Origin of the sequence: Oxobacter pfennigii (assembly GCF_001317355.1) — a bacterium.
Taxonomy (GTDB): Bacteria; Bacillota; Clostridia; order Clostridiales; family Oxobacteraceae; genus Oxobacter; species Oxobacter pfennigii.
Genome location: NZ_LKET01000026.1, coordinates 57672 through 115342 on the forward strand (window position 1 = coordinate 57672; position 57671 = coordinate 115342).

Here is a 57671-nt window from a genome sequence, read left to right on the forward strand (position 1 = left end):
TGACTTCAGTAGCTTCATAAATTCCGTTCTTTACTCAAAGCTTTGTAAAGCGCGGTGCCCCACTAATCGACGCCCAATCCCCGGCCGTGGGATTCCAGGGTTGAACGAGCTGCCTAAATTAGGCTGCTAATGCTAAATTATCGTTAGCGTTTATTGTTTGTCCCCAGCTTTTTAACGTGGCACCGAAGACCAAACCACGGCTCGCTTATCGAATCACCCATACCCCCGTCGAAACCAAATACGCCCCCGTATTATATGAATCTCCGCTAACAGGTATTATTGATTCCTTGATTTAAATTCCTTTTCCACTTCTCTTTGGGCATCCTTTTTAGCCATGTCTTCCCTTTTGTCGTAGAGCTTCTTGCCCTTGGCGACAGCCAGGCTTACTTTGACAAGCCCGCGTTTGAGATAAAGTGACAGTGGTATTAATGAATATCCTTTTTGTGCAATATACCCGGCAAGCTTTCCTATCTCATTCCTGTGAAGTAGAAGCTTTCTGTCCCTTAATGGGTCACGATTATAGATGTTGCCCTTTTCATAAGGACTTACATGCATATTATAGAGTATAACCTCACCGTTTTCAACCATGGCATAGCTGTCTTTTAAATTGGCCTTACCCTGCCTTATGGACTTTACTTCGGTACCTGATAAGGATATGCCCGCTTCATAGGTTTCTTCTATAAAATAGTCATGTCTTGCTTTTCTGTTTTCTGCCAGGTTCTTTCTTGTTTCACTCATAATACCACCTGAATTTAATTTGATTTTAAAATATTGAGATTCAGAGTTTAATTATAACACATCTTTGTATTATGTCAACATTCTAATAGCCCTAGAAAATTACTCTTCCAGGACGAAATCGATGGTTCTTTCATCGACATTGACCTTGGATACCTTTATCTTTACTAAATCACCAAGCCTGTAAATTTTTCTTTTGACCTCGCCTATGAATGAGTGATGTTTTTCATCATGAAAATAGTAATCATCTACCAGGCTGCTTACATGGACCAAGCCTTCGATTGTGTTCTCAAGCTCAACAAACATGCCAAAAGGAGTTACACTGGTTATAATACCGTCGTATACCTCACCGATTCTATCCTGCATGTATTCGGCTTTCTTTAAATCATCAACTTCTCTTTCGGCTTCCGTAGCTGTAATTTCTGTCTCACTTGACTGCTTTGCAGCGTATTTTACAAAGCCCTCAAGCTTCTTTATCCTCTTATCCGTTAAGCTGTCATTCAAAAACTCTCTTATAATCCTATGGATTGTAAGATCAGGATACCTTCTTATAGGAGAGGTAAAATGGGTATAATACTTTGCGGCAAGCCCGAAGTGCCCTAAACACTCAGGGGAATATTTAGCTTTTCTCAGTGAGCGAAGCATAAGTGTGTTTATTATAACCTCTTCTTTTTTGCCGGCAACTTTTTGTATTATATCCTGAAGCGCTTTAGGATGAATGTCGCTTATTCCTTTGACATAGTATCCGAAATTGTGTATGAACTCATTAAATGCTTCCATCTTGTCAGGGTCCGGATCTTCATGAATTCTGTATATGAAGGGAAGCTCAGTCCAATACATATGCTCGGCTACGGTTTCATTTGCAACAAGCATGAATTCTTCAATAACCATGTTGGCAATTTCTCTTGTATATGGGCGGACATCTATGGGCTTACCCCTGTCATCAAGAGTAATCTTACTTTCGGGAAAATCAAAGTCTATACTTCCTCTTGCCATCCTTTTCTTCCTTAGTATACCGCAAAGCTCTTCCATGAGCTTGAAATCATCAATGAGATAATCATATCTCTTTGTTACTTCCGGGTCATTATCCTTTAATATTTTGGTGACATCGGTATATGTCATTCTCTCATTAGTTTTTATTATACTTTCAAATATTCTGTGGTCCACGACCTTGCCCGCTCCATCTATCTCCATCATGCAGGTCATGGTCAGCCTGTCGACCTTGGGATTCAGACTGCATATACCGTTCGACAGCTTTTTAGGCAGCATGGGCACTACCCTGTCTATAAGGTATACACTGGTTCCCCTTATCTGGGCTTCTTTATCGATTGGGTCATTTTCTCTTACATAATAGCTTACATCGGCGATATGAACTCCTAATTTGTAATTGCCGTTAGAAAGCTTTTCTATGGATACGGCGTCATCTAAGTCCTTTGCATCTTCACCGTCTATTGTAACTATTTTAAGATTTCTTAAATCTTCTCTTCTTTCATATTCCCGCTGCGGTATGGTTTCTGATATGGCCTCTGCCGCACTTTGCACATCTTCAGGAAATTCTTCGGGAAGGCCGTATTTCCTGATAACAGATAGTATATCTATTCCCGGCTGTCCTTTATGGCCTAATATTTCTATTATTTTGCCCTCGGGATTACGCCTGGGTTCAGGCCATTTAGTTATCTCCACAACAACTTTGTGACCTGTTTCTGCGCCGTTAATTTCGGTTTTAGGCACAAAAATGTCCTGTGATATCCTCTTGTCATCGGGTATGACAAATCCAAAGTGATTGTTACTCTCAAAGGTACCGATAACCTGATTGGTGGCTCTTTTAATTATCCTTATTATTTCACCTTCGGCCCTTTTGCCGCCTTCCTTGCTTTTAGTAATCTTTCCTATTACTCTGTCATTGTTCATGGCTCCGTTCATACTGTCTGCAGATATATAAATATCCACCATGTTTTCATCGTCTGGTATTATAAAACCAAAGCCCTTCTGATGGCCTTGAAGCTTTCCTACCACCAGGTTCATCCTCTCAGGTACTCCGTATCTGTTTTTTCTTGTTTTGATTATCAGGCCTTCGGCTTCCATTTCATTAAGCATTTCATAAAAGCTGCTTCTCTCGCTTTTCTTTACTTCAAATAATTCCGCCATCTGGTCGGCTAACATGGGATTATAAGCAGATTCTTTCATGAAATTAAGTATATCTTCCTTATTTTTCAAAATAATTCCTCCATTATCTAAATTGTACTATTTTTTATTATACTGATTTTTATAAATATCTATACTTAAACTAAATTATTCTATAAATTACATACGCAAAAGCAACTATGTTCAAAATGACTATGGCCGGAATCCCATATTTGAATTTATTGTGCAGGGTTTTATGATGAAAAAGCCTCATTCCGCTGTAAATTCCCAATGCTCCACCTATTATTGCAGTTATAAAAATACTCTTTTCAGGTACTCTCCACTTCTTTCTAGCTGACTTCCATTTGTCGATTCCCATAATAAAAAATGCGTATGCATTAATTACAAGAATATAGGCCAAAACATATATATATGCATTCTTAAGGAACTTATCCATTATATTCCTACCTCCTCGGATATTTATATATTACTTCACCTCTAATTTATATTCAACTAGACATTTTGAGACTTAATTGTTAACTTATTTTGTACATCTAAATTTTGTAAAGGTAATCACAAACAAATGTCGAATATATTTTTACGGAGGGATTACCATGAGAAAGGCACTGCAAGTTCTGTTTTTCAGTATAATTTTCTTATTTTTTATAGACACATTGGCTTATGCCAACATAGCACCCTTAAGAGTTAAGGATGAAGGCGTTGAGCCTATGGAAAATTCCCCTGTTAAAATTGAGTCGGCCGAAATCACTGTTCAGCCTGATAATACGGGGTTTAAATTCAACTGCAATTATGTTCTTAAAGGTTTTACTGACAGCGAAGATCTCTTAATCGGTATTCCGGGAGACTTAGGATACACACTGGAAGCCGGATATATCGAGAATATAAATGCTGCGGTTAACGGACGGCCGGTTAATTTTAAAACCTATGATACGGCAAGAGTACTATCAGATGTCTGGAAAAACTACAATTCCCCTCTGCATTTTAAATGGTATACTTTTTCACTGCCAGTTAAGCAAGATACCATAAGCAACATAAGCATAACGTATAATATCAATTGGAAAATCTTTGAACAAAATCAAAGGACCCCATATTACATAGTTCCATTTCTCATGTCCACCGACAAACTTTTCGGAGACAGCATAGGCTCTTACAAAATAAGCTACTTATCCGGTTTAAATGATACTATAAGTCCGCCGGATACAAAGGTAATGATAAATTCCATGCTGGAACCTAACATAATTTCCCGGGCAATATTAATGCCCTCTTCGACAGAAGGAGAAATATCCTGGAAGTTTGAATCGCCCGATGAGTTTCAGGATTACAGGCTGGTGGTACTATCTTACAGTAAATTGTCGTCGGAATTTACCGAAAGCCTTAAATTAGATGCTGCAGTAATTCAGGAATTAAAATGGGCAATCCTTAATAATAATTTGGAAAGGCTGGCATCTATTTTTGAAGATATTGCAAAACAAAATATCACCGGCAGTTTAAAAAGCTCGGAATTAGGTACTGCAGCCTATCTTTCCTCCGAATATTATTACAGAATGGGAAGACTCAGCAAAGCTTTGGAAATGCTCTCCCTCCCGGATAAAACAAACATCTGGCCCTGGGACATAAAATATCAGTATATACATTCTTTGAGCTTAAGCGAAAGAGGGGAATATACAGAGCTTTTAGAAGAGTTAACAAAGCTTTATCAGAATAAAGATTTTATTTTACTCACAGGATATGCGGAAAGCGAAATAGAAGCTTTGACAGAAATACTAAATAAACAGGAAATGGAAAGTAAAGCAGCTGAGGAATTAAAAATTCCTGAAGTCACGCCTGTGCCAACAGACGAAAAAACAGACAATGCAATTCATATCAGATACTGGTTTATCATAATTCCGCTTTGCATTATAATAATAGTTTTGTTATGGATAATATATATTAAACTGAAAAAAAGGTAAAACAAAAGGAGCGGATAACCGCTCCTATTATTTTACTTCAATATATTAAGTAGTAAACCGCCGTATTTTAAGAATACAGGTGCAAATACCAATGAAACAATTGTCATAAGCTTTATCAATATATTCATTGAAGGACCTGATGTATCCTTGAAGGGGTCACCTACTGTATCACCTATAACTGCTGCCTGGTGAGTAGGGCTTCCTTTACCGCCATGAGCTCCTGTTTCGATGTATTTCTTGGCATTATCCCAGGCACCGCCTGAATTGGACATCTGTATAGCCATGAGAACGCCCGTTACAACTGCTCCAGCTATAAGTCCGCCCAAAGCTGCCGGTCCTAAGAGTATCCCAACTACCAAAGGTATAACAACTGCAAGAACTCCGGGAAGCACCATTTCTTTAAGCGCGGCTCCTGTTGAAATGTCTACGCATTTTCTGTAGTCAGGCTTGCCTGTTCCTTCCATAATTCCGGGGATTTCTTTAAACTGACGCCTTACTTCTTCTATCATCTGGTTTGCGGCTTTACCAACAGCTTCCATTGTCATTGCTCCGAATAGGAATGGAAGCATACCGCCAAGAAGAACGCCCACAAGTACCATGGGAGTCAATAAATCTATTGTTGTAAGCTGTACAGCCTGTGAATATGATGCAAACAATGCAAGGGCTGTCAATGCTGCTGAACCTATTGCAAAACCTTTTCCTATAGCTGCTGTTGTATTACCTACTGAGTCAAGCTTATCTGTAACTTCTCTTACCGAATGAGGAAGTCCTGACATTTCAGCTATACCGCCGGCGTTATCTGCAATGGGACCGTATGCGTCAACTGCAACTGTAAGACCGGTTGTGGAGAGCATACCAACTGCAGCAAGCGCAATACCATATAATCCTTTTGCTATTTCCTGAGCATTTTCTGTCCCGCCTGTTATGTAGAAAGATAAAAGAATTGCAATTGCAATAAACAATATAGGCATCATTGTTGAATACATTCCTACTGCAAGACCGCTTATAATAGTTGTGGCAGGCCCTGTTTCAGATTGCTTGGCAATTTTTTTAACGTGTTTAAAATCAGCAGAAGTATATACTTCTGTTATCTGACCTATAAGTGTACCAACTATAAGGCCTGAAGCTACTGCAAAGAAGGGTTTTAAATCCCCTGCAAATAAAACATAGCTTAATATTCCTGCTCCGGCCAGTACTATTATGCTTCCGACATATGTACCGTTTTTTAATGCTTTGTGCGGATTTGCTTTCTCATCGCCTCTTACGAAGAGTGAACCTATGATTGATGCCACAATACCGACAGCTGAAAGAAGCAATGTATAAAGCACGCCTTCTCCTGAAGCATAAACTACAGCCCCCAATGTGACTGCAGATATAATAGCACCGCAGTATGATTCAAACAAGTCAGCGCCCATTCCGGCAACGTCACCGACGTTATCACCAACGTTATCGGCAATAACTGCAGGGTTTCTTGGATCATCTTCAGGAATTCCGGCTTCTACCTTACCGACAAGGTCAGCTCCAACATCGGCAGCTTTAGTAAATATACCGCCGCCAACACGGGCAAAAAGTGCTATGGAGCTTGCCCCTAGCCCAAAGCCTGTAACTATGCTGGCATCTTTAAATATCAAATAAAATAAACCTACTCCTAAAAGTCCGAGCCCTGCAACTGACATTCCCATAACGGCACCGCCGGAAAAAGCAATTTCCAATGCCTTATTCTGCCCGTGCTGTGCTGCATTTGCAGTTCTTACATTTGCTTTAGTAGCAACCTGCATCCCGAAGTATCCGGCGCCTATTGAAAAAACAGCCCCGGCTAAAAAAGCTAATGCAGTATATACATTTATAAGAAGACCTACAACTATAATTACTACAACTATAAATACAGCCAGCGTCTTATACTCTCTGGTTAAAAAAGCCATTGCCCCTTCATGAATATAACCTGCTATTTCTTTCATACGGTCATTACCGGCTTCTGCTTTGCTTATCTTTGATGCAAGAAATGCAGCAAATAATAAACCTAATATTCCCGCAACGGGAGCAAGGATCAGTAAATTGTTATCCATTTATACCATGGCCTCCTTAATTTATTGAATTATTTGCCTCCTAGTACAACCAGTGCAATAGAAGTTATGATGAAAAGAACCATAAAAGCTGCGGTAGCTTTAGCAAGTTTTCCTTCATAGCTCCTGCCTTTATTCTTTCCGAAAAATGTCTCGGCTCCACCCTGCACAATACCTGCAATTCCTTGAACTTTACTGGACTGTAAAAGTATAACAGCCATTAATACAAGGCAGGTAATGATGTGGAGTATGGTAAACAATGTCAGCATGTGTCACCCTCCTTTAAGTTTAGAAAATTATAATCGATAAATTCCATAACTAAAATTTTACCATAGGCTTTAATAAAACACAATATAAACGCAGTAGGTTGTAGTTGTCCTTTTATGCTATTTTTTTGTATTTTTCCTCTATTATATCCATAAATATGCTATACTATTTCAGGTTATAAAACGCATTTTCACCTAAATATTCTGCAGCATCACCTAACTCTTCCTCAATTCTTAAAAGCTGGTTGTATTTTGCCACACGTTCGCTTCTTGAAGGCGCTCCAGTTTTAATCTGCCCGGCATTTACTGCCACTACAAGATCTGCTATGGTAGTGTCTTCAGTTTCACCTGAACGGTGGGACACAACCGCCGTATATCCTGCCCTTTCAGCCATTTCTATAGTATTTAAGGTTTCTGTAAGAGTACCTATCTGATTTAATTTTATAAGCACGGAATTTGCCACTTTAAGCTCTATTCCTTTTTTAACCCTTTGGGTATTGGTTACGAATAAATCATCTCCTACCAGCTGGATTTTTCCTCCTAAGCGTTGAGTTAATGCTTTCCAGCCATCCCAATCTTCTTCAGACAAACCGTCTTCCAAAGACACTATAGGATATTTATTAACAAGGGACTCATAATAATCCACCATTTCATAGGATGTATACACCTTACCTTCTCCTTCAAGGTGGTATTTATTATCTTCCTTGAAGAATTCGGTAGCTGCCGCGTCTATTGCTATTGATATATCGCTGCCTGCCTTATATCCTGCTTTTTCAACAGCTTCCAATATTATCTTTATAGCTTCTTCATTGGAGCTTAAATTGGGTGCAAAGCCGCCTTCATCTCCAACCCCTGTTGCCAATCCCTTTTTGTTAAGTATACCCTTTAATGTATGAAAGGTTTCGGAGCACATTCTTAAAGCCTCAGAAAAGGATTTTGCCCCTACAGGCATAATCATAAACTCCTGTATATCAACATTATTATCCGCATGCTTTCCGCCATTTAATATATTCATCATGGGAATAGGCAATACTTTGGACTTTACTCCTCCGATGTATTGGTAAAGACTTAAGCCCAGTGACTGGGCGGCAGCTTTCGCACAGGCCAAGGATACCGCAAGTATTGCATTGGCTCCCAGCCTTGCCTTATTGGGAGTTCCGTCAAGCTCAATCATCATTTTGTCAATGAGAGTCTGGTCATACACATTCATTCCTACAAGGCGTGGACTTATTTCATTATTTACGTTATCAACTGCATTCTGCACACCTTTTCCTTTATACCTATCGGCATCTCCGTCTCTTAATTCAACTGCTTCGAAAGCTCCTGTTGAGGCACCTGAGGGCGCGGCGGCACGGCCTATGCTGTCATCTTCTAAAATAACTTCCACTTCTATTGTCGGGTTAGCCCTGGAATCTAATACTTCTCTTGCATACACATCGATTATTTCAAGATAAGTTTTCATAAAAATCTCCTTTCAAAATACCTTATATCTCTTTCATGCAATTTTATTTTAAACAAATATGCCATAAAAAGCAAAATATAGTGCTTATAAGCACTATATTTTAGTATATACATTATTGCAATTATTAATTAAAATTATATTATAAGATTTTGTCCTGTCATCTCTTCAGGCACAGGAATATCCATCATAGCTAAAAGAGTAGGGGCAATATCTGAGAGCTTTCCGCCTTCAAGAAGCTTTACATTTCCCTCGCCTATAATTATAAATGGAACAGGGTTTGTAGAGTGGGCTGTCTGCTTTTCTCCCGTAACATGATCTATCATATCTTCTACATTACCGTGGTCCGCCGTAATAATGATTGAACCTCCGACTTTCAGAACCTCATCAACAACTCTTCCAACACAGCTGTCCACTGCTTCCACTGCCTTAATTCCCGCATCAAGCATCCCCGTATGTCCTACCATATCAGGATTTGCATAATTAACTATAATGACATCGTATTTCTTAGATTTTATATTTTCAATCAGTACATCTGTTACTTCATATACGCTCATTTCAGGCTTCATATCATAAGTAGGCACTTTAGGGGAAGGAATTAAAATCCTGTCCTCGCCTTCATAGGGCGGTTCAATTCCCCCGTTGAAGAAAAATGTTACATGGGCATATTTTTCGGTCTCGGCAATTCTTAATTGCTTCAAGCCCAATTTGCTTAAATATTCTCCTAAAGTATTTGCATAGCTCTCGGGCTTATAAGCAACTTCAACATTTTCCAATGTTTCGTCATATTGAGTCATGGTTACAAAATAAGTTTTGAAGTATTCCCTTTCAAAACCGGAAAAGTTAACATCAGCAATTGCTCTGGTCAGTTCTCTGGCCCTGTCCGGCCTGAAATTAAAGAATATCACCGAATCATTTTCTCCGATAACTGCCCTGGGCTCCCCATTTTCGGAAATAACATATGGTAATACAAACTCATCTGTCTTATTGTCTTTATAAGAAATATCTATGGCTTCCACTGCCGATTCTGCGGCTTCGCCCTGTCCCTTTACCAGAGCATTATAGGCTAAATTTACCCTTTCCCATCTTTTATCCCTGTCCATTGCATAGTAGCGTCCCGATATGGTGGCAATCTTGCCTACTCCTGTTTCCTCCATATATTTCTCAAGATCTATTATAAAATCTCTTGCACTTTTAGGGGCTACATCCCTGCCGTCTAAAAAGCAGTGCACGTAAACATCCTTAAGCCCGTTATCTTTTGAAAGCTTAATAAGTGCTTTTATATGGTCTATATGGCTGTGGACTCCGCCGTCAGATAAAAGCCCTATTAAATGAAGCTTTGTCCCTTTATACAATGCATTTTTAACGGCATTTAAAAATGCTTGATTTTTTAAAAACCCGCCGGTCTTTATTTCCATATTGATTCTGCTTAATTCCTGATATATGACTCTTCCTGCACCGATATTCAAGTGCCCTACTTCAGAATTTCCCATTTGTTCTTCCGGAAGTCCTACATTTAATCCACTGGCACTTATTACAGTATGGGGATAATTTTTCAGTATATTATCCATATTAGGTATCTTTGCATTTAATATGGCATTTCCTTCTTTTATATTGCTAAGACCCCATCCATCCAAAATCATCAATAAGCATAGTTTCTTCTTCATTAAATATCCCCCTTAGAAGTTAACGATTGCTGCAAATTCATCAACCTTTAAACTTGCTCCTCCTACAAGGGCACCGTCAATATCGCTCTGTGCCATCTGTTCTTTTATAGTTGAGGGCTTTACGCTGCCGCCGTATTGAATCCTCATCTTTTCAGCTGATTCCTTCCCATACATTTGGGCAACTTTATCCCTGATATATTTTATGACGCTATTTGCATCCTGTGCTGTGGCGGTTTTCCCCGTGCCAATGGCCCAAATGGGCTCATAGGCTACTATAAGCTCTTCTATCTGCTCGGATGTAAGATTAGCAAGTCCTTTTTTAATCTGGTTTCCGATAATTTCAAAGGTGCTGTTACTTTCCCTCTCGTTTAAGGTTTCTCCGACACAGACAATAGGTATAAGGCCATGTTTATATGCCGCCAGCACTTTTTTGTTTACCATGTCGTCGGTTTCGGCAAAATACTGCCTTCGCTCAGAGTGTCCTATGATTACATATTTTACTCCTAAATGTTTTAACATCACAGGAGATATTTCACCGGTATAGGCACCCTGATCTTCAAAATGCATATTTTGTGCTCCAACATCTATATTGGTACCCTTAAGCTCCTGTACAACTGCTGCAAGGCTTAAAAAGGTCGGACAGACCACTACCTGGCATTTTGCCTTTGAAACTTCGTCTTTAAGCCCCTTTACAAGTTCCAATGATTCCTCAAGAGTTTTATGCATTTTCCAGTTACCTGCAATTATCGGCGTTCTCATATCTATACCTCCTCTAAAACGGCAATGCCGGGAAGTTCCAATCCCTCTAAAAATTCCAGGGAAGCTCCTCCGCCTGTTGAAATGTGAGTCATTTTATCTGCATATCCCAATTGTTCAACAGCGGCAGCAGAATCTCCTCCGCCTATTATCGTTGTGCCTGAAACCCTGCTCAATGCTTCGGCAATGGCTTTTGTGCCAACAGCAAAGGCGGGCATTTCAAAGACTCCCATGGGTCCGTTCCATACAACGGTTTTTGCATCCTTTATTTCCTGCTTAAACAATTCCACCGTCCTTGGACCGATATCAAGTCCCATATAATCTTCCGGTATTTTATCTATATCAACTACTCTATGCTCCGCATCGGCTTTGAATTCTGAAGCTGCAACAGTGTCAACTGGAAGGAGAAGTTTTACACCCTTTGCTTTTGCCTTTTCAAGCATTTCTTTTGCATAATCCATCTTTTCAGCCTCTAAAAGAGACTTCCCTATTTCTCCGCCGGAGGCTTTCACAAAGGTATATGCCATTCCTCCGCCTATAACTATTTTATCGACCTTTTCTAAAAGGTTGTTGATAACTCCTATTTTATCCGAAACCTTTGCTCCACCTAATATGGCAACAAAAGGCCTGTCGGGATTATCCAAAGCCTTTCCCATTACGGCTATTTCCTTCTCAATTAAAAATCCTGCAACTGCCGGCAAAAAATCAGCGATACCTGCTGTGGATGCATGAGCTCTGTGGGCAGTTCCAAAGGCATCGTTTACGAATATATCTCCCAAACCAGCTAATTTTCTTGCAAATTCCTTATCGTTCTTGGTTTCGCCTTTTACAAATCTGACATTTTCAAGGAGCAGTACTTGCCCTTCTTTAAGCTCTTGTGATAGCTTTTTGGCATTTTCGCCTGCAACGTCACCGTCTTCGGCAAAACTGACCTTAAGGTTTAAAAGCTCAGATAACCTTTGGGCAACGGGCTTTAATGAATATTTTTTTTCATATCCCTCTCCCTTAGGCCTTCCTAGATGGGACATAAGTATAATCATGGCGCCGCTATTAATCAAATATTTAATTGTGGGAAGAGCTGCCCTTATGCGTATGTCGTCGGTTATTGCCCCTTCACTGTCCTGGGGTACATTAAAATCGCATCTTACAAGTACTCTCTTACCTTTTGTGGTTACATCCTTCAGGGTCTTTTTATTCATTCATTTCACTCCTCAACATATTCTTTAAAAGAGTGCAACGACTGCATAAAAAATGCAGCCGTTTCATTTTTTTCTCTATTATAATCTTACAGCTATATAGTTAACCAGGTCAACTATTCTGTTTGAATAACCCCATTCATTGTCATACCAAGATACTACCTTCAGCATATTTTTATCCATTACCATGGTTGATAAGCCGTCAATTATGGAAGAATGGGAATCTCCCCTGTAATCAATGGATACCAACGGTTCCTCCGAGTATGCCATAATGCCTTTTAACTGCCCTTCGGCAGCGCTTTTTAATACTGCATTTACTTCCTCCACAGTTGTATTTTCCCTGACTGTGCATACTAAATCAGTAACGGATACGGTGGGGGTAGGAACTCTCATGGCAAATCCGTTGAGCTTTCCTTTAAGCTGAGGCAAAACCAGCGCAACGGCCTTTGCCGCACCTGTTGTGGTAGGAATTATGGATTGTGCCGCTGCTCTGGCTCTTCTTAAGTCGCTGTGAGGCAAATCCAGAATCCTCTGGTCATTTGTATATGAATGAACCGTAGTCATAAGGCCTTTTTCAATGCCGAAGTTCTCATCCAGAACCTTTGCAAAAGGAGCCAAACAGTTTGTGGTGCAGGATGCATTGGATATTACAAAATGCTTATCCGGGTCGTAATCCTTTTCATTGACTCCCATAACTATTGTTATATCTTCTTCCTTTGCAGGCGCACTTATTATTACTTTTTTAGCCCCTGCCTCAATATGGGCTGCGGCCTTGTCCCTTTTTGTAAACAAACCAGTTGATTCCACAACTATATCAACGCCAAGCTTTTCCCAGGGAAGGTTTCTCGGATCCTTTTCAGCTGTTATTTTAACCTCCCTGCCGTTTACTATAAGGCTGTTTTCACCTATTTCCACAGTGCCGTTGAATTTTCCGAAAAGGGAATCGTATTTTAATAAATGTGCCAGTGTAGGGGCATCTGTCAAATCATTTATAGCAACTATTTCAACATCCTTGTTCAATTTTTCCTGTGCGATTTTAAATGCATTTCTACCTATTCTTCCAAAACCATTTATACCTACTTTGATTGTCATAATTTATCCCTCCTGATAATTACCACTATTTATTATTTGTAAAAGCTTATAAAGTTTGCATATTTATTTTCTATGTATCAATTTAACTATTTCCTTGGCAGCACCTTCATCTGTTACAAGGATGCAATTCTTGTTAAAACTCTTTGCTGCTGATATAGCTATGGCTTTACCGGAACCTCCGGCTATTGCCACTATATTATCTATATTTTTTACATTTTCAAAGTTTAAACCTATGGTAGAAGCCTTGCCGACTATATTTCCATCCTTATCGAAGTAATACCCGAAGGCTTCACCCACAGCACCCTTTTCTGTGAGCTCTTCAAACTCTTTGTCACTTAAACCCCGCCTTTTCGCCATCTCATCTGTTCTTCCTATTCCGTGTATCAGCAAGTTCGCATTTTGAATGCTTTCTATTATGTCTTTTATGGAAGGCTCATTTATGATGGTTTCAAAGGTCGCTTTGCTCATTACATCAGGCACATGAAGAAGCTTATATCCTGCACCCAATTTTTCTGCCAGTCTTTGAGCCAATGTGCTTGCCTGGATTTCAACCAGCCTTCCCATACCTCCTCTGGCAGGAACCACCAATAAATTTGATTTATTCATACCTTGAGGCATGCCTTTTACAAGCTCATTTACTGAGGTGCCGCCAGTTACGGCTATAATATCATTATCCTTTATTATTCCTTTAACATATAATGCTCCGGCACGCCCCATTTCCTTTATTACATCTTTATCTTCATCAGCATTTCCCGGCACCACTATTACCTTTTTAAAGCCTAAACCTGATTTTATTGTATCCTCAATAAAGCTTAAACCTTTTATTTCACGGATGAAATCCTTAAGAGAATCAATTATTTCTTCTCCCTCATTTGTCACTGTCATACCGGATTGGTCTATAATCACCAGGCCCTGACCTTTTAAAAAATTAACTTCTGCCCTGACAATCCTCTCTCCCGTTCCGGTTAAATCTGCCAGAGTTCTTCTCCCTAAAGGCTGATTAAAGTATATTGTCCTTAGGATAGTATATCTTTTTTCAAGCAATTCTATTATTTCCGGGACGATTTTTTGCTGTATTGAAATCAGGTTCTTCAAAATTTTTCACCTTCTTCAAAATTTTTCACCACCGCGGACCTTTTTTGTCCCATAACTTTAATTTTGTCCCACTTAATTTATAAAAAATACCCTTAAAAGCAGGGCAAAAAATTTTATCATCGTAAATAATATTAGCACTGCATAAATATATTTTCAATACATTTATGCAGGTGTCTTAAAATCTCTTTCTTTTGCCTGCAGGAGGTATATTCATTTCTTCTCTGTATTTAGCTACAGTACGCCTTTTTATATTTATCCTTTGGTTATTCAAAATATCCGTTATTTTCTGATCTGACAGAGGTCTTCTCTCATTTTCTTTTTCAATTATTTGCTTTATTACTTTTTTTATGGTTTCTGAAGATATGTTATCCTCACCAACGTCTATACCTCTTGTAAAGAAAAATTTAAGGCCGTAGAGCCCCCTTGGTGTCTGCACATACTTTCCGCTTATAGCCCTGCTTACGGTAGATTCGTGCATTTTTATGTCTTCGGCAACATCTTTTAGTGTAAGGGGCTTCAAATAATTTAATCCATTGTCTAAAAAGTCCTTCTGAAAGGAAACTATGGAGCTTACCACATTATAAATAGTATTTTTTCTCTGTTCCAGGCTTTTTATAAGCCATGCTGCTGCATCCATTTTTTTCTTTATGAAATCCTGTGCCTTACTCTCATTATCTTCCATTAAAAGAATACTTTTATAATAGCTGTTTATGGTAAGAGCAGGTATCATCCTGTCATTTACCGAGATCATGTATTTGCCATCCATCTTTTCCACAACTACATCGGGTATTATATATCTTATATGTCCAAAGCTTTCAAAACCTCTTCCGGGTTTTGGCTCCAGACTTTTTATAATGTCTCCGATTTTTTGGGCTTCCTTTAAAGTAATTGACAGTTCTTTAGCTATAAAGTTATATCTGTTATTGCCTATATCCTCCAAATAATTATTTATGACCTTTTCAAGCAAGTAATCCAGCATGTTCATTTCCCTAAGCTGTAAAATCAAGCACTCCGTTATGCTTCTAGCCCCTACTCCGACAGGATCAAAGCCTTGTATTATTTTTATTAGGCCTTCAATTTTTTCATTTTTAATATTAAAATGTTTTGCAATATCCGAAGCATCCGCTCTTAAATATCCGCTGCCGTCTATATTATCTATAATGTATTCCCCAATTTGTACATCCTCGTTATTTCTTACAGCAAGGTGAAGCTGAAACATTAAATGCTCCCTCAATGTGGTCACACTAGGGATGAAATTAATGGGTGATAAGCTTTCATCATTTTCATGATAATTTTCATAGTAATCATAATTTTCAATGGTTTTTATATATTCTTTCCAGTCAATTTTAGGCTCGTCTATAGGCTTTTCATCAGGTAATGATTCCAGCACCGGATTGTCTTCCAACTGTTCCTGAATATATTCGTTAAGTTCAAGAGAAGGCATTTGAAGAAGTTTTATTGCCATCTGAAGCTGCTGGGTCATAACAAGCTTTTGAGTTTGCCGCATGGATAAATCAAAATTCATCTTCATAGCTATCCCTCCTCTAAGGTTAAGGGACACATCTCATTTTTGAGTCCATGCATATATACGTTCTTTGTCCCATAACTTCTATTTCATTATAACACAAAAGGGAAGGATTAAAGGCGTGGTTAATTGTGAGCATGAATATTCTTTTTATTCCACAATGGTATTACCTATAAATTTATACCTTTCAATATCATCCCCGGAGCTTTGTCCTTTGACTGTGTCTACCTCAATGGTATCCTCATCCAGTACCTTGTTCACTTTGCGGGGTTCCCAGCCTCTGGTGTTGTTTCTTATCCAATCGCCAACAGAGAGTCCGTGATGATTGGATTTTATAATAGTCTCTGTGGTACCCTCCTGAGTTATTGAGCTTCCAAGCCTGGATAATCTCTCTATCATATCTCCGGCAGTTTGATCCTTAATGGCATATTCATGAATAACAGTATTCTCATCAATAACAACTATAACCCTGAAAATATTATCTCTCCCTGAATTTACTATGGCATCGTTGTTTATTAGCATATGATTTGTAGCTTTTACAATATTTTCTGTAGTTTTAGGTATGTCAATAATTCTAAAAGGAAGGACCGGAAGATTGACATTATTATAAAGGCTAATGCTTGGATAGTTAACCCAGGCATACCTCACACCTATTGGCTCTAAGATCTCATCACTCCAGATACTCAAAGTGTTGCTTTTTTCATCTATGGCCGCATTTGCCATATGCCATTTACCCTGCTTATCAAGAACCTGAAAATCAAGAGGGGCATTTTTTTTAAAATATATCCTTCCATAATCATAATTAAAGCCTGCAGTTACTTTATTGCCCTCAAACCGATAATATTTAAGTTCAGCACTCCTTTGCTCAATCTGTTTTCCGTATATAAGTCCCATTGCTAAATTTGCAAGGCGTCTGCCAATCTCTTTTTTTTCTTTGGGATGTATTTCTATAGGGTCAGCATCAGATAAGTCTACCGCCGTAACCAGTCCAGTGTTATTAACAGTATTCGCCACCTTCATCTGAACTGCCCGTATTTTTGGCCATTCATTTATATCGTATTCATAATCATTGTGCCCGTAACCTGCCAGCTGGACCAGCATTATGGGCAGATTGGGGTCTTGAAACTCGGCTCTTAAGCCTCGCAAATAATCTCTTAACAAAGGCTCATATTTGTATCCAAGATGGGCGCTGTTTTCCCCCTGATAATAGATAACTCCCTTAATTGCGAAAGGTGTAATAGGTTCCATAAACCCATTCCAGAACCCTGACATAATCGGTTCATTATCCTTCGGGACATAGTTGTTTTCTTGTGCAATTAAATCAGGCATGAATGCTTCGATACTGGTACCTCCATATGTCATCCTTATTATGCCTATAGTAACCTTAGCCAATTCTTCATTATATTCAAGCAATTTTTCTGCAAAAAAGGTCCCTATGGCTGGAGACTCTTTTAACGCCCATTCAGAAGAATGTTCCCATTTGCCAATGCTTGTAAAATTAGGTGTGACAGCCGTAATCTGTTCTCCTGAATAAAATCGCAGATTTGGCTTATTCTTAAATTTTTTGACTGTATCCCCTGCGCCATTGCACTCGCCAAGAAACATTTCCGCATTGGATTGGCCGGCCACAATAAATACCTCACCGACCATTATATCGCTTAGTACAATTTTTTTCTTGTCATTTTCTACAGTTAAAGTATAGGGGCCTCCATAAGATACAGGATCAAGTTCCAAATACCAATGTCCGTTTTTTACAAGGGCGGTCTTAACCTGATTCCTAAACCTGACGGTAATAGTTTCTCCCGAAACACCCCTGCCCCAGATGGGAGCTTTTTTATTCCCCTGCAAGACAGCTCCTGACGATAATATGTGGGGAAGTTCTAAATCATAATTCACTTTTCTAAGACCGGCGTCCAGCATTTTTAATAAAACAGTTGAGGCCTCTGCCCTGCTGATTTTGTTGTTACCCGAAAACCTGAAATCATCATCCAGTATAAAATAACCTTCATAATAGCTATGAATTACAGCGTTCTTGTATTTATCAGGTATATCCATATAATCCTTAATAAAAGATCCATATTTTGTAGTCACTGCTCTTTTACCGTTAAATCTTGCAATCATTAAAGCCGCATCGTATTTTGTAATGGGATTATTATACTCTGAAAATTCATTTTCTTTGATTATTTCCAGCTCTATTCCGCGTTTAATACAATAATCAGTGCTATAAGGCTCTTCTTTTGGATACTTTTCGCCTTTTAGAGCTATCAGCATCTTTAGAAACTGTGATGCCGAAACATTCTCATAAGGCCTAAAATCATTGTCTGAATAAACATTTAATATGCCTTTATTAATCAGATATTTTATTTGTCCGTATGCCTTATTTGATTTTATGTCTTTAGGATTAATAAGTACATATTCCTTCATCTGCCTCTCATATTCTTCAAACCGGTCAATATCATATAGTTTAATGTTATCATACCGCACGACAGGTGAAGTCCCCCATCCGTCATCGGAGTAGCCTGCCATTCCTAAAGCAGGGCCCGTAGCCCCGGACAATATTTTATAACTGGTGTTGTCGGTATATTCAAGCAGCGGTTTGTATTCTTTCATTGGACTTGTAGGGCCGTCAATATAAAATTTTATATTGACATTGTTTTCATTTGTATTTTCAATAACAAGGCGGCCAGTATAATCAATATTTTCCTTTAGCAAATGATACCCTTCAACAAGAGGTTTCATCTTTGTGGGGGCAGAAGTATTTATGATTGCCCATTTAAATTTAAATTGATTTGCAATGGTGTTTTCCATATAGTAAGTAACAGCATAATACTCTTTATCTCTGGAGCGGGGAATGATAACTGCTATTGGCCTGCCGGAATGCCCTTCATTCCCTGCCTTCTGAATATTTATGTTAAACTCCATTGCATAATCCTGTTTATTACCCCATAGTTCATCAGTTAAAACAGCTCTTTGCATATACCGGGCATCACCTAATTCTAAAGCTCCCGTATCTGTTATAGTATTTTTTTGTTCCTTTACATTATTAATCCGCCATATTTCTTTCCCGTTTTTATCTTTGACTATGTTATTATTTAATTTTTTATCGGAGAATGATTCATAGTAATACCATTGAGCGTCCCCTGCACTCAATGATGATTCAGAAGCTTTAGCCCTGAAAGAAAAAATCATAAAAAAAGCTCCAATCAACGAAAAATAAGTTAAATATTTTTTCATAAGCAGGTATCCTCTTTCATAAAATTAAATCACCAGTCAAGTTTCATTACCGGAAGGAAGGAAGCTCATCTCTTGTGATAACTGTTTCATGCAGGTAAGCTTTCTTCAACATCCAGGCTTCCGTATATTCTTCCGAATAGCTTTTTTTATCATCTGCAAGTACCAATTCTTCAGACCATGTTAGATACCATAGCCATTTCGCTCCTGTTTTCAGCATAAGCTCCGGGTCCGGAATCACTCCGGTTTCCGTCAAAGCCACCATTTTATGTGCTCCGGAATATGCTTCTGCCACCTTGAATTCTTCTTGCCTGGGCGAATAATCATGTTTGAGCCCATAGAAGTCTATCCCAACGATATCCACCACATCATCTCCCGGATACCAGTCCTGATGCTCGCCGTTCCATACCCATATCAAATTGTCCAGGCCGTGATAATTCGTGAATCTTTCATACATTATTCTCCACAACTTTTTGTATGGCTCAGGCCCGCGGCTTCCCCACCAGAACCAGCCGCCGGATGCTTCATGTAAAGGCCTCCAGAGTATGGGGACTCCTGCCTTCTGCAATTTTTTTAATTCTTCGGCGATAGCGTCCATGTCCCGTATCATCAGCCGGTACTCTTCAGATTCCACGTTGCGGATTCCTTTTGCAAAATTAAATGTAGTTGCTTCGGTATAAAACCCCCGATACCACTGCTTATCGGGTCTTTTATTAATAAGGCCCGCAGGTGCATTCCAGTGCCAGCAAAAGGTCACAAGCCCTCCTTCATTCCACCACCGGACAGCTCTTTTAATATCAGTTCCATTGGCTCCATATTTCACTCTGGAGGGTGAAGAATCCATAAAATCAAACCCGATGAGGGCAGGCTTCTTTCCCGTCACTTTATAAATTGCATCAACTTCCAATAAATCCTGGGATATATGCTGTCCGGAAAGAACCTTACTTCCATAAATACTTTTCAGGTATTTCATCACTTTTATCATATTGACGTGAGCATCCATCGAAATGTCTTCTTTTTTCTCCATGCCTTGAAATTGTTTTTGGGTAAAGCAGGGGCTGATAATATTTATATCCCAGCCCAAAATGTTAACAATATACATTAACGTCATCAATGAAAAGTAAAATATGATACTTTTTAAAAAAATATTATACTTCAAATTAGCCAGAGTCATCATAAGCGCCTCCCTTAATATACCCAATTATACATAAAGAGCTTAAGGCGAAGATTTTACCCTCTCCTCCTTCTGCCTCCGGGCCTTCTGTGCTTTCTGACCTTAGTTTCCTTTGCTTTTCTATTTTTATATAAATATAAACCCAGGCCAACGGACATTAATAACAGCACTGCTCCTGCAAAAATGATATAATTCCATATAAATTTGTTTGTAATATTAAAAGCACTTATATCCGGCCTCTTTCCTTCATCTTTTTGGAACCTTAGGGTTACCAATTCTCCATCCTTGCTTATTATAGCCGCATCCCCCGTCAGTAATCCCCGTTTATCATCCATAAAATAAGCCATGGAATCTCTTATGGATTGATTATCTAACGATGTTATAGTCAGCATACCTTTTTTATTATTGTATGGAGATGCCTTCAATTCAATAAAGGTTGCTGTTTTTGAGGTTTCGGGCAGTAGCTCATATTTTTCGTTGGAAAGCACTGTAGTAAATAGGTCGTTATATCTAAACCATAAGCTTTTGTTGACATCTTTTATGACACTGTTTTTATCCGGAGTTCCGAATATGATCAGGTTATCCGCTTTATGTTCTTCATCAATAGCCGCTCCCTTTACAGCATATATTATCCCTTCATTGTTTTCTATGCTGATTCCTAATAATTCAGCAATATTGCCTGCTATTGCAAGATCTTGTTTTTGAGGATTGTCCGGCAATACAATTGTTGTATTATCCAGATCATTATCTCTGGAAAACGGATATGGCAAATTTTCAAATTGCATGATGCTTCTTTCCTGCTTTGGCATATAAAAGAAACTGTCTTCCTGTATGTATGCCCACGGCATACTTATTAGATACTTCTCTCAAGTAATTTCACCGCTTGGTATGAGGTCAAATTCAACCCGCAGGTCATAATAGCTGAAACTTCTAGCTTCCTTGGGGATAAACATTTTAACTGTATGAAAATCCTTTTTTTCCTTATCCAGTTTTTCACTTGCAATGGGAATCCCATTTATATAAAGTGAAACCATAGATTTTTCATAGTCAAGATTATCAGAATATCTTATATTCAAATCAATGCTGGACTCATTAGCCAATACTTCATTAAATGGAATCCTTACCCCAATGGTCACAACCTGTTTTTTAATGCCTTCTACCTTTATTCCATTTAAACCTAGGTTCTTTAAGTAAATATAATCTCCTATCTTCGTTTCTTTTATCTTTGTATCAATATCCGGTGACAGTAAATATTTATTAAATATCATTTGTTCTTTAAGCTGGTCGTTGCTTAAAGCCTTTACAGCATTTATAAGGCTTCTACTATTATCTGATGCAATGATTAATAAAGGTTTTCCGCTATTCATTGTCACTGCCCTGTAAATATTGGCATTATTCATATCATCGTTGGAATTATTTTCTAATAGTATTTTAAAACTTTCAGGCATGCCTGCAAAGCTACCTATATATACCAAACTGTCGAATGCATCTATTTGCTGGTCACCGGCAGTAACCAGTGTAGTTTTTACCTGATACCCTAATTGATACGCTTTCATATGAGCAATCATTGTTAAAGCGGCTGACAATTCCTCATTGCTATAAGAATCAGGAATTACAACGCCAATACCAGGGGAGTTGTCTGGGTATACCCCTGCAAAAGGTCTCGCAAAATCTGTTATCCCATTATATATAGATTTCTTATCATATGTAACAACATAGTTGGTATTACCATCAATAATAATCCAGTTTACAATATGTTCATCATCTTCACATGGATCATAGGAAGTTTTGGTATGGGTCTTAACAGTTAACTCATTATAGCCTGTATTTACCTTATCTGCAGGTATATTAACCACCCAGTTCATTGCCAAATTATTTTCTTCATCCTTCAGGCTGATGGATTGTACAGGCAAATTATTTATGTAGATAGTTATGTATGATGTATCCTTGATAATCATAGGACTTAATGTGCAATACAAATTGAGTTTGAAATCCCTTACCTGCAATTCCTTGTCTACATTAAAAAACCATTTGCTTTCACCGTTAATACCCCTAAGTTCCACATCCTTAAGAACTTTATAAGTATACTTAAGCCCGCCGCTTTCATCATGGACTATGGTAATCTGCTTATCGTCTATTATGCCTTTGGCATTATCCTCAACTGCATAACTATAAATTGCTGAAGAAACAGTATTCAGCAACAAAATAACAGTGAAAATAACCATCCATCTTTTCAAAATTATATTTTTCATCTATTTCACCTATTTCCATTGAAATTCCTTGTATTTTGCTTTTCATACAATCAAATGCTATAACGAGAGCATTATTTAATAAAAATCACCTTAATATTGAAGTGCTTCAAACACTTAAATTTAATTAATCATTTAAAAGTACACAGCCTTTAATCAAATCTCTCTGTCTTATACCACTTTGTTTCACGTTTTAAAATCATATCCCTTATAAAACCTATAAATCCAATTACGGCAATAAATGTCCAAAGCTTACAGTAAGTAAAATACATAATAATAATGATGCCGAAGTTTGAGGCGTTAAGTTCCCCCCTCTCTGTTGAAGTCGAAATTAAAACAGATAATATAAAAATCACATAGGCCATAAACCATATAAGCAAGCTATACCCCATTATATGGGTTTCAATAAATCCGCCAACACTTAATATGAAAATCAAGTCCGACACTACAGCCCCTGTTAAGAAAAAAACATATACCGATAGGAAATAGAACAGGTCAAACCTCACAGGACCTGCTTTGCTGTTAAAAAGATACCTAAAATTTTTAACCAAAACATAATAATTCCCCTTTACCCAGCGGTTCCTTTGTTTAAGCCATACTGCAATATTCTCGGGTTCCTGTTCCCAGGAGGCGGAATATGGACAAAATCTTATGTGGTAACCCATCATATATATTCTGAAACTAATCTCAGTGTCTTCAGTTATTGCCTTTGTATCCCAACCGCCGATACTTTCTAATATAGATCTTCTTATAATAAAATTTGTACCCGGTATTGTACAAAGTTTCAGTAATTGCCATCTCCCAGCCTGGGCCATCCATTGAAAATAGATACCCTCAAGATTTATAAACCTTGTCAAAAGGTTTTTATTTTTATTTCTGCATCTGAACTTGCCAATAACAGCCCCCGCTTTATTGTCTTTTTGTATGGCATAGACCAATTCATACAAAGCTTGTCTTTCAGGAGTATTATCTGCATCATAAATTGCAATCAGGCTTCCTTTACTCTGCTCAAACCCTATATTCAATGCATTGGATTTGCCTTTTCCGCCTGTTACATTATCGGTATTAATGATTATTAAGTTCCTGTCCGGGTTTCTTTCTTTAATTTTCTGAAGAACTTCCGCAGAATTATCACTTGAATTGTCGTTTACCACTATAATCTCATATCTGTCGTTTTCATAATTTAAGCTCAGCAGAGACTGCACTGTTTTACCTATAACCTTTGCCTCATTATGGGCAGGTACCAATATAGAAACAAAAGGCGGATTATTAATAACTCTGGCCTTTTTCTCGTCTTTATTGTGTTTAATATATGAAATAAAACCGCTGTTGACCAACACCATATTAATCAGAACAACAATCCATATTGAAAATAGTGACCCCATTAATAGATAGTCATATATGCCTTGTAACATAAATACCAACCTTATTATTTAAATAATTTTTTAATATCGTACCGCCTTCCGATATATATATAAATGGATAATATACAAATTATCGCTACGGACGCTTTAATACCTATATCTATAATTTGGGATATATCATAACCCACCTCCCCCGGCTTTTCTTCTTCCAGGTTGCTGCCTTTAATTTTTTCTATTTCCAGCTCCTTAAATTGGTCAAGTTGTGTCTTTGGTTTTTCTTCTTCTTTGGGAATATTTACATTATTATCATCAGGGCTATAATCAAAATTTTTAGTTTTAAAATCCGCGACCTCAATTTTTTCGCTGCGGAGCATGTCAAGAAGTGCATCCAAATCTTCTGAATCCTTATTAATATCAAGACTTATTAAGTCTTCATATATATAATTTCCTTTGGACATATAAGAAAAAATATTATACTTATCAGCCTTGCGGCCGGTGATCATAACATGCCCGCTGATCATATCCGATATTTTGTACAAGTCAAGACTGGAGCTTATTTTACCCTCTTGTTCCGTCACCAGTATAAAAGGCAGGTATAAATCTTTAAAGATTTCATTACTTGAAAACAGCCTATCCATAGATATCTTAATCCCAACTATATCAATGCCTCTTTTTCTGTATTCTTCAACAGCTCTTTTTAAAAGCGGCTTAGAATCCATATTATATGTACCATCTTCATTTATGATGGGTTCATGTACAAAGAATTGTCCACCATTTTTCCCTATATACTTTAAAACTTCAATATATTTATCATAAGCCTCCAATGTATAATTATCGTAAACAGGCATAACAGTGAAAACGGGTGTTATGCCATTCTCATTTAAACTATCAGCCATATCCATAACCTTATTCAAGTCGGAAAAAGGATAAATTTTATCAATCTCTATAAAAAGCTTTTTATTTTCAAGTAGCTTTTCTGACCAAATATTTTGTTCCCCATAAACCAGCACTTCATTATTGGCATAAGCATCCGTTATAAGCTTATATTCACTTTGATAATTAAAACTATAAGGAACGATAATTATTTTGTCTCCCTGCTCTATTTTATGGTTGTCAATATTGTCTGCCTGAAGCAGCAGCACATTTTTTCCATCGGATTTCAAGCGGCAATATATATTGAGTATACTGCTCTCATCTTTCCCATATTCATACAAGTTCTTATATACAAGAATATACTTAGGGGACTTTTCATAAGCATAACTGCTGATTGAGTATAAAAAGCACAGCCCAGCAGAACATAATACTATCCGGCTTAACACTATCAATACTCTTCTATAGGCAAAATTACACATCATATTCCATATCCTTTTCTGCCATTCTGAAAAAATCATATGGATTATTTATAATATTTTTATCATAAATTACTATTCCCGTAATGATTTCAAGTTTTATTCTGTTTATAAGATAATCCTCTTTAAATTCAGTTGAGCAAATCGCTTCTTTAAGCCTTTTCTCCACGTATTTACCCCCATCCTTGTTGGACAGAAATATTATGCCGAACATATCCATATTTCTCAATATATATTTTCTATCCTCTTCTCTGAGTACACTATCAATTATTTGGGAAATCCGGTTAATAATCTTTTTGTACTTTGCTTCCCCTAGTACCCTGATGATCTCATTATGATATTTAATTTTAATTAGCATTAAATATACCTCAATACCATACCTGTTGCTGATGTTCATATAGGATTGAAGTTCGTCAAAAAATGTTTGGGAACCTCTAAGCTGTGTTTCCTTATCTATCATGACAAGTTCTTCATTTTCTTTTTTAAGGGCGCAGTTTTCACTTTGTATTTCCTTGAGGATTTTTCCTTTATAAGCAAATATAATTGAAAATAAAGGTACAGCTACCATCCAGAAGTATATCTCAAAACCAATATTATATATATTTGCTAAATTTAAATATATATTTATGCTTGCATACAGAAAATTGAATATTATGGAATAGAATATAGCTGCGGTTATGTTGGTATAGTACCCAACTACTGCTCCTATCATAACAAACAAAATTATGAAAACATTGGTCATACTTTTATTAAATTCACCGTATGAAAATGTAATTATTAAAACAAAAAACATTGTTATTACTAAAGTAACTGCCAAATCTATCCTTCTTGAAATCAGTTTATTATGTCTTTCTTCCATAGACGGCCTCCTTCCTACTAGACTTTTTGTGGAAAATCGAAATTGCATATATCAAATTAAAATAAAACAATATATCCAGAGATACAGTAGTCATAAAAAGATGCTTTTTTAAGTCAGCATCCCCCGCCCCGATAAAAGAAACTAGAATCTGTGAAAAACCTGTAAGGAATATATATACCATTACAGCCTCAAAGCAATGGTCTATAACTCGCCTGCCTTTCTGTCTATATTTTAGTATTCTGTTTATTGACAATGCAACATAAATAGTAAAAATAATATATATTAGCCCTGAAGTATGGGGAATATAATTATCTTTAAAATAACTCCATACAGTAAAAAAAGATGTTCTCTCGCCAAAGTCTCTTCCGGAACTTCTTGTATAATTTCCCAATACCTCCGGCCGGACAGTAAAACTATTTTTCCAGCCCAGCTCCATCATTTTAGAAAAGGCTTTAGGATGCGTGAAGTAGTACATGGTTACGGTAGCTATGTTGTACTGAGAATAGAAGTCTTTTATAAGTATTTCATCCTTAGGGTCTATAGCGGGTGTCCTGTCAAAATAGATAGTCTCTGCCATAAGTGAATATTGACCGTTAAGTCCTGATTCCTCTGTGACCTGTTGTACGTCCGGTTCGAAAAGCATAATTCCTCTTGTCATCATATGATATTTATTAACTAAATAAATACTGTCATCTATAACAATATAGAAAACCAATGTTGACACTAAAAGTATAAACCCAAAAGCAACCGCCAATATCTTTTTATTAATTTCAATTCGAAAAAAAAGCAATGTAATCAGCAATATGCAAGCTATTATACCATTAGGTGCAAGCTGATTTTTAGAACCTATAAAAATAAAGGTTGCCATAAAAAACGTAAGTATATATCTTATCTTCATCCCATCTTTTAATATGAACTTTAACAGTGCTGAAATTGAAAGAAGAAAGAAAGGATAAGCAATAGCTTCCCCATAAAAACTATTAAAATACGAAGTATACCCAATATCTCCAAATATGACAACTGCCATAAGTGCAAAAAAATACTGAAGCTTTTTGTTTTGTGTCATGGCTTCAGCAATTTCCACCATCCAATATATGCTAAAAGCAAGTACAATAAGGCATATAGCTGCTTGAAATCTTATATCAAATTTCTCATCATTGGTAAAAATGTCGTCTATAGCAATAGATAACCTTAGAATTATATTATGAGTAGACTTTATTTTACCCTCTAATTCATTATAATACTGAAGCTTATCATATTTATAATTGAAATAGCCAAAAAAATCGTTTACGTCCCTGTTTTGCTCATGCTTTAAACCATTCGATGCTATGATTCTGAAGAAATCCCCATTATCTGCCAGGCCGATAAGCGGCTGGCAAAACAATGCATATCCTGATATGAGGATTAACAGTATAACTGCGAATATGGACGGTTTCATATATTTACTCATAATAGGCCTTATCTCCATTTTTATCTTTTTTAAAAACGATAAATTCGCTTAAGATATAATTTATAATTACAACCATTATATTGGCTGCAACCTTAACACCATATTCGTTTAGTGACATTTTCTTTATAAATATATAAAGAATGATACTTTCCAGCACCAGTGTGAAAATCCTGGCCCCTATAAACTTGATGGATTCAGGAAAATATAGCTTTTCTGTATTAGAATCACTAAAAATCCATTTTTTATTAGTAAAATAAGCAAATAATACAGATATTACAAAGGCCGTAAAATTGCTGACCATATAGTGCATACCTATAATGAGGCATAAGCTGAACACACAAAAATTAATTATCGTAGTAATAACTCCCAAAATAAGGTATTTAAAGATCTTCCAAATATGCCTGGCATTCACAAGTAAATCAAACTTTTTAATCATTATGCTCCTCTTAAAATAGTATTCTTTTCTATTTACGCCCTTTTCAAACTATTCTCCTTTAGTACGGTCTTATTTGTTTGAGAATATTATTGAGGAAGATAAAATATACTCAAGATTATCAAAAGAATAAACTTCCAAATTCATATCATTTCCGAAGGCCCCATAGATTTCGGATTCTTCATTGCCCACTTGAAACTTCTCGCATTCCTTAATAAATATTTGTGCTTTTTGTATATCCCCTGATTCATAAAACAATCTTGCAACTAATGCATATAGAGCAGTAGATTCAATATCTGTAGCAGGTTCAAATGTACTTGAAGAGTAAACAGCAAATAATTTTCCATGCTTTAAATACTGCTCCCATATCCAGTCAGTCCCCTGTTTATTTTGCTGTCCTGTCTCTTGTTGGTGCAGCATGACACATACCGATTGAATAAGGCTGATATCTTCATCTATACTGTACGCCATTTTATCAAAATCATATTGAAACATATACAGGCCTGTTCCTTCAAATGCCGCATTTTTAATTAATTCATATGAATTTGTATATACTTTTTCCCATCTTGAATCAAACAAAGCAAGCTTTTTCATTGTATATAAGTCAGCATATGAAATTGTAATGCAATTGGCCTTATTCCTTGAAGCAAAATCATAGAAATCCAGTGGCATAAGATCCTGTATGTTGTATTTTAACATTGCCGAGGATAGTTTACGGACTAACTTCAAATATCTGTCATCCTGCCATTTTTCATATGCTAATATCAACGCTCTTGCAATTCTTAAATCATCAATAAGTGCTGTAGTCATTTCACTTTCTGATGTCTTCCTTTTGATCCAGGAGAACGACCCTTTATTAATATATAGATTGTTAACTGTCCAATGAAGGCAAAGATCAAAATGCTCTTTTATATTCCGATTTAACATATATAATAAAAGCAATCCCTGGGATTCCGACAGAATATCCTGTCCTGAAGCAGTATTGCTTTTATCACCGCTGGTATTTAAATAATTAGTATATATTGATAGCTGAGGTCCTGACATGCTCTCAACCAGAAATGATAATGCTTTTTTCTCTGCTTCCGGTATATTCATATCAGTTTTTAAAATATCTTGTTTTTGTACATTTCTTGGCAAAAAGGACATTTCTCTTTCAAATACCAAATAAGGCATCAATAAAAATAATAGTACGATAATCGGAATGATGAATTTTATACTTTTCATTACACAATCTACATCCTTTTTGAGGCAGAATAATTTGACACCTAATTTTATTTATTACTACTTTCTACTTATATGGATTTTGTTTGATTATTATTCTACAAATTATCCATTAATCCTCTATATATTACAAAATTAAAAAAACTTTTTAAAGCGGATTTTATAATGAAAAGCATTCTGTTTTTAAGTCGCAATAATAACGTCCTTCTAGTGCAGTAAACTTTAAAATACAATAATCAGGATCCTTTACACCTTCAGGATAAAATATTTTATCGCCAATATGCCATAGTTCCTTCTTAATTGACTCATCTTCAAGAACTTCCATAATTCCTATAAGCATAACTCCTTCATACTTTATAACTCCCTTATGATAAAAATAAATGCTGGCTTTTGGGTTACTGCGGTATTGGGCAGCACGCATAGAAGAGGTATTTGTTGAGAAATAAAAAGTTTTCAGCCCGTCTGTCTTTCGTGGTTTCAGTACGGCCTCTGATTAGGGAAGCCATTATTATCAACAGAAGCAATAAAGGCTATTTTTTGTCTTTTGATAAAGGCCGCAATTCTTTCAATCGACACCATAATTCTTCACCTCGTCAAAATATGAATACCCTGAGCATAGTATATCAGAAAAACTATAGAAACAAAAATATCAAACCTATGGAATATAACAGATTATAATGAAAATAACTGCACAAAAAATGAACATCACTCAATTGGATGATGTTCATAAAATATGGCTTAGCTTAATAGCTTCCTGCCATGAGGCATCTATCTAAACCTCGTTTGTTCTCCTTTTACTTCTCATCTTTATCATAGGGTACTCCGTCTGCTGCAGGGGCTGTAGATTTGCCTATAAATCCTGCAAGGGCCAATATGGTTACTATATAAGGCGTCATAACCAAAAGGCTTGTATCTATTTTTACTCCCCAAGTCTGTAAAAACACCTGGACCGCATCGGTAAAACCAAAGAGGAAACATGCCATCATGGCGCCTACCGGCTTCCACTTTCCGAATATCATGGCTGCCAGGGCAATAAACCCTCTTCCTGCAGTCATGCCGTCCCTGTAACCGTTAACCATGCCAACAGAAAGTGAGGCGCCGCCAATACCTGCCAAAAGTCCGGACAGTATTACACAGATATATCTGATTTTATAAACATTAATACCTACCGTGTCTGCTGCCCTTGGATGCTCTCCTACTGCTCTCACTCTTAATCCGAAGGGGGTTTTAAAAAGGACAAAATGGGAAATATATACAAAAATCAGAGCTATATATACAAAGGGCGTTATTCCTTTTGTTATGTTTCCGATAAAGGGAATGTTATCAAGGAAAGTCGGGAAAGAAGCTATGCCATTTACAGGGTTTGACTGGCCGGGTTGTCCCCATATTACATTAATGAGAAAGGCCGTAAGGCTTCCCGAGAGCAGGTTAATGGCAACACCGCTTATAACCTGATCTGCCTTATACCTTATGCTTAAAAATGCATGCAAGCCTGCAATCAGCATTCCCGATGCCGCCGCACCTAAAACTCCCAGCCAGGGTGAGCCTGTATAATGGGAAACGGCAACGGATGTAAAGGCACCGGTTATCATAATACCTTCAAGGCCTATATTGGTAACTCCCGAGCTTTCGGAGAAGGTTCCGCCTAAAGCTGCATAAATCAAAGGAGTGGCTGACCTTAAGGTAGAGCTTATCAAAAATGCTATATTGGTTAAAAAGTCCATTAGCTAACTGCCCCCTTTCTTTTGTTAAAAAAGAGAAAAATCTGCTCGGCAGCTATAAAAACTATTATTATCCCCTGTATCAAACCTACAACTTCCTTAGGCACGCCGGCCGAAAACTGCATCTGAAAAGATCCTTTAGCCAGCGCACCGAAAAGTATGGCACCGAATACCACACCAAAGGGATGCTGCTTTCCCACCAGAGCAACGGCAACGCCATCCAGTCCATAGTTTGTAAAGGATAGAAGCTGATTTACTCTGAAGTTTACCGACTGCACCTGTACAGCTCCGCCCATACCTGCCAATGCTCCCGATAAGATCATGGCAAGAACTAAATTTCTGGACACACTTATACCGCCGTATTCGGCAGCTGCAGGATTATTGCCTACCGCCCTAATCTCATATCCCAAAACAGTCTTCCATAATATGATGTATAAAATCACGGCGCACAAAATGGCAATGAAAATCCCTGCAGTAAGCCTGGAATTTTGAAACAATGGATAAAGCTTTGCCGTATCAGCAATATCCTTGGTAAAAGCCTTTGAAGGCATATTGAAATAAGGAATTTTAAGGGAAAGGAAATTACTTAAATACCAAGCCACATAATTTAACATTATAGAGTTTATTACCTCATGACATCCAAGCTTTGCCTTCAGTATCCCTATAACTGCCGCCCATATGGCACCGCCTGCCGCCCCTGCAATCAAGCATGCAGGCACATGAAGAAACCATGGAAGTCCCTCCAGGGCAAAGCCTGCCCACACAGCAGTAAAGGATCCGATTATAAATTGACCTTCCGCACCTATGTTGAATAAACCGCAGCGAAATGCCGCCGATAGGGCAAGGCCGGTAAATATAAGGGGGGTAGAATATACTAAAGTTTCACCTATTATCTTTAAGGATCCAAAGCTTCCCTTGACAAGGGCCATGTATGCTTTAGCAGCCTGGGATACGGGATATCCTATCAAAAGCATGAACAAAAACCCTGCACCAAAGGATACAAGTATTGAGATTACAGGGAGATAAATGCTTTTCAAAAAGGGCTTAATATATTTATCAGCCATTACTTTCCCCCCTTTGCTCTCCTCCTGCCATCATAACACCCAGCATCGTTTCATCGGCATCCCCTGCATCAACTATTCCTGATATCCGCCCGCCATACATGACGGCAATCCTGTCGGACAATTCCATTATTTCGTCCAGTTCAAGTGAAACCAGCAGCACGGCTTTGCCTTTATCCCGTTCTTCAATAAGTCTTTTGTGTATATATTCGATAGCGCCCACATCCAGGCCTCTTGTGGGCTGTGACGCAATCAAAAGCTCCGGCTCTCTGTCCACTTCCCTTGCCACCACAACTTTTTGCTGATTGCCTCCCGATAATGAAGATGCTTGTACTTTTTCGTCGGGAGTTCTTACGTCGAATTCTTCAATGAGCTTTTTAGCATGGCTGTTTATATTTGTATAATCCATCATCATTCCCTTTTTATATGCCTTTAAATAATGGCTTCCCAGTATCATATTCTCTGCCAGCGAAAACTTAAGCACAAGACCTCTTTTATGCCGGTCCTCGGGTATGTGTGCAACTCCAGCCTCAATTACCTTTCTTGGTGAATTTCCTGTTATATCCCTGCCGTTAATTGTAATCCTGCCTTCCGTCGGTTTTATAAGGCCGGTTATTGCTTCAACAAGCTCTGTCTGTCCGTTTCCGTCAACACCTGCAATACCCAGTATTTCACCCTTTTTAACCTCGAGGTCAATACCTTTTAAGGCCTCCATCTTCCGATTGTTTACAGCTTTTAACCCCTTGATTTCCAAGACGGTTTGTCCAATCTTTCCCCTGGTTTTCTCAGGCTTTAAGCTCACTTTTCTTCCTACCATCATTTCAGCTAAAGTTTCCATATCTGCATCCTTTGTCTTCACCGTTCCTACTACTTTTCCCCGCCTTAATATGGTGACTCTGCTGCTCATGCTCATAACTTCCTTAAGCTTATGGGTTATGAGTATTATTGATTTTCCCTGATTTACAAGCTGTTTAAAAATCTCCCCCAATTCCTCTATTTCCTGGGGAGTCAAAACAGCCGTAGGCTCATCTAAAATTAAAATATCCGCACCTCTGTAAAGTGACTTTAAAATTTCCACTCTTTGCTGCATTCCTACGGATATATCCTGGATTTTCGCATCCGGGTCCACATCCAGTCCAAATTGACGTGAAATTTCCAAGACATTTTCACGGGCCTTTTTATTATCAAATCTCAGCCCCGATTTGGGCTCGCTTCCTAAGACTATATTCTCCGTAACGGTAAAAGGCTCAACCAGCATAAAATGCTGATGCACCATTCCTATTCCCTTTGATATGGCAATATTGGGGTTAGTTATCTTAACACTGCTTCCTTTAATATAAATTTCACCTTTATCAGCCTTGGTAAGACCGTACAATATATTCATCAAGGTAGTCTTTCCAGCACCGTTTTCTCCTAAAAGCACGTGTATTTCTCCTTCTTCAAGGGTAAAATCCACACTGTCGTTAGCCACAGTGCCGGGAAATATTTTAGTTATTCCCTTCATTTCAACTACGGCTCCCAATATTTATCCCCCTTTCTCCATCCATCAAACAAGCTAGATAACTATGTATCTAGCTTGCTTTAAGAAATGGTTTAAACTTTTATTCCAGCTTGGCGCTGAAGCCTTCTAAATCAGCCTCTTTTTCGGGCACAACAACCTTGCCGTCCACTATTGCCTTTGCCCATTTGTCTGCCAGCTCTTTAGCCTCAGCTGATGTATTTCCCGCATTGTCACTGTATCCAACGCCGTCTTCTTTAAGTCCGAGAACTGTAACTGAATTTCCCGGGAACTTCCCTTCAAGAGTAGCCTTTGCTATTGAATATGTAGCCGTATCCACCCTTTTTATCATACTGCAAAGTACGTTTTCGGGAGCAAGGTCCGACTGGTCCTGGTCAACTCCTATTGCCCATAGGTTCTTATCCTGAGCTGCCTGTATGACCCCTAGTCCGCATCCGCCGGAGGCGTGATATATAACATCTGCACCGCTGTTAAATTGTGAAAGAGCCGCTTCCTTTCCTTTAGCTGCATCACTGAAGGATTCGGTGTAATTTACAAGCACCTGAATTTCCGGGTTAACAGCTTTTACACCTGCCCTGAATCCAGTTTCAAATTTCTTTATAAGATCTCCCGTCATTCCGCCTACAAATCCTACTTTATTTGTCTTTGTGGTCTTAGCTGCAATAACCCCTACCAGGAATGAGCCTTCATGTTCTTTGAATGTTACTGAAGCAACATTGGGCTTTTGCACCACTGTATCTATAATAGCAAACTTGCTGTCTTTATTTGCGTCAGCAACTTCTCCCAGTGCCTTTTCAAACAAATATCCTACAGCAAATGTAATGTCAACTCCTGCTTCAGCCATTGAAGTAAGATTGGGCTGGTAGTCTTCCGGCTGCTTTGACTGGGCAACTTTTGATTCAGCCTCGTCTCCATTTTCTTCAACGAATTTTGTTATGCCTTTCCATGCCAGGTCGTTGAAGGACTTATCTCCGAGACCGCCGGTATCCGTAACCATGGCAACTATCATTTTCTTTTCAGGTGTAGGTGTTCCCGTTACCTGGGGTGTACCTGTAGGCTGCTGGGGTTCACTTGGCTTCTGGCCGCATGATACAATCAATGAGCCAATCATCAGCACGGTAATGAGTAATGATATAATCCTTTTCATCTTTATTTCCCCCTCTTTTTTAAATGGACATGATCATTAACTTAAGTATATTTCTATGTCGCATTGAAAAATCCTGCATATACATAAAAATATTTACACAAAAGGCAATATTTGAGTTATAAAACGACAAAAATAAGCAGCCTAAAAGGCTGCTTATACAATGGGGGACATTTATACATATGCTACTCCGAAGGCGCCGGGGCCTACGTGAGTTGCTATTACGCTTCCTACATTGGTGTCTATAAATTTTGTTTCACCAAGCTCTTGTGATATTGACGTCTTAAGTTCATCTGCAGTATCAGGGCATTTGGCATTTGCAATACCTATCAAACGCCCTTTGCCGGCGGTTCCTTTTTCTTTTATCATTTCTACGATATTCTTTATGGCTTTTTTCATACCTCTGGCTTTTTCAACAACCGCTACTTTACCATCGGTAATAGTGAGTATGGGCTTAATATTTAATATGTTGCCTATAACGGCCTGGGCACCTGATAACCTTCCTCCCCTTTTTAAGTATTCCAGGGTATCTACGGCTATTAAAAGCTTAACTTTGTTTTTATAATCCTCTATGAATTCCACAATATCATTATGGTCCATACCGCTTTCTGAAAGCTCGGCTGCTTTTAAGGCTATCATACCTAAGGCAATTGTCGCAGTTCTTGAATCCACCACCGTTATTTTATCATCCTGCAGTGCACTCTTCGCGATAACAGCCGATTGATAAGTACCGCTTAAATCGCTTGAAATGTGTATTGAAATTACACTGTTTCCTTTTTCAAGCTCGGCCTTATAAACATCTTCAAAGGCTTTAGGATTTACCTGGGATGTGCTGGGCAGCTTATTGCTGCTTACCAATTTTTCATAAAACTGTTCTGAGGTTATATCAATCCTGTCTCTGTATTCTTCATCTCCAAAATGTACAGTCAAAGGAAGTTCTATAATTCCATATTTATCAATTAAATGCTGAGGGATGTCCGCAGTGCTATCAGTAACAATTTTTACGCTCATTTAAATATTACCTCCGAAATTAGTACTTGCTACTAATATTATATACTAAAACCTGCATACATTGCAAAACATTTATTGAAACCCCTTATTTCATATCCGGAAAGTCCAGCTGCCGTAGCGCTTCAAACATAATTATGTTTACGCTGTTGGAAAGATTTAATGACCTTAGACTCTCTTTTATCATGGGTATGCGCATGCAATTCTCAATGTTTTTTTCGATCAATTCCTTCGGCAATCCGGCGCTCTCTTTACCGAAAACAAGGAAATCTCCTTTTTGGAATTCAATGTCCGTATACAGCTTTTTAGCCTTTGTGGTGGCATAAAAAAACCTTTCGTATCTGTACTCTTCATATAATTCCTCCAAACTGTCATAGTACCTTATATCAAGATACTGCCAGTAATCCAGCCCTGCTCTTTTCAAGCTTTTGTCATCTGTTGAAAAACCAAGGGGCTTGACAAGATGAAGTGTTGATTTGGTCAGCACGCAGGAGCGGGCTATATTTCCTGTGTTCTGAGGAATTTCAGGCTCTAGCATTACTATGTTCAAATTCATGATTTACCCCCTATTTTACTAATTTCCTTAATATCCACGGCCTTTTTATTTCAATGGCTTTATGAGGACAAAGCTCCTGACAGCAAAAGCAACGGATGCACTTATAAAGGTCCACCCTTGGCCGCCCATTTTCCATGGTAATGGCACCGGGAGGACAGCTTTGCTTGCAATTGCTGCAGCCAATGCAAACCTCCTGTGAAAAAACCGGACGAGGAAGCACATGCCTGCTCATTAGCCTCTCTAAAGGTTTTGGTATTTTACCGGAGAAATTTACAGTCCTTATATCCGGAACCTTGTATCTTTTCCTCATATCATCAAGGTTTACACCTATAACTTCAATATCTTTTATATTGCCGGAAACGATATTTCTCTCCCTGCATCTTTGAATTGTAGGAACGTCCAATGGGTTGACGCCTATTAAATATGCCCCGGAAACATCGGCTTCATAGGGATTTTCAGATGCAATCAATATCCCGGAATGAATAGGAGCACCTGCCGTAGGCCCTTCTCCTTCCATTCCGTATATTCCATCTATGATTGATAGAACAGGCTTTGTAAGGGTACATATATCCACAAGCATGTTGGAGAAATTCTTAATGTCCGGCATTTTATAATGATATTCTGCTTTTAATACCCCGGGGATGGCGCCAAACATAACTTTAACAGCTCCGGTATATAATACCATTCCATGAGTTTTCAGTTTTGAGAGCGTAATTATTTTATCGCAGTCCATCATAGGCTTTATCAAAGTAAGCCTTTTAACAGCCACAGCCTCAGAATGGTTATACTCCTCTGATGAACAGTCATAATTTAATTCTGCACCTGATTGCTTTGCTGCAGCTTCTATACCACAAGCCCTGTATAAGCTCTGAAGAATTACTTTATTATATGGCCCCCCCGGGCTGTCGCCTATTATTACCTTCGCCCCTGCCCCAATTAGTTTTTTAGCAACAGCCTCAACTATTGCCGGGTGAGTGGTAGCGGCATCCTCAGGATTTTTTTTCATAACCAGATTAAGCTTTAAAAACACTTTGTCTCCCGGATTTATAAATTTATTTATCCCGCCGAGATTATTAAAAGTCTCATCTATACCTTTAGATACATAATCCATATCATAGTTTTTACATTCTACCAAAGATACCTTTGACATTTTATCCCCCCTAAGCTGTTTTCAGCTTCAATTATTGCTCACTTAATATAAATTTTTCTATTATATAGGCCACGCCGTCTTCTTCATTAGTAAGCGTCACAAAATCCGCGGCAGACTTAGTCTCGGCCGTTGCATTCCCCATGGCTATGCCAAGACCTGCATACCTTATCATGGATATATCGTTTTCATTGTCGCCAATGCAGATTATTTCATCCCTTTTAAGGTTGAAATAATCCGCCAGGACCTGCACAGCCTTGCCCTTTGAAACGCCTTTATTCATTATCTCTATATTATTTTTAGCAGAACTTACTACTTCCACATCCAAAACTTCAATATCCGCTCGTAATGCTGCTATTTTATCAGGATTTTCATCGGCAATGACAGCCTTTAGAATATGGGGGCTGTTTTTTCTTATTACTTCGTCCCATTCATTCTCATTGACAATTTGAATATGTACCTGTCTGTCCCCGGGCATGGCATTGTTCCACTTAGAATAATTCAAAGATGCATAAATGAGCTTTTCTGTATATATGGTGTTGCTGGACATGAAATGGCATACAAGATTATGTTTTTTACATGCAGCCAGCACATCTCTTATAGCTTTTTCCCCAAGAAGCATTGCATAAACAACTTCATCCCTGTCCTTTTCTCTTATATAGGCTCCGTTTGAAGCGATGATGGGGGAACTCACCCCTATCATTTCCCCAAAAACTCTGGCAGATGTAAAAATTCTTCCCGTGGATACAACTAATATAACGCCCGTCTTTGCTGCCTTATCCAAAGCTTCCTTATTTCTTTCAGATATTCTTTTGTCATTAGTTAAAAGTGTCCCATCCATATCCATTACAAGCATTTTATATTTCATTATTTGTCTCACTTCCAATCAATACTAATATCCTAATACTTTAGTTTAATTAATATACATAAACTTAGCAAGAAAAAAAGCCTAAATATAACAATATAAAAAAGCCGGATTAACCGGCTTTTTTATATTGTTATATTTATTTAAATTATACTAATTCCTTAGCTTTAACAGCAGCTCCGCCTGCATCACGGGCATAAGCGTCAGCTCCGATTGAAGATGCGAATTCAGGAGTGATAGGTGCTCCGCCTACCAATACCTTGAATCCTGTTAAACCGCTGGCTTTAATTGTTTCTACTGTTTCTTTCATAGCCGGCATAGTTGTTGTTAAAAGTGCTGAGCAAGCTACTACTTTTACATCAGGATTTGCTTTTATTGTTTCAATGAATTTGTCTGCCGGAACGTCAACACCGAGGTCGATAACATCGAAACCTGCGCTGCCAATCATAAGAGCAACAAGGTTCTTGCCGATGTCATGAAGGTCTCCTGCAACAGTTCCTATTATGCACTTTCCAAGGGAAACTGCACCTGAGCCTGCAAGAACAGGTTTAAGTACTTCTACGCCTTTTTGCATTGCTTTACCTGCAACAAGCATTTCGGGAACAAATATTTCTCCTGATGAGAATTTGTCACCTACTACTCCCATAGCTTCAACCATTGCTTCAAGGATAGCAGTTGCTGCTTGTCCTTCGTTCAATGCTTCCTGTACTAAACCAGGAACAACTTTGGTTTTACCGGCTGCGACGCCAGCTTTTACTTCATCAATTTTTGACATTTTAATTTCCTCCTTTTGTTGGGCAATTACAGGGGCAAGATTATGCAATCCACCCGAATGCTTTTTATTTTGTTATAATTATGTATTTCAGCGTTAACAAGGGAAAGGTGCTCCTTTTAGTCCAAAGGCCCGCTATCCTGCAATATCAGGCCAAAGGCCAGCAGCACCGTTTTTATCCTCTCACATTAAAGCCTTATACATTTATACAGCTAAGAATATTTATAACTATTTATTTACCGGTCCGAATATACCATCCCTGTATGCACTGATGTATTCCATACAGTAATCATCCATACCAAGTAATGCTTCTGTCGCAAAAATCATACCCATCATATCTCTGTTCAATGGGTCCATAATTACGCTGTTCATTCCTGCGTTCATTGCAAGAACAACGAATGCCTGGTTAACAAGTTTACGTACAGGAAGGTTGAATGAAATATTACTTGCAGCACCTGTAACATTGATTGTCGGGTACTGTGATTTTATATTTTTAATTAAGTCTACAATCATATTTATGCCATCTTCGGATGTACAAAGCATTTCTACGAGTGGATCGATGTGAATACGGGAAGGATCGATGTTGAATTCTTTAGCTTTTGCCATAATGTTAGTGAAAACTTCCAAACGCTTTTCTGCACTCTTTGGAATCCCTGTGTCATCGCAAAGAAGAGCTACGCATTCCCATGAAGTTCCGGCAATGATTGGGAATATTACATCAATTTTGTTGCCTTCGCCTGAAACTGAGTTAACAAGGCCTGGCTTTTTGCAGTATTTCATTGCTGCTGCAACTACATCTGCACTTGGGCTGTCTACAGCTATAGGAGTATCTGTAACCTCCTGTACTAAATCGATGAGCCATTTTAAAGTTTCTACTTCTATGTTTTCTTCAACTGAGGCACATACGTCGATAAAATGAGCTCCTGCTTCGCTCTGAGCTTTTGCAAGATTTTTGATATGTTCTGCGTCCCTTGCTGCTATAGCCTTTGCTACAGATGGAATTGAACCGTTGATTTTTTCACCAATAATGATCATTACAATTTACCTCCATACTTAAGTATTGTTAAAATTTGATTCATCTCATCTAAACTAACCCGAAGCGCCACACTTAAACTCCGGATTATTTGAGCTTCCCATATATATAAATGCCCTAAACACAAAAAAATATTGTATAATTTTTAGCTTTATACCCAATGAAAAGCGCAATTAGACAGTCTGAATTTATATAGAAGTTTATTAATACTTTCTTTATAGTATAATTCCTACTAGTAATTGTTGTCAATGAATATAGGTGATACCCATGGTATTAATTTGCCCTTTTGGCACTATTTTTAAAAAAAATGTAGAATTATTACAAATTTACTTTTTAAAAAAGAAGAAATCTTTAAAGCTATTTTTCTATCACTTCAATTAACTCTTTAATTCTAAGTTAACCAGCAATAAATCAACTTATTTTTCGGCTTAATAAACAATTAATTATTTTGATAAGTAACTCACGTTTTCTTCATAAGTTCTTCAAATAAAAAGGTTATTATATAAAAAAAGGGCTCTCCCCCTTTTATTCATATAGAAATAGCCCTATTGTTTCAGGGGTTATTTCTATTTTTTGAAACTATAAGATAGGAATTGATCCGACTCCCATTATACTCATTTACACATGGTCTGATAATGTTAATTTGCCGTGTCCAATTCTCCAACTGTTTTTTGGCTGAACAGAATTGTAATCGCATACACATGTTCATAACTATGCTTCTGATATTCATCAGGTGTGAAGAAATAATCAACATTATATGAATTAATTGAATTTTGAGCAGTTGAAATTTGTACTACCAGTGGAATTTCTTTTTCATAAGTGATTTCTGTCAAATCATTTAACATAGACGTTGCGCGTCCAATTCCTGTAATTTCTTCAGCAGGTTCAGCAGAATACTTTGTTGAGCCGCTGCTATGTTCGCTTTGTAATGCTATCCTTAACCCTTCGGCAAGATTTTCAAAATCGAGAGCAAGTCTGCCCATGCCATCAGGAAATTGCTGTCCGCCACCTGAAATCATTTTCCATTTACCATCTATCAGCTTATATGTATTAATTTGAACACTTTTTACGGTATCATCCAGCTTAAAATCATAGATAAGTTGATCATTATTGTCTCCAAGCAACTTAGCTATATTTTCTTCTTGCTGCGATAGTTCTGCTTTCTCAATATACATGCTTGGTTTTTTAACTGAGCTGCTGCAAGCTGAAAGAGAAAATATAAAGATAACTGCTATAATACCCGTTATTATTTTCTTCAATTATATTCCTCCAGTACTTCTGACAGTAATATACATATAACCCGCAGTTCAAATTTTAATTCCTTTGTCTTGCAGCCATTGATGAAAGTCTTTGGCGATGATACGTTCTCCCGTCATTCCCTCAGCGAGAGGGGATGCCAAAAAAAGAATGGCTTCATTCATAACATCAGGGCCTAACAGGTTAACTCTTTTTCTGAATTCTTCCCGTAATCCTTCCGGAATGAGCCCTGTATCTGCAGCACCACCGGGAAGAAGCACGTTAACAGTAATTCCATATTCACTCAACTCGGCAGTCATAATATTGGACAGTGCTTCAGCACCCGCACGGGAAGGCCCATAGGGAGTCTGGCCCTTATTCACCATGGTGGAGTGACTTGTTGAAACATTTACAATGCGCCCTTTCCTCCGGGCAACCATCATAGGCGCAAACCCTCTCGCAACTAAGAAATAACCTGTAAAATTGGTCTCAACAACGTCCCGAAAGCCATCAGGGTCTATCTCAAAAAAAAGCTTGGGATTGGTTGTAGGATTCACTCTTCCTATACCAAGTCCGGCATTATTTACAAGCAAATCAATATGCCCCCAGTTTTTCTTAACCCATGATACTGCTTCATCAACGGACTGCTCACTCCGTACATCCATTGGCAAAGCAAAGGCTTGCAATCCCTCACTTTGCAGGCGTCCTGCAGCTACATTCAGTTTTTCACCTGGCCGTGATGCCATCGCGACAGTTGCTCCGTTAAGCAGCAAAGTACGGGACATCTCAAAGCCAAAACCATCCGATGCACCTGTGATTACAGCATAAAATCCAGTTAGTTTGTGATTCATCCGGTTTGCCTCCTAAAATTTCCAAATTATAAATTATTTATAATTTTAATACATCTGCCTTTTAAACACAAGATGCACACATTGATGGGTAATAATACTGTGTTATCATCTTTCTAATAATTCAGAGCCTATGATATCCTAAACCAGATGATCTGTAAGTAAATTCCCTGACGGATACCACTCCTATTAAGTAAAATACGTCTAAGAAGTGGTAAAGGAATTAAAAAAACCACCTACGAAACACTAAATAATCGTAGGTGGTTTTTTAATACTTCCGTTGGCTTTAAACCTGTAAAACCTTCATAATACTGTATTTGGTGCGCGGGAGGGGAGTCGAACCCCTAAAACTACGAACCTGAATCGTATACGTATGCCAATTCCGTCACTCGCGCAGATTTAATTGCAAAAATAATTATATCACCAAATTATTGCTGTGTCTAGAGACATAAACAATTATATTCAAAGGCCTTCAACTACGAAGGCAAAGGGGGATACGCAAATGACTACCCCCGGCGGGGTCCAGCAAGTGGCGGTTGTGAATGAACCGGCTTAAGGCTTTCCTGCCATGCCCCGTACAACCACTCCGTTAACGGCAAGATATTTGTCTTCACCTAATATTTCGTCTCTTACAAGCTTTCCGTCGATGTATGTTTTCCTATATGATTTTACCTTGTAGCCGTTTTTGGAGCCTTCCTTTGTGACGGTAGTTCCCCAGGGTAGGCTGTAGTCGTTAATAATTCTTGGCTTGGGTTTTATTATCTCCACTATTTCTGTTTTTATATCCACCCTCAAATTTTTTGTTGTATCATCTCCGTAAATTTCAAATGCTACAGTGCTCCCTGATATTACACCTCGTATGTAAATTGGGCAGCTTCGGTTATTTTTAATCTTTAAATCTATATAGCCGGCAGATATTGTTGCATCCCTTCCCATAGCTATGTAGGTTGAAGGAAGTCCGTGATTTTTCCTCTCAACAATATCAAGATCTGCCAAAAGGGCGGCATTGTATAAAGTGGTTGCCACCTGACACACTCCCCCTCCCATCCCCTGCACTACCTCGCCGTTTACAATGACCTTTGCCTCTTTATATCCGTATCTGGCTACCCTTGGACCTAATACCTTATTAAGAGAGAATACTTCTCCCGGCATGACGACTGCGCCATCTGCGGATTTTGTACCTACAATAATGTTGGTAGCCCTGTTTCCGCTGCTGGAATAAAAACTTGTCTGAAATCTGGACAGCTTAACCTTGATGGCTTTCAGCATTTCTTCTGTTTTTTGCGCCTGGGTTTTAACAACAGGCACATTACATGTTCCTGATACTCCTTTGACCAATATTTCTTTAACCATTTTTAAGAATACTTCTTTATCAGCTTCTGTACCCTGTATATCGGAAGTTACATTAAAGGTTCCTGCTTTGTATGTAATAGTTGCATCTATCGGTTTTTCTGCTATATTATCGGCTATTTCTTGAAGCTTTTTTCTAAGAAGTTCTTCATCATAAACTGCATTGATTTCAATGTTTACATCTCTTTTTATAAACTCAAGATTAATTAACGCCAGTTCAACAAGATTGCTCTTCCGGCTTATTTTCCAGGCATCCTCCACAGCCGCTTCCACATCATAATGCCCTTTAACATCTTCATATTTAAGCTTCCATTCCTTATCGGCATACTTGATATCTATGGAATTGTCTTTAAGCCTTTGCTCCAGTTCCACCTTTAATTTATCTGCAGCCTCAGACCTTTTCATAAAACCTATATAGACATTGTTCACGCTGATGCCTTTTAAAATTTTATTATTTTGAAGCCATGCAGATATAATTATAATAGATAATACAAGCACTACTAAAACAATGGCTGAGACAGGAATTGTCATATCGGACTTGTCTTTAAAATTTATGGATTTTTTCTTGGACATTGTAATCCTCCACACTATGTAGTAAGCTTCAATATATATTATTAAATTAATTTTATTAAATCTCTTATCTATAGATATGAAGGATGATGGTAAAACTTAACCTTATGCTTATCCTTTTAATGCATAAAATAAAGAATGGATGCAATGATTTTAAAATTCATCGCATCCATAAAATTATCTTTTGCTTATGTTTACACTGCCGGTATTATTAACTATAATAACCTTTGCACCGCCGCCCTTTACCTTACCCTTAACTTCCATGTTTTCCTCGGTTCCGGATATATCAAAATCGCAATCTATATTTCCCACATTGGTTTTGGCATCTATTTCAAAGGCTGTGTCAGAAGGAAGGGATACATCCACCATACCCACATTTGTCGTGAATTTATATGTTCCTTCAGTGCCAATGGTTCCGTCAAACAAAACTCTTCCTACGTTGCTCGTAAGGGCTGAATCGGCTTTCAGGCTGCTTTTTCTTACAGTAACATCGCCGGTTACGGCTTTAAGATTTATAACTCCCCAGCAGTCATTTAAATCTATTTTACCCACATTATTAACAACATCAATATCTCCTTCAGCACCGCTTAACTTTATGTCGCCAACCTCTGCATCCACTTTATATGCTTTTATTGTCTGAGGAACATAAATTTCAAACTCCACCGACATGCCATTATTTTTAAACTTGGGAAGGAAAGCTTTTATAGTGTATTTATCATCTTTCTTTTCATAAAATATCTCGGCATTCTTAAGCTCATCCAAAAGCTCGGCCTTTTCTTTTAACCCATTGTTTATTTTTGTGGCAACGATTTGTATCTCATTCTTTTCCCATGTTTCTATATCAACACTTCCAACCGGTGAGATAACCTCAATTGTTTTAATCCCGCCTGCCTCTATAGTTTTTTGTGTGTTTTCTTCAACCCTGTTTAGTCCTATTGTGCGACCGCCTATATTGATTAAATCACAGGCAGACAGCATAATTGAAACATAAATCATCAGCATTGCCGCAATAATTCTCTTCTTCAATCTTTTCCCTCCCTTTTTCTTTCACAAAATGTTCTTTCTTTACACATCATAATCTCTATAATTCTAAGCTGCAAGGAATATTTATTACTTTTGCCTTCTCACCTGTTAATACGTATTTAATTTTCTTTTGTCTGATTGAGACTAAAATAAATTGGAATATTTCAGCATATCATAAATTGAGTAAATTCTCTTTTTAATCCTTAATTTTATATTATGAAGGAAGGAATGAAATGATTAAGCCAAAAGTCCTTAAAAAAGGAGATACAATAGGACTCATCGCCCCGTCCAGTGCCGTCAGAGAAGAAGATCATGTGGAAAAATCAGTACAATCACTGGCAGAACAAGGTTTTAATGTGGTGGTAGGTGAGAGCTGCAATCAAAAATATGGATACCTGTCGGGAAAAGATGAAATAAGAGCAGCAGATATTAATAAAATGTTTGAACACCCTTCAATCAGAGGAATTTTCTGTATACGAGGGGGTTATGGCAGCTTAAGAATACTTGATAAAATAGATTATGAAGCAGTTAAACAAAATCCCAAAGTATTTTTAGGCTATAGTGATGCAACTGCCCTCCACATAGCATTTAATAATATATGCAATTTGGTTACATTTCACGGCCCCATGCCGGCCTCCGATATGATTTCGAATTTTGATGATTTTACTAAAAAAAGCTATTTAAAAGCCATTGCTTCAAAAACTCCTTTAGGAAAGCTTGACAACCCTGAGGGCTGCCAAATAAAAACTCTGGTTCCCGGAAAAGCCAGAGGGAAAATAACCGGCGGAAACCTGGCACTTGTAGCTTCTACTTTGGGAACGCCTTATGAAATAGATACAAAGGATAAAATATTATTCTTGGAAGATGTAGGGGAGTATATTTACAGAATTGACAGGATGCTTATGCAGTTAAAGCTGGCAGGAAAATTTGATGATTGTTCAGGCATTATACTTGGTGACTTTAAAGACTGCACCGCCGAAAATGAAAATTCCAGTCTGACTTTAAATGAGGTATTCCAAGACATAATAGTTCCTCTTAAAAAACCTTCCATATACAATTTTATGTCAGGGCACTGCAGCCCGAAGGTTACCTTACCCTTTGGCGTCGAGAGCCATCTTGATGCTAAAAAAGGTATTTTAAAAATTACCAAATGCGCATTGAGATAAGTAAAAGGTTGACACTCATTGGTTCTTAATGGCTTCCCAATTCTGTGCTGTTATACCTATATGTCCTATGCCCAAAATTACTGCGGCAATACCTAACCATATTACTTTCCCGTAAACTGAAAGCAAAAATACTGCTGTAACTGGCAATACAGCCAGCGGAAGAGGAATTCCAAAAAATGGCCTGTAGAAATCTATTGATACATGTTTTCCAATAAAATATCTTCCCCAGCAAATCAAGTACAAGGCCATTAATACAAAAGCTATCCCTAACCACATAGTCCATAAATTAAAATTGTGAATATTAAAATCATCGAAAATCAGCAAAAAAACTGTGCAAAATAGTTGGCCTATTCTTTCGAAAGTCAGAAATATTTTATTTTCTTCAATCTTCAAATAATCCTTGGGAAGATTAAATCCATAAATAATGTTGGGTATAAATAAACAACACAGAAAAATTAAACCTGTGTATGAAAAACCTAATGTTCCAAACATTTTACCACCTATTTTATGTTATTCTTTTTGCCAACGATAACAGTCATATCCACAGTAATCTTGTTAATTCCTATTGTGAGAGTTTTTTGAATTTCTTCATCATCAGCTCCCCAGGATAAAGGGGTCATATTTATAAGCTGCTCTAAGTTATCTCTGGTAAGCTCAACTTGATATTCGATGTTCCGTGTACTGCATAAATCAAAATGTTTGCTGAAATACTTCAGCACCTTCTCATTTGAATATGTCTCCTTATCGGTATTATTATAAAATATGTTTCTTAATTCTTTCAGATAATTGCTGCCCGGAATTGCTTTAATCAGCAGCCCATTATCAGCTATAATCCTGTCAAACTCAGTATAATTAGATGGTGTAAGAATATTCAGCACTGCATTAAATCCCTTATTAATAAAAGGAGTTTTTGTTATATCTGCAACGCACCAAACATTATTTTGAGAATGGTTTTTTGCAGCCATTTTAATTCCTTCCTTTGATATATCTACACCTACCCCGAAATATTCAGCGTCAGATTTGCCATTCAAATTTTCTATTATCTGTGCCAAATGAGAGCCTTCACCGCAGCCGGCATCCAATATTTTAATACTGTTATTGTCTGTTTTATTGATTCCTTCTTTTATTATATCGGTTATGCAATCTGTAATCGGTTTAAAGAAGCCGCTCCTGCATATTATGCTCCTTGATAGAAACAATTTTTTATCGTATTGGGTTTTTACAGGGCTTAAAAGCAAATTGACATAGCCTTCTTTTGATATATCAAAGCTGTGCTTATTAAGGCAGCTTATATTTTTTGCCTCCTCGCTTTGTATGCTGCTTCCGCAAACAGGGCACTTGAATATATTAATTATTTTATCTAATTGAGACATACTGTACCTCATATACTATGTAAAAGTAATAATTAACATTATATAAACTTATCTTTTAAAATTATCTGTAACATTTCCAAACTTATACAGTCTTATTATATAGACTATATCACTAACTAATTAATATAATAAAAGAAAGGCCACAAAAAATAAACTGATTATTGTTGCCGGGAGGTTTGATATGAATAAAAATAACATAATTTATAGAATATTTTATTTATCAATAATTATATTATTTTTGTTCGGAAGTGCATATATACAAAATGTTTACCGGATAAGAACTTCAAGCGGACAGTCATCTTCTTCAGGCTTTTATATGGAACTGATTATATCTGCTGTTTTCGGCATGCTATTAGGCTGCGGCAGGTTACTCAAGCATATTAATGGAAAATCAAAATTGAGCTTCAAATTTGAAAATTTCATTTTCTACTCCATTCCCTGCATTGTATTTCTGATTATAGAATTGAACATAAACAACGGCTCTTTCTTCTTTCATAAAACCTCATGCTATTTTGCATCAATCATGCTAGGGTACGGAATTGCATCAAGCCTGAAGAAAAAAGATATTAAACATTGTGGGGAGGTTTGAGATAATTGCCTTTTAACTTTGGAGGATTGCCTATGTATATAAAAATATTTGTTATTTCCATAGCTGAAACAGCCATGGTTTATGCAACATTAGCTATATTCAATAAATCAGACATGCTCGTGACTACCCTCGGTATAATCGGAGCAATACTCTTATTTATATCCTCAATTTTATCGGGAGCTTTAGTCTCGGGAAACAGGATGAGGTTAAACCATGCTGTTGAAGATAAAAATGAGATGCAAAATAAAAAAACAATCCAAGTTTTTACCTTTATACTTGGATTAATGAATGTATTTGCCTGTTTAATTATTTACTTCTCTTCTAAGCCGCTGTAATATCTGCAGTATCCGGAAATTGGACAAACCGGGCATTTGGGATTTCTGGCGGCGCAAATACGCCTGCCATGCCATATTAGAAGATGATGGGCATGGGACCATCTGTCTTTTGGTATGTTCTCCATAAGCATGTCCTCTGTTTTTTCAACGTTATCGGCAGTTGCCAGTCCTATCCTGTTTGATACTCTAAACACATGAGTGTCCACGGCTATTGCAGGAATGCCGAAAGCATTGCTCAATACCACATTTGCGGTCTTTCTTCCCACCCCTGGCAAAGATACCAGTTCTTCCATAGTTGACGGAACTTTGCCATTAAATCTTTCAAGAAGCTCTCTGCACATAGCCTGGATGTTTTTTGACTTGCTTCTGTAGAGGCCTATCTCTTTTATTTCCTGCTCCAATACTTCCTGGGGTATTGACAGAAAGTCCTCAGGTATTTGATATTTTAAAAATAGCTTGTCCGTAACTTTGTTAACGGTTTTGTCAGTTGCCTGGGCGCTTAAAATTGTAGCTACAAGAAGCTGGAAAGGATTGCGATGGTTAAGCTCACAGTGAGCCTCCGGAAAAGTAACAACCAAGGCATCAAGAATCCCCTTTACATCCTCATCCGTGAATTTTTTGAATTTTTCCTTCATTGTATTTCACCTGCCCTAATTTTTCTCTCTGTCAGGAAAAAGCTTAATGAGTAGTTTTATGATTATATAAAACATAAACAGAACCAATATTACTGTTGTCATACCATAAGCCATTACTTCCAAACCTTCGTTAAAGGTTTTAAATGCATCGGAACTGAATGGTATATTTAAAAGTGTCATTAAATATATCATATACAATGCCTCCTATTTTATCAATGACAATATAAGACCGCCTGCTATAACAGAGCCTATCTGCCCTGCCACGTTTGCCCCTACCGCATACATAAGCAGAAAATTTGATGGGTCTTCTTTTTGCGCCAATCTTTGTATCACCCTGGATGACATGGGAAATGCCGAAATGCCCGCAGCCCCCACCATGGGGTTTATCTTATCCTTTAAAAACAAGTTCAAAAGCTTTGCAAACAGCACTCCTCCGGCAGTATCCAGTATAAATGCTATAAGACCTAAACCGATTATAAATATGGTGCGCGGCTGCAAAAATTCGCCGCCTTCCATTGTAGCACCAATTGTCAGGCCAAGCAAGATAGTCGTAATATTAACAAGCTCGTTCTGGGCAGATTTGGACAAACGCTCTACAACACCGGTTTCCCTCATAAAATTTCCAAACATCAAAAAGCCTATCAAAGCCACAGATTCCGGTGCGATAACTCCGGATATTATTGTCACAATGACAGGAAAGGCAAGCCTTACAAATTTAGATACATTTTCCGTCCTGTAAGTCATTTTTATTTTACGTTCTTCTTTGGTTGTGATGGCTTTTATAACCGGAGGCTGAATAATCGGAACCAGTGACATATAAGAATAAGCCGCCACGGATATGGGTGCTAAAAGATGCTTTGCAAACCTGTTTGCCACAAGTATGGAGGTAGGCCCGTCTGCCGCTCCGATTATGCCGATTGATGCCGCTTCCTTAAGAGTATATCCTAGTAAGGTGGCAACCAAAAGAGTTGAAAATATTCCAAACTGGGCTGCAGCACCGAAAAGAATCATTTTAGGATTTTGAAGGAGGGGACCGAAATCTATCATGGCCCCCACACCTATGAATATTAACAGAGGAGCCAGTTCTGTATCTATGAGGGCCTTTTTTATTATGGTCAATGCACCGTGCTCTCCTATGGCACCGCTTAAAGGAAGGTTAGCCATTATGCAGCCAAAGCCTATGGGTATTAACAGGGCGGGCTCGAAATCCTTCTTAACCGCCAGGTACATAAGCCCAAGGCCAATTATAATCATAACCCAATTTTGATATGCAGACTGCATTAAGCTTTTCAGCATTCCCTCCATTGTCTTTCCTCCTGATATTGAAAATTACGCACTACAAATATAGATTTCCCTAAATTTCAAAAATTAAAAGAGGCACCAAAAGTGCCTCAAAGGGTTAATAAATCTCTACGCTGCTGTCTGTTATTTCAACACGGGGGTCGTTTTCAATGAAGTTTAATATGCTGCTTATGACTTTGTCTATCTGGACCTTATCGTTTGAAATACAGGCTATGCCTATTTCGGCTGACTGCCATTTATCGTTGAGTCCTGTTTCCGCAATTGAAATGTTGAATCTTGATTTCAATCTTTCTATTAAGCTTTTGAGCACATGCCTTTTTTCCTTTAAAGAATTGGCATCATGCACTATAAGTGTTATACTGCATATTCCTGCAACCATAAAAAATCACCGCTCTCTGTATACTCCCTGATATTCTTCCGGAAGCAATTGTGCAATTTTTTTCATGACAAAGCTTAATGCTCTTCCTTCGTAATCTTCTTTTGTTTCATCCTCCTTCTTGGTTGGTGCATAAAATCCATCGCCAACTGTTACAGTCACATCGGCATGATGGAATTTTTCCTTTCCCATATCGTTGTCATTTATGGGGAAGAGTTTTTCAGTGCCTGTAATCCCTATGGGAACTAAAGGAACCTTCGAAAGCTTATGTATCAGCAGTATGCCTTTTTTCCCCTCTATCATTGAAGCGCTGCGGCTTCTTGTGCCTTCGGGGAATATGAATATTGAACTTCCGGATTTCAGCATTTTTATTATAGTGGATATGGCTGTTTTATCAGGAGAGCTGGGATTTATAGGAACAGTATTTACCACCCCTAAACCTATACTTGTCAAAGCATTTTTTGAAAGCTTTACTCCTGCAACGAACCATATGCCTTTTTCTTTTAATACCTTATTTAGTATAAGGCCGTCTGAATTGCTTAAGTGATTGCTTATAAATATCGCCGGGCCTTTGATTTCCTGAAGCTTTCCTTCATTTATAACCCTTATCCTGGCGTACTTGTTAAGATAGCCGTCAACAATCATTTTTGCAATTTTACTTAACAGGGGCTTGGGCAAGAAATTTATAATTTTAGCAGTTTTACTGGAAATCATTTTTATCCTCCATACTTTCCATAAGCCTTTTTAAGCCGTATACTGCTGCCTTTTTTATATCCGGTCTTTCATCATCAAGGTATTTTACCAGGACATCCCATGCTTCCCTTTTACCGCTGTTTGCAATTACGGCAATTGCATTTTTCTGAAGATTTTTTTTCCCCCTCCAGCCGCCGGATGTTAACTTATAGGTTTTCTCAAAGGTTTTATTATCCATATCAAGTATTGCCACGGCATCGGGATATATATTCCACTGCTTTGGGATAAACTCTTCATGGCTGCTCATCTTTATATTTCTATTCTTGGGGCAAACCGATTGACATACATCGCACCCATAGAGGCTTAGACCGGTGTTTTTCATGTTTTCATAATCAATTTCTTTATTTTGGGTGAGATATGATATGCATTTTTTAGCATCAATGGTGTAAGGCTTTAATAATGCACCTGACGGGCAGGCTTTTATGCACAACTCACAGTCACCGCAATCCCCTGTAACCGGCATATCGGGTTGTATATATAGATCCGTTAAAATCTCCCCTAGAAAAATATATGAGCCGTATTCCTTATTTATTAAAGAACAGTTCTTTCCTACAAATCCAATACCCGCATTTTTAGCTATATGACGCTCCAAAAGCGGATTGGTATCAACAAAGAACTTTGTTTCCCCATATAATCGTTTGTTTATAAATTCAGCTAAAGCTTCAAGCTTTGACCCCAATACCTTGTGATAATCTCTTCCCCAGGAAGACACAGACATTGTGGCCTTAAATTTTTGCTTGCTCATAGCTTCAATTTTATCCCTGTCTATATTATAGGAAATACCTGCAGAAATTATGGTTTGGCAGTTTTCCATCAGAAGCTTTGGATTTATTCTTAAATTCATATCCTTTTCTTCAAAACCCGAAAGATAGCCCTTACTTTCCCTGTCCCTTAAAGTTTCTTCCACATCATAAGCAATAAAACAGGGAGAGAATCCTATTATATCTATGCCTATCCTTTTAGATTCCGTTATTATAAGTTCTTTATTATTCAAATGTATCCTTCCTCAGTTAATTATATATTTGAGAATGACGCAGATATTAATGCTCTCTTGTGCATACAAATCATTTTAATTATATACTATAGCAAAAAAAGTGTAAAAATAAATATTCATTCCTTGCGGAGCTCCATGATGAGCTCTTCAAAATACCTGTCTCCCCGCAATACTTTTTTTACGCCTTTTCCTATGGTTTTAAACCCGCAGGATAAATAACAGTTTATTGCCTTTCTGTTAAATGAAAATACCTTAAGATATATAGCTTCCAGCTTGAGCTTTTCAAAACAGTATTTTTTAATGGTGTTTATTGCATCTTTTCCATAGCCTCTTCCATGAAAATTTTTTCTACCGATAACGATAACCAGCTCCGCCATCTTTTTGCGTAAATCAATGGGGTAAAGCCACAATTCTCCGATTACGTATCCGGTTTTATCTTCAATAATAAATACATATCTTTTACCTTTAATGCCATCACTGTATATTCTTCTTACATGCCATTGATTGAAGGTTATAGGATAATCCTCCTGGGCAAAAAACTGTATTTCCGGATCATTTATCCATTCAAAAATATATTTCAAGTCACTGTTTTTAATCCATCTTATATTAACCAGTTTTCCTTTCAGCATTACGTTACCCCGTATACCCGGACAAGTCCAGATAAAAATCAAAATATAGATTTAATTTACTATATGATGAATACGGATAACTGGTGAAGAATGGTCAAATTAAGCCTGTAATACAAAAAGCCTGTCAGTACGAGGACTGACAGGTTATATTTGAATTTATTATCTGCAGAAACGATGACTTCCGATAACTTTTATAAGAGGTCTTGACCATATCCACTTATTTGTGGTCTTGGCGGGATTGAAGTAATAAATTGCCCCGCCTGACGGGTCCCACCCATTTAAAGCATCTCTGGCAGCTCTTTGAGAAGTGGCTACCATTTCGGCATGTATCTGTCCGTCGGTTATTGCCGTAAATGCCCCGGGCTGATAAATCACCCCGGCCACGCTGTTGGGAAACCTAGGGTCCCTGGTCCTGTTTAATATTACACCGCCTACAGCTACCTGGCCTATATAAGGCTCTCCCCTTGCTTCTCCGTTTATTGCTCTGGATATAAGGGTATGACTATTACTTGCCGAATATGCACTGTTGGTGCCTGCATTTATGCCCAGGGCACTTAAGGTCCTGGAACCTACGATACCGTCGACTGCCAGGCCGTTTTTGGCCTGAAATTTTCTCACTGCAAGGTATGTCTGGTAACCGTATATTCCGTCAACAGACCCGTTGTAATAGCCCCAGTTTTTTAACCTTCGCTGTATCTCTGTAACAACAGACCCGCGTGAACCCCATCTGTATGTTGCTGCAGATATGGACGGCGGCTGGTACCCCATATAAATGGAACATGAGAAATATGTAATCACACCCGCTATTATGAATATCACTATGCGCTTCAACAGCATTCTCCTTTCCATCATCATAACCTATAAGTTATATTGTCTTTATTTTTATAAAATTTATTCGGTCATATTGAAGCGCTTTCTGTAGCCGCATCTTTTGCACAAATCTTCAACAACCTTTCTTTTGGAAAATCCATTGTAAATATTCAATGCCCTGCCACTGTTTATAATGTCTGCCATTTCAGTTTTATATATATTTCCTAAGTTTATACTGCCTTTACTGTCTAAGCAGCAAGGCACCACCGTTCCATCTACCAGTATGCCAAACTGGTTCCTTAATCCGTAGCAGAAGCCGCTGTCGCCTGTATTTTCTGATTCCATGTCCGGCCAGTCAAAGCGGGAGGCCTTGCTTAATATTACATTGGGGGAAAGCCTCAAGCTTCTCTCATTCATAAACCTTTTCTCGAGGTTGTAATCTATGCAAAACTCCTTTTCAAGCCTCTTCAATGTTTCATGGCTTTTATATTCTCCCTTTTCCATATCTTCTGCATTCCACAGCCTTAAGCTTATCATTATCCTTTTTTCTTGCTGCGAAGCTCTTATAAAATCAAATATATCTTCAAAATAATTGTTTGAATCAAGAGTTTCATTTGAATCAAAGCTGTGAAGCGAAAAGTTTACTAGTTTAAGTGACTTTTTATTGATTAAGATATCCTTTGACTTTTTAATAAGTGTACCGTTTGTGGTGATATTTACTCTGAATCCATGTATGTATGCCTTATCCAAAAGCTCTCCCAAGTCAGGGTGCAAAAGAGGCTCTCCCATAACGTGCAAATATATTGTATTTGTATAAGGGGATATTTTCTTCAATGTATATTCAAAGCCCGCAACGGAAATAAATCCCGGACTTCTCTTGTTTTCAGGGCAGAAATCACAGGATAAATTACATACATTTGTTACTTCCACATATATCCTTTTATACTTTCTCATAGGTTTTACTTCTCCGTAAATATATCTTTTTATCATTGCAAAACAACGTCGATCCGTTGATATTATTTGCTTTTCTATTACCAATTATATTGTCAGTACAATGTAAGTTCAATAATAGACAGAAATAATAAGCAATTTAATTTTAATGGGCATAATTAAAAGCATCATGGTCTTTATCAAAAAAGCTTCAAAAGTATATAAAACCATATAAATGTGCTAATATTATTTTTAGAGCATACAGAGGTGATTTAAATGACACGCAGTTTTTTACCCGTAAACAAAAAAGATATGATGAACCGGGGGTGGGAGCAACTGGATTTTTTGTTCATAAGCGGAGATGCATATGTGGACCACCCTTCCTTCGGTCATGCTATAATAACGAGGCTTTTAGAGGCGGAAGGCTTTAAGGTGGGAATAATAGCCCAGCCCGACTGGAATGACGTAGAGAACTTTAAAATCATGGGGACACCCCGCTTTGGAGTTTTAATCTCCTCGGGAAATATAGACTCCATGGTAAATCATTATACGGTATCAAAGAAAAAAAGAAGTGACGATTGTTATACTCCGGGAGGCAAAGGCGGCAAGCGTCCCGACAGGGCGGATATAGTATATGCCAACAGGGCAAGGGAAGCTTTTAAAAATATACCCGTCATCTTAGGCGGTATTGAAGGAAGCTTAAGAAGGTTTGCTCACTATGATTACTGGGATGATAAGGTCAGGCGTTCAATACTAATGGATTCCAAAGCCGACCTTTTAATTTACGGCATGGGAGAAAAGACCATACTGGAGGTTGCAAACCTTTTAAGATACGGAAAAGATATAAAGGAAATCAGGAATACCAGAGGAACCTGCTATCTTACCAATAATATTGGAGAGCTTAAAGATTATATTTTAATAGACAGCTTTGAGGAAGTTTCCAATGATAAGAAGAAATATGCCTTATCCTATAAAGTGCAGTATGAAGAACAGGATGCAATAAGCGGAAAAGTTATTGTACAGCCCCACGGAGACAGATTTTTAGTGCAAAATCCGCCTGCCCTTCACGTGACCACAGAAGATCTTGACAGGATATATGATTTGCCTTATATGAGAAAGCCCCACCATATGTATGAAAGATTAGGAGGGGTGCCGGCAATAGAGGAGGTCAAATTCAGCATAACAAGCCATAGGGGATGCTTCGGAGGCTGTTCATTTTGTGCTTTGAATTTTCACCAGGGGCGGACGATACAGTCAAGAAGTCATCAAAGCATAATAAACGAAGTCAAGGAACTTGTTAAAGATGATGACTTTAAAGGATACATACACGATGTGGGAGGGCCAACGGCAAATTTCAGGGAAGCTTCATGCCATAAACAAAAAACTCACGGCGTATGTAAAAACAAGCAATGCCTGCACCCTGAAGCCTGCAAAAACCTGATTGTGGACCATAGGGATTATCTTAAGCTTTTAAGAGAAATACGGGAAGTTCCCGGCGTTAAAAAGGTATTTGTACGCTCCGGCATCCGGTACGATTATCTTTTATATGATAAAAGCGATGAATTCTTCAAAGAGCTATGCAAATATCATATAAGCGGACAATTGAAGGTGGCGCCTGAGCATGTAAGCGACAGGGTGCTGGAAAAAATGGGGAAACCCGGCAGGAAAACATATGACAGGTTTGTAAAAAAATATTATGATATAAATAAAAAGCTTAATAAAAAACAGTTTTTGGTGCCCTATCTTATGTCCAGCCATCCCGGCAGCGATATTTATGCTGCAATAGAACTGGCCGAATATATAAGGGATTTAGGCTATAACCCCGAACAGGTGCAGGATTTTTACCCTACCCCAGGCAGCCTTTCAACCTGTATGTATTACACAGGCTTAGACCCCAGAACCATGGAAGAGGTTTATGTGCCTAAAACCCATAATGAAAAGGCTCTTCAAAGGGCTCTTTTGCAATACAGGGATCCTAAAAATTACAAGCTTGTGCATAAAGCTTTGACAATGAGCGGCAGAAATGACCTTATAGGTTATGATAAAAACAGCCTGATAAAACCTCAGAGAGGAGTAAAACCTTGGAACAAGCCTTAATTGATTTCACAAACAACATATCCGCTAACCACCCTTATCTTGCATATGCTTTCTTTTTCATAAGTGCGGTGCTGCAGATAATGTTTCCGCCTTATCCCGGAGACACAGTTTTAATAATTGAAGGGTACCTTTCTTCAAAAGGTTTTTTCAATTTTTTTGGCATTACTGTAAATGCAATAATTGCAACTTTTTTATCCTGCCTTTTTTTATATCATACAGCCTATAAAATGGGGGATAAAATATATGATATTCCTGTTATAAAAAGATATTTTTCAAAGGATAAACTTCTAATGTTAAATTCCTGGTTTTTAAAATACGGCTCCTTTGCCATTTTGATAAGCAAATTTATTCCCGGCATAGGTTCCTTTGTAATGATAGCAGCCGGAACCTTTAAAGCTTCCCGTATTTCCGCCTATATCGCCATGGCTGTTGCAGCCATTTTGCATAATACCATGCTTGTATTATTAGGCAGAGCCGCAGGAAATAATATGGACCTTATAAAATCCATGCTTCACAGATATAATGTGGCAGTTGCTGTAATTTTAATAATA

The 57671-nt window shown here is 37.9% G+C and carries 52 protein-coding genes, 1 tRNA gene, 1 other RNA gene and 1 pseudogene (2 of these 55 cut by a window edge); 6 read left to right on the forward strand and 49 right to left on the reverse strand.

Annotation, left to right across the window (positions count from 1 at the left end):
• The 4 genes from ssrA to OXPF_RS05620 form a co-directional block, all read right to left on the reverse strand.
• Positions 1-248, reverse strand: a transfer-messenger RNA (tmRNA) gene (ssrA, locus tag OXPF_RS21615); it reaches 112 nt to the left of the window's first position.
• Positions 249-276: 28 nt separating this feature from the next.
• Entirely contained in the window at positions 277-738 is a 462-nt protein-coding gene (gene smpB, locus OXPF_RS05610) for an SsrA-binding protein SmpB (RefSeq protein WP_054874230.1), read from the reverse strand.
• Positions 739-837: 99 nt separating this feature from the next.
• Positions 838-2952, reverse strand: coding sequence for a ribonuclease R (gene rnr, locus OXPF_RS05615; protein WP_083479709.1), 2115 nt, complete (start codon positions 2950-2952; stop codon positions 838-840).
• A 70-nt stretch (positions 2953-3022) separates the two neighbouring features.
• Complete coding sequence (locus OXPF_RS05620) at positions 3023-3316, reverse strand: DUF1294 domain-containing protein (RefSeq protein WP_054874232.1); 294 nt, start codon at positions 3314-3316, stop codon at positions 3023-3025.
• A 157-nt stretch (positions 3317-3473) separates the two neighbouring features.
• Here OXPF_RS05620 and OXPF_RS05625 point away from each other — a divergent pair, with 157 nt between their 5' ends.
• Complete coding sequence (locus OXPF_RS05625) at positions 3474-4829, forward strand: hypothetical protein (RefSeq protein ID WP_054874233.1); 1356 nt, start codon at positions 3474-3476, stop codon at positions 4827-4829.
• Between the two features lie 32 nt (positions 4830-4861).
• Here OXPF_RS05625 and OXPF_RS05630 read toward each other — a convergent pair whose 3' ends face one another.
• The 34 genes and pseudogenes from OXPF_RS05630 to OXPF_RS05800 form a co-directional block, all read right to left on the reverse strand.
• Positions 4862-6895 (reverse strand): sodium-translocating pyrophosphatase, encoded by a 2034-nt coding sequence (locus OXPF_RS05630; RefSeq protein WP_054874234.1) that lies wholly within the window; start codon positions 6893-6895, stop codon positions 4862-4864.
• Positions 6896-6924: 29 nt separating this feature from the next.
• Positions 6925-7161 carry a preprotein translocase subunit SecG gene (secG, locus tag OXPF_RS05635; RefSeq protein WP_054874235.1) on the reverse strand — a complete coding sequence of 79 codons (237 nt, stop codon included), beginning with the start codon at positions 7159-7161 and terminating at the stop codon, positions 6925-6927.
• Positions 7162-7324: 163 nt separating this feature from the next.
• Complete coding sequence (gene eno, locus OXPF_RS05640; RefSeq protein ID WP_054874236.1) at positions 7325-8620, reverse strand: phosphopyruvate hydratase; 1296 nt, start codon at positions 8618-8620, stop codon at positions 7325-7327.
• A 134-nt stretch (positions 8621-8754) separates the two neighbouring features.
• A complete protein-coding gene (gpmI, locus tag OXPF_RS05645; RefSeq protein ID WP_054874237.1) occupies positions 8755-10284 on the reverse strand; it encodes a 2,3-bisphosphoglycerate-independent phosphoglycerate mutase in 1530 nt (509 codons plus the stop codon).
• 12 nt (positions 10285-10296) lie between these two features.
• A complete protein-coding gene (gene tpiA / locus OXPF_RS05650; protein WP_054874238.1) occupies positions 10297-11043 on the reverse strand; it encodes a triose-phosphate isomerase in 747 nt (248 codons plus the stop codon).
• Between the two features lie 2 nt (positions 11044-11045).
• Positions 11046-12239, reverse strand: a complete 1194-nt coding sequence (locus OXPF_RS05655) for a phosphoglycerate kinase (protein ID WP_054874239.1) — start codon at positions 12237-12239, stop codon at positions 11046-11048.
• Between the two features lie 78 nt (positions 12240-12317).
• Entirely contained in the window at positions 12318-13328 is a 1011-nt protein-coding gene (gene gap / locus OXPF_RS05660) for a type I glyceraldehyde-3-phosphate dehydrogenase (protein WP_054874240.1), read from the reverse strand.
• 63 nt (positions 13329-13391) lie between these two features.
• Positions 13392-14423 (reverse strand): sugar-binding transcriptional regulator, encoded by a 1032-nt coding sequence (locus tag OXPF_RS05665; RefSeq protein WP_054874241.1) that lies wholly within the window; start codon positions 14421-14423, stop codon positions 13392-13394.
• A 175-nt stretch (positions 14424-14598) separates the two neighbouring features.
• Positions 14599-15954 carry an RNA polymerase factor sigma-54 gene (gene rpoN / locus OXPF_RS05670; protein ID WP_054874242.1) on the reverse strand — a complete coding sequence of 452 codons (1356 nt, stop codon included), beginning with the start codon at positions 15952-15954 and terminating at the stop codon, positions 14599-14601.
• Between the two features lie 144 nt (positions 15955-16098).
• Entirely contained in the window at positions 16099-19182 is a 3084-nt protein-coding gene (locus OXPF_RS05675) for a sialate O-acetylesterase (RefSeq protein ID WP_054874243.1), read from the reverse strand.
• Between the two features lie 46 nt (positions 19183-19228).
• Entirely contained in the window at positions 19229-20356 is a 1128-nt protein-coding gene (locus tag OXPF_RS05680) for a glycosyl hydrolase (RefSeq protein ID WP_152967704.1), read from the reverse strand.
• Positions 20357-20409: 53 nt separating this feature from the next.
• Positions 20410-22605: pseudogene (locus OXPF_RS22980) on the reverse strand (cellulose biosynthesis cyclic di-GMP-binding regulatory protein BcsB).
• A 149-nt stretch (positions 22606-22754) separates the two neighbouring features.
• Complete coding sequence (locus tag OXPF_RS05695; RefSeq protein ID WP_054874246.1) at positions 22755-24017, reverse strand: glycosyltransferase family 2 protein; 1263 nt, start codon at positions 24015-24017, stop codon at positions 22755-22757.
• Between the two features lie 14 nt (positions 24018-24031).
• A complete protein-coding gene (locus OXPF_RS05700; protein ID WP_160317160.1) occupies positions 24032-25129 on the reverse strand; it encodes a DUF2334 domain-containing protein in 1098 nt (365 codons plus the stop codon).
• 181 nt (positions 25130-25310) lie between these two features.
• Positions 25311-26174 (reverse strand): diguanylate cyclase domain-containing protein, encoded by an 864-nt coding sequence (locus OXPF_RS05705; protein WP_054874248.1) that lies wholly within the window; start codon positions 26172-26174, stop codon positions 25311-25313.
• Complete coding sequence (wsfD, locus tag OXPF_RS05710; RefSeq protein WP_054874249.1) at positions 26158-27624, reverse strand: glycan biosynthesis hexose transferase WsfD; 1467 nt, start codon at positions 27622-27624, stop codon at positions 26158-26160. Before wsfD ends, OXPF_RS05705 begins: the two co-directional genes overlap by 17 nt.
• Positions 27617-28060: a GtrA family protein gene (locus OXPF_RS05715; RefSeq protein ID WP_054874250.1), complete on the reverse strand. Its 444-nt coding sequence runs from the start codon at positions 28058-28060 to the stop codon at positions 27617-27619. The genes wsfD and OXPF_RS05715 overlap by 8 nt, the downstream gene beginning before the upstream one ends.
• A 69-nt stretch (positions 28061-28129) precedes the next feature.
• On the reverse strand, positions 28130-29281 hold the full coding sequence (locus tag OXPF_RS05720; RefSeq protein WP_054874251.1) for a glycosyl hydrolase family 8: 1152 nt from the start codon (positions 29279-29281) through the stop codon (positions 28130-28132).
• A 157-nt stretch (positions 29282-29438) separates the two neighbouring features.
• Positions 29439-29699 (reverse strand): pyridoxamine 5'-phosphate oxidase family protein, encoded by a 261-nt coding sequence (locus tag OXPF_RS23705; RefSeq protein WP_341442024.1) that lies wholly within the window; start codon positions 29697-29699, stop codon positions 29439-29441.
• A gap of 373 nt (positions 29700-30072) precedes the next feature.
• Positions 30073-31002 carry an ABC transporter permease gene (locus OXPF_RS05730; RefSeq protein ID WP_054874252.1) on the reverse strand — a complete coding sequence of 310 codons (930 nt, stop codon included), beginning with the start codon at positions 31000-31002 and terminating at the stop codon, positions 30073-30075.
• The gene (locus OXPF_RS05735) at positions 31002-32063 is read right to left on the reverse strand and encodes an ABC transporter permease (protein WP_054874253.1); all 1062 of its coding nucleotides are present in this window, start codon (positions 32061-32063) and stop codon (positions 31002-31004) included. The genes OXPF_RS05730 and OXPF_RS05735 overlap by 1 nt, the downstream gene beginning before the upstream one ends.
• Positions 32056-33582 carry an ABC transporter ATP-binding protein gene (locus OXPF_RS05740; protein WP_152967706.1) on the reverse strand — a complete coding sequence of 509 codons (1527 nt, stop codon included), beginning with the start codon at positions 33580-33582 and terminating at the stop codon, positions 32056-32058. Before OXPF_RS05740 ends, OXPF_RS05735 begins: the two co-directional genes overlap by 8 nt.
• 79 nt (positions 33583-33661) lie before the next feature.
• Positions 33662-34726, reverse strand: coding sequence for a BMP family lipoprotein (locus OXPF_RS05745; protein ID WP_054874254.1), 1065 nt, complete (start codon positions 34724-34726; stop codon positions 33662-33664).
• A 171-nt stretch (positions 34727-34897) separates the two neighbouring features.
• Entirely contained in the window at positions 34898-35734 is an 837-nt protein-coding gene (locus tag OXPF_RS05750) for a DegV family protein (RefSeq protein WP_054874255.1), read from the reverse strand.
• A gap of 85 nt (positions 35735-35819) precedes the next feature.
• Complete coding sequence (gene trmL / locus OXPF_RS05755) at positions 35820-36287, reverse strand: tRNA (uridine(34)/cytosine(34)/5-carboxymethylaminomethyluridine(34)-2'-O)-methyltransferase TrmL (protein ID WP_054874256.1); 468 nt, start codon at positions 36285-36287, stop codon at positions 35820-35822.
• Positions 36288-36297: 10 nt separating this feature from the next.
• Positions 36298-37437 carry a DUF362 domain-containing protein gene (locus OXPF_RS05760; protein WP_054874257.1) on the reverse strand — a complete coding sequence of 380 codons (1140 nt, stop codon included), beginning with the start codon at positions 37435-37437 and terminating at the stop codon, positions 36298-36300.
• 31 nt (positions 37438-37468) lie between these two features.
• Positions 37469-38302: a Cof-type HAD-IIB family hydrolase gene (locus OXPF_RS05765; RefSeq protein ID WP_054874258.1), complete on the reverse strand. Its 834-nt coding sequence runs from the start codon at positions 38300-38302 to the stop codon at positions 37469-37471.
• A 145-nt stretch (positions 38303-38447) separates the two neighbouring features.
• Entirely contained in the window at positions 38448-39074 is a 627-nt protein-coding gene (locus tag OXPF_RS05770) for a corrinoid protein (protein WP_054874259.1), read from the reverse strand.
• 225 nt (positions 39075-39299) lie between these two features.
• Positions 39300-40106, reverse strand: coding sequence for a methyltetrahydrofolate cobalamin methyltransferase (locus tag OXPF_RS05775; protein WP_054874260.1), 807 nt, complete (start codon positions 40104-40106; stop codon positions 39300-39302).
• A 636-nt stretch (positions 40107-40742) separates the two neighbouring features.
• On the reverse strand, positions 40743-41363 hold the full coding sequence (locus tag OXPF_RS05780; RefSeq protein WP_054874261.1) for a hypothetical protein: 621 nt from the start codon (positions 41361-41363) through the stop codon (positions 40743-40745).
• 48 nt (positions 41364-41411) lie between these two features.
• On the reverse strand, positions 41412-42191 hold the full coding sequence (locus OXPF_RS05785; RefSeq protein WP_054874262.1) for an SDR family NAD(P)-dependent oxidoreductase: 780 nt from the start codon (positions 42189-42191) through the stop codon (positions 41412-41414).
• 315 nt (positions 42192-42506) lie between these two features.
• A tRNA-Leu gene (locus OXPF_RS05790) sits at positions 42507-42583 on the reverse strand.
• Between the two features lie 157 nt (positions 42584-42740).
• Complete coding sequence (locus tag OXPF_RS05795; protein WP_054874263.1) at positions 42741-44111, reverse strand: VanW family protein; 1371 nt, start codon at positions 44109-44111, stop codon at positions 42741-42743.
• A 174-nt stretch (positions 44112-44285) separates the two neighbouring features.
• On the reverse strand, positions 44286-45134 hold the full coding sequence (locus tag OXPF_RS05800; RefSeq protein ID WP_054874264.1) for a DUF4097 family beta strand repeat-containing protein: 849 nt from the start codon (positions 45132-45134) through the stop codon (positions 44286-44288).
• A gap of 230 nt (positions 45135-45364) precedes the next feature.
• Between OXPF_RS05800 and OXPF_RS05805 the strand changes: the two genes are divergently transcribed.
• On the forward strand, positions 45365-46297 hold the full coding sequence (locus tag OXPF_RS05805) for a S66 peptidase family protein (RefSeq protein WP_054874265.1): 933 nt from the start codon (positions 45365-45367) through the stop codon (positions 46295-46297).
• Between the two features lie 15 nt (positions 46298-46312).
• Here the strand turns inward: OXPF_RS05805 and OXPF_RS05810 are convergent, their stop codons facing one another.
• The gene (locus OXPF_RS05810; protein WP_054874266.1) at positions 46313-46789 is read right to left on the reverse strand and encodes a hypothetical protein; all 477 of its coding nucleotides are present in this window, start codon (positions 46787-46789) and stop codon (positions 46313-46315) included.
• A gap of 8 nt (positions 46790-46797) precedes the next feature.
• A complete protein-coding gene (locus OXPF_RS05815) occupies positions 46798-47670 on the reverse strand; it encodes a putative RNA methyltransferase (protein ID WP_054874267.1) in 873 nt (290 codons plus the stop codon).
• 181 nt (positions 47671-47851) lie between these two features.
• On the opposite strand from OXPF_RS05815, the gene OXPF_RS05820 reads away from it, so the two are divergent.
• Both OXPF_RS05820 and OXPF_RS05825 read left to right on the forward strand, forming a co-directional pair.
• Entirely contained in the window at positions 47852-48259 is a 408-nt protein-coding gene (locus OXPF_RS05820; protein WP_054874268.1) for a hypothetical protein, read from the forward strand.
• A gap of 32 nt (positions 48260-48291) precedes the next feature.
• A complete protein-coding gene (locus OXPF_RS05825; RefSeq protein WP_054874269.1) occupies positions 48292-48594 on the forward strand; it encodes a DUF5316 family protein in 303 nt (100 codons plus the stop codon).
• Here OXPF_RS05825 and nth read toward each other — a convergent pair.
• The 9 genes from nth to OXPF_RS05865 all read right to left on the reverse strand — a co-directional run bounded on the left by nth (position 48570) and on the right by OXPF_RS05865 (position 55083).
• The gene (gene nth, locus OXPF_RS05830) at positions 48570-49229 is read right to left on the reverse strand and encodes an endonuclease III (RefSeq protein WP_054874270.1); all 660 of its coding nucleotides are present in this window, start codon (positions 49227-49229) and stop codon (positions 48570-48572) included. The two genes, OXPF_RS05825 and nth, sit on opposite strands and share 25 nt — an antisense overlap.
• A 15-nt stretch (positions 49230-49244) precedes the next feature.
• Positions 49245-49421 carry an OadG family protein gene (locus OXPF_RS21620; protein ID WP_083479712.1) on the reverse strand — a complete coding sequence of 59 codons (177 nt, stop codon included), beginning with the start codon at positions 49419-49421 and terminating at the stop codon, positions 49245-49247.
• A gap of 12 nt (positions 49422-49433) precedes the next feature.
• A complete protein-coding gene (locus OXPF_RS05835; RefSeq protein WP_054874271.1) occupies positions 49434-50534 on the reverse strand; it encodes a sodium ion-translocating decarboxylase subunit beta in 1101 nt (366 codons plus the stop codon).
• Positions 50535-50628: 94 nt separating this feature from the next.
• Entirely contained in the window at positions 50629-50910 is a 282-nt protein-coding gene (locus OXPF_RS05840) for a DUF503 domain-containing protein (protein ID WP_054874272.1), read from the reverse strand.
• 6 nt (positions 50911-50916) lie between these two features.
• A complete protein-coding gene (locus OXPF_RS05845) occupies positions 50917-51621 on the reverse strand; it encodes a lysophospholipid acyltransferase family protein (protein WP_054874273.1) in 705 nt (234 codons plus the stop codon).
• Entirely contained in the window at positions 51608-52654 is a 1047-nt protein-coding gene (gene queG, locus OXPF_RS05850; protein WP_054874274.1) for a tRNA epoxyqueuosine(34) reductase QueG, read from the reverse strand. The genes OXPF_RS05845 and queG overlap by 14 nt, the downstream gene beginning before the upstream one ends.
• Before the next feature lie 116 nt (positions 52655-52770).
• The gene (locus OXPF_RS05855) at positions 52771-53283 is read right to left on the reverse strand and encodes a GNAT family N-acetyltransferase (RefSeq protein WP_054874275.1); all 513 of its coding nucleotides are present in this window, start codon (positions 53281-53283) and stop codon (positions 52771-52773) included.
• Positions 53284-53442: 159 nt separating this feature from the next.
• Positions 53443-54132, reverse strand: a complete 690-nt coding sequence (gene sleB / locus OXPF_RS05860) for a spore cortex-lytic enzyme (RefSeq protein WP_054874276.1) — start codon at positions 54130-54132, stop codon at positions 53443-53445.
• Positions 54133-54174: 42 nt separating this feature from the next.
• On the reverse strand, positions 54175-55083 hold the full coding sequence (locus tag OXPF_RS05865) for a radical SAM/SPASM domain-containing protein (RefSeq protein WP_242854330.1): 909 nt from the start codon (positions 55081-55083) through the stop codon (positions 54175-54177).
• Positions 55084-55299: 216 nt separating this feature from the next.
• Between OXPF_RS05865 and OXPF_RS05870 the strand changes: the two genes are divergently transcribed.
• Complete coding sequence (locus OXPF_RS05870) at positions 55300-57120, forward strand: YgiQ family radical SAM protein (RefSeq protein WP_054874278.1); 1821 nt, start codon at positions 55300-55302, stop codon at positions 57118-57120.
• On the forward strand, positions 57105-57671 hold the 5' portion of the coding sequence (locus tag OXPF_RS05875; RefSeq protein ID WP_054874279.1) for a DedA family protein. Its footprint extends 66 nt past the window's final position; the window shows 567 of its 633 coding nt (coding positions 1-567); its start codon is at positions 57105-57107; the stop codon falls past the right edge of the window. Before OXPF_RS05870 ends, OXPF_RS05875 begins: the two co-directional genes overlap by 16 nt.

Coding starts and splice junctions, on each gene's coding strand:
- smpB (WP_054874230.1), bottom strand. CDS start 738: ATGAGTGAAACAAGAAAGAACCTGGCAGAAAACAGAAAAGCAAGACAT.
- OXPF_RS05620 (WP_054874232.1), bottom strand. CDS start 3,316: ATGGATAAGTTCCTTAAGAATGCATATATATATGTTTTGGCCTATATT.
- OXPF_RS05625 (WP_054874233.1), top strand. CDS start 3,474: ATGAGAAAGGCACTGCAAGTTCTGTTTTTCAGTATAATTTTCTTATTT.
- OXPF_RS05630 (WP_054874234.1), bottom strand. CDS start 6,895: ATGGATAACAATTTACTGATCCTTGCTCCCGTTGCGGGAATATTAGGT.
- secG (WP_054874235.1), bottom strand. CDS start 7,161: ATGCTGACATTGTTTACCATACTCCACATCATTACCTGCCTTGTATTA.
- eno (WP_054874236.1), bottom strand. CDS start 8,620: ATGAAAACTTATCTTGAAATAATCGATGTGTATGCAAGAGAAGTATTA.
- gpmI (WP_054874237.1), bottom strand. CDS start 10,284: ATGAAGAAGAAACTATGCTTATTGATGATTTTGGATGGATGGGGTCTT.
- tpiA (WP_054874238.1), bottom strand. CDS start 11,043: ATGAGAACGCCGATAATTGCAGGTAACTGGAAAATGCATAAAACTCTT.
- OXPF_RS05655 (WP_054874239.1), bottom strand. CDS start 12,239: ATGAATAAAAAGACCCTGAAGGATGTAACCACAAAAGGTAAGAGAGTA.
- gap (WP_054874240.1), bottom strand. CDS start 13,328: ATGACAATCAAAGTAGGTATAAATGGTTTTGGAAGAATAGGTAGAAAT.
- rpoN (WP_054874242.1), bottom strand. CDS start 15,954: ATGAAGATGAATTTTGATTTATCCATGCGGCAAACTCAAAAGCTTGTT.
- OXPF_RS05675 (WP_054874243.1), bottom strand. CDS start 19,182: ATGAAAAAATATTTAACTTATTTTTCGTTGATTGGAGCTTTTTTTATG.
- OXPF_RS05680 (WP_152967704.1), bottom strand. CDS start 20,356: ATGATGACTCTGGCTAATTTGAAGTATAATATTTTTTTAAAAAGTATC.
- OXPF_RS05695 (WP_054874246.1), bottom strand. CDS start 24,017: ATGTTACAAGGCATATATGACTATCTATTAATGGGGTCACTATTTTCA.
- OXPF_RS05705 (WP_054874248.1), bottom strand. CDS start 26,174: ATGGAAGAAAGACATAATAAACTGATTTCAAGAAGGATAGATTTGGCA.
- wsfD (WP_054874249.1), bottom strand. CDS start 27,624: ATGAGTAAATATATGAAACCGTCCATATTCGCAGTTATACTGTTAATC.
- OXPF_RS05715 (WP_054874250.1), bottom strand. CDS start 28,060: ATGATTAAAAAGTTTGATTTACTTGTGAATGCCAGGCATATTTGGAAG.
- OXPF_RS05720 (WP_054874251.1), bottom strand. CDS start 29,281: ATGAAAAGTATAAAATTCATCATTCCGATTATCGTACTATTATTTTTA.
- OXPF_RS23705 (WP_341442024.1), bottom strand. CDS start 29,699: ATGCGTGCTGCCCAATACCGCAGTAACCCAAAAGCCAGCATTTATTTT.
- OXPF_RS05730 (WP_054874252.1), bottom strand. CDS start 31,002: ATGGACTTTTTAACCAATATAGCATTTTTGATAAGCTCTACCTTAAGG.
- OXPF_RS05735 (WP_054874253.1), bottom strand. CDS start 32,063: ATGGCTGATAAATATATTAAGCCCTTTTTGAAAAGCATTTATCTCCCT.
- OXPF_RS05745 (WP_054874254.1), bottom strand. CDS start 34,726: ATGAAAAGGATTATATCATTACTCATTACCGTGCTGATGATTGGCTCA.
- OXPF_RS05750 (WP_054874255.1), bottom strand. CDS start 35,734: ATGAGCGTAAAAATTGTTACTGATAGCACTGCGGACATCCCTCAGCAT.
- trmL (WP_054874256.1), bottom strand. CDS start 36,287: ATGAATTTGAACATAGTAATGCTAGAGCCTGAAATTCCTCAGAACACA.
- OXPF_RS05760 (WP_054874257.1), bottom strand. CDS start 37,437: ATGTCAAAGGTATCTTTGGTAGAATGTAAAAACTATGATATGGATTAT.
- OXPF_RS05765 (WP_054874258.1), bottom strand. CDS start 38,302: ATGAAATATAAAATGCTTGTAATGGATATGGATGGGACACTTTTAACT.
- OXPF_RS05770 (WP_054874259.1), bottom strand. CDS start 39,074: ATGTCAAAAATTGATGAAGTAAAAGCTGGCGTCGCAGCCGGTAAAACC.
- OXPF_RS05775 (WP_054874260.1), bottom strand. CDS start 40,106: ATGATCATTATTGGTGAAAAAATCAACGGTTCAATTCCATCTGTAGCA.
- OXPF_RS05785 (WP_054874262.1), bottom strand. CDS start 42,191: ATGAATCACAAACTAACTGGATTTTATGCTGTAATCACAGGTGCATCG.
- OXPF_RS05795 (WP_054874263.1), bottom strand. CDS start 44,111: ATGTCCAAGAAAAAATCCATAAATTTTAAAGACAAGTCCGATATGACA.
- OXPF_RS05805 (WP_054874265.1), top strand. CDS start 45,365: ATGATTAAGCCAAAAGTCCTTAAAAAAGGAGATACAATAGGACTCATC.
- OXPF_RS05810 (WP_054874266.1), bottom strand. CDS start 46,789: ATGTTTGGAACATTAGGTTTTTCATACACAGGTTTAATTTTTCTGTGT.
- OXPF_RS05815 (WP_054874267.1), bottom strand. CDS start 47,670: ATGTCTCAATTAGATAAAATAATTAATATATTCAAGTGCCCTGTTTGC.
- OXPF_RS05820 (WP_054874268.1), top strand. CDS start 47,852: ATGAATAAAAATAACATAATTTATAGAATATTTTATTTATCAATAATT.
- OXPF_RS05825 (WP_054874269.1), top strand. CDS start 48,292: ATGTATATAAAAATATTTGTTATTTCCATAGCTGAAACAGCCATGGTT.
- nth (WP_054874270.1), bottom strand. CDS start 49,229: ATGAAGGAAAAATTCAAAAAATTCACGGATGAGGATGTAAAGGGGATT.
- OXPF_RS21620 (WP_083479712.1), bottom strand. CDS start 49,421: ATGATATATTTAATGACACTTTTAAATATACCATTCAGTTCCGATGCA.
- OXPF_RS05835 (WP_054874271.1), bottom strand. CDS start 50,534: ATGGAGGGAATGCTGAAAAGCTTAATGCAGTCTGCATATCAAAATTGG.
- OXPF_RS05840 (WP_054874272.1), bottom strand. CDS start 50,910: ATGGTTGCAGGAATATGCAGTATAACACTTATAGTGCATGATGCCAAT.
- OXPF_RS05845 (WP_054874273.1), bottom strand. CDS start 51,621: ATGATTTCCAGTAAAACTGCTAAAATTATAAATTTCTTGCCCAAGCCC.
- OXPF_RS05855 (WP_054874275.1), bottom strand. CDS start 53,283: ATGCTGAAAGGAAAACTGGTTAATATAAGATGGATTAAAAACAGTGAC.
- sleB (WP_054874276.1), bottom strand. CDS start 54,132: ATGGAAAGGAGAATGCTGTTGAAGCGCATAGTGATATTCATAATAGCG.
- OXPF_RS05865 (WP_242854330.1), bottom strand. CDS start 55,083: ATGATAAAAAGATATATTTACGGAGAAGTAAAACCTATGAGAAAGTAT.
- OXPF_RS05870 (WP_054874278.1), top strand. CDS start 55,300: ATGACACGCAGTTTTTTACCCGTAAACAAAAAAGATATGATGAACCGG.